General features: G+C 40.6%; 61 protein-coding genes and 3 riboswitches (1 of these 64 only partly in view). Of the genes, 27 read left to right on the top strand and 34 right to left on the bottom strand.

Going from position 1 to position 57,671, the window contains the following annotated elements; translation table 11 throughout:
- From GHD25_RS00915 to GHD25_RS00865, 11 genes are all read right to left on the bottom strand, one after another.
- Positions 1 to 19, bottom strand: partial view of a hypothetical protein gene (locus GHD25_RS00915; protein ID WP_164214459.1) — the 5' end (the start) only. The gene continues 170 nt to the left of window position 1, outside the view; the window shows 19 of its 189 coding nt (coding positions 1–19); the start codon lies at positions 17 to 19; its stop codon lies beyond the left edge, outside the window.
- Between the two features lie 3 nt (positions 20 to 22).
- Positions 23 to 163 (bottom strand): hypothetical protein, encoded by a 141-nt coding sequence (locus GHD25_RS00910; protein ID WP_164214458.1) that lies wholly within the window; start codon positions 161 to 163, stop codon positions 23 to 25.
- Between the two features lie 18 nt (positions 164 to 181).
- On the bottom strand, positions 182 to 352 hold the full coding sequence (locus tag GHD25_RS00905; protein ID WP_164214457.1) for a hypothetical protein: 171 nt from the start codon (positions 350 to 352) through the stop codon (positions 182 to 184).
- Positions 353 to 356: 4 nt separating this feature from the next.
- On the bottom strand, positions 357 to 629 hold the full coding sequence (locus tag GHD25_RS00900) for a hypothetical protein (protein WP_164214456.1): 273 nt from the start codon (positions 627 to 629) through the stop codon (positions 357 to 359).
- Positions 630 to 915: 286 nt separating this feature from the next.
- Positions 916 to 2,400: a YfjI family protein gene (locus GHD25_RS00895; protein ID WP_164214455.1), complete on the bottom strand. Its 1,485-nt coding sequence runs from the start codon at positions 2,398 to 2,400 to the stop codon at positions 916 to 918.
- Positions 2,400 to 3,266, bottom strand: coding sequence for a bifunctional DNA primase/polymerase (locus tag GHD25_RS00890; RefSeq protein WP_164214454.1), 867 nt, complete (start codon positions 3,264 to 3,266; stop codon positions 2,400 to 2,402). Before GHD25_RS00890 ends, GHD25_RS00895 begins: the two co-directional genes overlap by 1 nt.
- Entirely contained in the window at positions 3,256 to 3,480 is a 225-nt protein-coding gene (locus GHD25_RS00885) for a helix-turn-helix domain-containing protein (RefSeq protein ID WP_346426760.1), read from the bottom strand. Before GHD25_RS00885 ends, GHD25_RS00890 begins: the two co-directional genes overlap by 11 nt.
- Complete coding sequence (locus tag GHD25_RS00880; protein ID WP_164214453.1) at positions 3,481 to 3,789, bottom strand: helix-turn-helix domain-containing protein; 309 nt, start codon at positions 3,787 to 3,789, stop codon at positions 3,481 to 3,483.
- 97 nt (positions 3,790 to 3,886) lie between these two features.
- Entirely contained in the window at positions 3,887 to 4,057 is a 171-nt protein-coding gene (locus GHD25_RS00875) for a hypothetical protein (RefSeq protein ID WP_164214452.1), read from the bottom strand.
- Positions 4,054 to 4,209, bottom strand: coding sequence for a hypothetical protein (locus GHD25_RS00870; RefSeq protein ID WP_164214451.1), 156 nt, complete (start codon positions 4,207 to 4,209; stop codon positions 4,054 to 4,056). The genes GHD25_RS00875 and GHD25_RS00870 overlap by 4 nt, the downstream gene beginning before the upstream one ends.
- A gap of 55 nt (positions 4,210 to 4,264) precedes the next feature.
- A complete protein-coding gene (locus GHD25_RS00865) occupies positions 4,265 to 4,492 on the bottom strand; it encodes a helix-turn-helix transcriptional regulator (protein WP_164214450.1) in 228 nt (75 codons plus the stop codon).
- Positions 4,493 to 4,670: 178 nt separating this feature from the next.
- Between GHD25_RS00865 and GHD25_RS00860 the strand changes: the two genes are divergently transcribed.
- The 5 genes from GHD25_RS00860 (at position 4,671) to thiE (ending at position 9,427) form a co-directional block, all read left to right on the top strand.
- Positions 4,671 to 5,366, top strand: a complete 696-nt coding sequence (locus GHD25_RS00860; RefSeq protein ID WP_164214449.1) for a helix-turn-helix domain-containing protein — start codon at positions 4,671 to 4,673, stop codon at positions 5,364 to 5,366.
- Entirely contained in the window at positions 5,367 to 6,560 is a 1,194-nt protein-coding gene (locus GHD25_RS00855; protein ID WP_164214448.1) for a tyrosine-type recombinase/integrase, read from the top strand. It abuts the gene before it with no gap.
- A gap of 656 nt (positions 6,561 to 7,216) precedes the next feature.
- A riboswitch (TPP riboswitch) is annotated at positions 7,217 to 7,331 on the top strand.
- Between the two features lie 84 nt (positions 7,332 to 7,415).
- Positions 7,416 to 7,901: an energy coupling factor transporter S component ThiW gene (gene thiW, locus GHD25_RS00850; RefSeq protein WP_164214447.1), complete on the top strand. Its 486-nt coding sequence runs from the start codon at positions 7,416 to 7,418 to the stop codon at positions 7,899 to 7,901.
- 36 nt (positions 7,902 to 7,937) lie between these two features.
- The gene (gene thiD, locus GHD25_RS00845) at positions 7,938 to 8,753 is read left to right on the top strand and encodes a bifunctional hydroxymethylpyrimidine kinase/phosphomethylpyrimidine kinase (RefSeq protein ID WP_164214446.1); all 816 of its coding nucleotides are present in this window, start codon (positions 7,938 to 7,940) and stop codon (positions 8,751 to 8,753) included.
- A gap of 53 nt (positions 8,754 to 8,806) precedes the next feature.
- Entirely contained in the window at positions 8,807 to 9,427 is a 621-nt protein-coding gene (gene thiE / locus GHD25_RS00840) for a thiamine phosphate synthase (protein ID WP_164214445.1), read from the top strand.
- 112 nt (positions 9,428 to 9,539) lie between these two features.
- On the opposite strand, the gene GHD25_RS00835 is transcribed toward thiE, so the two are convergent.
- Positions 9,540 to 10,166: an ABC transporter permease gene (locus tag GHD25_RS00835; RefSeq protein ID WP_164214444.1), complete on the bottom strand. Its 627-nt coding sequence runs from the start codon at positions 10,164 to 10,166 to the stop codon at positions 9,540 to 9,542.
- Between the two features lie 93 nt (positions 10,167 to 10,259).
- Between GHD25_RS00835 and GHD25_RS00830 the strand changes: the two genes are divergently transcribed.
- Together GHD25_RS00830 and GHD25_RS00825 are read left to right on the top strand one after the other, a co-directional pair.
- Complete coding sequence (locus GHD25_RS00830) at positions 10,260 to 10,721, top strand: hypothetical protein (RefSeq protein WP_164214443.1); 462 nt, start codon at positions 10,260 to 10,262, stop codon at positions 10,719 to 10,721.
- Between the two features lie 113 nt (positions 10,722 to 10,834).
- The gene (locus tag GHD25_RS00825; protein ID WP_164214442.1) at positions 10,835 to 11,020 is read left to right on the top strand and encodes a hypothetical protein; all 186 of its coding nucleotides are present in this window, start codon (positions 10,835 to 10,837) and stop codon (positions 11,018 to 11,020) included.
- A gap of 86 nt (positions 11,021 to 11,106) precedes the next feature.
- Here GHD25_RS00825 and GHD25_RS00820 read toward each other — a convergent pair whose 3' ends face one another.
- The 3 genes from GHD25_RS00820 to GHD25_RS00810 form a co-directional block, all read right to left on the bottom strand.
- Positions 11,107 to 12,654 carry a BCCT family transporter gene (locus GHD25_RS00820; protein ID WP_164214441.1) on the bottom strand — a complete coding sequence of 516 codons (1,548 nt, stop codon included), beginning with the start codon at positions 12,652 to 12,654 and terminating at the stop codon, positions 11,107 to 11,109.
- Positions 12,655 to 12,872: 218 nt separating this feature from the next.
- A complete protein-coding gene (locus GHD25_RS00815; RefSeq protein ID WP_164214440.1) occupies positions 12,873 to 13,697 on the bottom strand; it encodes an STAS domain-containing protein in 825 nt (274 codons plus the stop codon).
- Between the two features lie 42 nt (positions 13,698 to 13,739).
- Complete coding sequence (locus GHD25_RS00810; RefSeq protein ID WP_164214439.1) at positions 13,740 to 14,561, bottom strand: squalene/phytoene synthase family protein; 822 nt, start codon at positions 14,559 to 14,561, stop codon at positions 13,740 to 13,742.
- Between the two features lie 271 nt (positions 14,562 to 14,832).
- Between GHD25_RS00810 and GHD25_RS00805 the strand changes: the two genes are divergently transcribed.
- Complete coding sequence (locus tag GHD25_RS00805) at positions 14,833 to 15,816, top strand: glycine betaine ABC transporter substrate-binding protein (protein WP_164214438.1); 984 nt, start codon at positions 14,833 to 14,835, stop codon at positions 15,814 to 15,816.
- Between the two features lie 174 nt (positions 15,817 to 15,990).
- Here the strand turns inward: GHD25_RS00805 and GHD25_RS00800 are convergent, their stop codons facing one another.
- Positions 15,991 to 16,338, bottom strand: a complete 348-nt coding sequence (locus GHD25_RS00800; protein ID WP_164214437.1) for a hypothetical protein — start codon at positions 16,336 to 16,338, stop codon at positions 15,991 to 15,993.
- Between the two features lie 303 nt (positions 16,339 to 16,641).
- Positions 16,642 to 16,788, bottom strand: coding sequence for a hypothetical protein (locus GHD25_RS00795; RefSeq protein ID WP_164214436.1), 147 nt, complete (start codon positions 16,786 to 16,788; stop codon positions 16,642 to 16,644).
- 172 nt (positions 16,789 to 16,960) lie between these two features.
- Between GHD25_RS00795 and GHD25_RS00790 the strand changes: the two genes are divergently transcribed.
- The 3 genes from GHD25_RS00790 to thrB are packed head-to-tail and all read left to right on the top strand — an operon-like array spanning position 16,961 to position 20,212.
- Positions 16,961 to 18,289, top strand: a complete 1,329-nt coding sequence (locus tag GHD25_RS00790) for a homoserine dehydrogenase (RefSeq protein ID WP_164214435.1) — start codon at positions 16,961 to 16,963, stop codon at positions 18,287 to 18,289.
- Positions 18,258 to 19,319 carry a threonine synthase gene (gene thrC / locus GHD25_RS00785; RefSeq protein ID WP_164214434.1) on the top strand — a complete coding sequence of 354 codons (1,062 nt, stop codon included), beginning with the start codon at positions 18,258 to 18,260 and terminating at the stop codon, positions 19,317 to 19,319. Before GHD25_RS00790 ends, thrC begins: the two co-directional genes overlap by 32 nt.
- On the top strand, positions 19,316 to 20,212 hold the full coding sequence (thrB, locus tag GHD25_RS00780) for a homoserine kinase (protein WP_164214433.1): 897 nt from the start codon (positions 19,316 to 19,318) through the stop codon (positions 20,210 to 20,212). Before thrC ends, thrB begins: the two co-directional genes overlap by 4 nt.
- Positions 20,213 to 20,587: 375 nt before the next feature.
- On the opposite strand, the gene GHD25_RS00775 is transcribed toward thrB, so the two are convergent.
- The 3 genes from GHD25_RS00775 to argF form a co-directional block, all read right to left on the bottom strand.
- A complete protein-coding gene (locus tag GHD25_RS00775; protein ID WP_164214652.1) occupies positions 20,588 to 21,970 on the bottom strand; it encodes a DHA2 family efflux MFS transporter permease subunit in 1,383 nt (460 codons plus the stop codon).
- Between the two features lie 438 nt (positions 21,971 to 22,408).
- Positions 22,409 to 23,083, bottom strand: a complete 675-nt coding sequence (locus GHD25_RS00770) for a serine/threonine protein kinase (RefSeq protein ID WP_164214432.1) — start codon at positions 23,081 to 23,083, stop codon at positions 22,409 to 22,411.
- A 337-nt stretch (positions 23,084 to 23,420) separates the two neighbouring features.
- On the bottom strand, positions 23,421 to 24,386 hold the full coding sequence (argF, locus tag GHD25_RS00765; RefSeq protein ID WP_164214431.1) for an ornithine carbamoyltransferase: 966 nt from the start codon (positions 24,384 to 24,386) through the stop codon (positions 23,421 to 23,423).
- Between the two features lie 176 nt (positions 24,387 to 24,562).
- Between argF and GHD25_RS00760 the strand changes: the two genes are divergently transcribed.
- Both GHD25_RS00760 and eutH read left to right on the top strand, forming a co-directional pair.
- The gene (locus GHD25_RS00760) at positions 24,563 to 26,161 is read left to right on the top strand and encodes an amidohydrolase (protein ID WP_164214430.1); all 1,599 of its coding nucleotides are present in this window, start codon (positions 24,563 to 24,565) and stop codon (positions 26,159 to 26,161) included.
- A 46-nt stretch (positions 26,162 to 26,207) separates the two neighbouring features.
- Entirely contained in the window at positions 26,208 to 27,308 is a 1,101-nt protein-coding gene (gene eutH / locus GHD25_RS00755; RefSeq protein ID WP_164214429.1) for an ethanolamine utilization protein EutH, read from the top strand.
- Between the two features lie 27 nt (positions 27,309 to 27,335).
- Here eutH and GHD25_RS00750 read toward each other — a convergent pair whose 3' ends face one another.
- Positions 27,336 to 27,611: a DUF3219 family protein gene (locus tag GHD25_RS00750; protein WP_164214428.1), complete on the bottom strand. Its 276-nt coding sequence runs from the start codon at positions 27,609 to 27,611 to the stop codon at positions 27,336 to 27,338.
- A gap of 137 nt (positions 27,612 to 27,748) precedes the next feature.
- On the opposite strand from GHD25_RS00750, the gene GHD25_RS00745 reads away from it, so the two are divergent.
- The 3 genes from GHD25_RS00745 to GHD25_RS00735 all read left to right on the top strand — a co-directional run bounded on the left by GHD25_RS00745 (position 27,749) and on the right by GHD25_RS00735 (position 31,188).
- The gene (locus GHD25_RS00745; protein WP_164214427.1) at positions 27,749 to 28,192 is read left to right on the top strand and encodes a YaiI/YqxD family protein; all 444 of its coding nucleotides are present in this window, start codon (positions 27,749 to 27,751) and stop codon (positions 28,190 to 28,192) included.
- Positions 28,193 to 28,424: 232 nt separating this feature from the next.
- A complete protein-coding gene (locus GHD25_RS00740) occupies positions 28,425 to 28,991 on the top strand; it encodes a TetR/AcrR family transcriptional regulator (protein ID WP_164214426.1) in 567 nt (188 codons plus the stop codon).
- 85 nt (positions 28,992 to 29,076) lie between these two features.
- The gene (locus GHD25_RS00735) at positions 29,077 to 31,188 is read left to right on the top strand and encodes an MMPL family transporter (RefSeq protein ID WP_164214651.1); all 2,112 of its coding nucleotides are present in this window, start codon (positions 29,077 to 29,079) and stop codon (positions 31,186 to 31,188) included.
- Positions 31,189 to 31,695: 507 nt separating this feature from the next.
- Here the strand turns inward: GHD25_RS00735 and rnhA are convergent.
- Positions 31,696 to 32,349, bottom strand: coding sequence for a ribonuclease H (gene rnhA, locus GHD25_RS00730; RefSeq protein ID WP_164214425.1), 654 nt, complete (start codon positions 32,347 to 32,349; stop codon positions 31,696 to 31,698).
- Positions 32,350 to 32,551: 202 nt separating this feature from the next.
- Between rnhA and GHD25_RS00725 the strand changes: the two genes are divergently transcribed.
- Positions 32,552 to 33,685: a conserved virulence factor C family protein gene (locus GHD25_RS00725; RefSeq protein ID WP_164214424.1), complete on the top strand. Its 1,134-nt coding sequence runs from the start codon at positions 32,552 to 32,554 to the stop codon at positions 33,683 to 33,685.
- A 45-nt stretch (positions 33,686 to 33,730) separates the two neighbouring features.
- Here the strand turns inward: GHD25_RS00725 and GHD25_RS00720 are convergent, their stop codons facing one another.
- Positions 33,731 to 33,958, bottom strand: a complete 228-nt coding sequence (locus GHD25_RS00720) for a group-specific protein (protein ID WP_164214423.1) — start codon at positions 33,956 to 33,958, stop codon at positions 33,731 to 33,733.
- Positions 33,959 to 34,533: 575 nt separating this feature from the next.
- On the opposite strand from GHD25_RS00720, the gene GHD25_RS00715 reads away from it, so the two are divergent.
- Positions 34,534 to 36,108 (top strand): Vga family ABC-F type ribosomal protection protein, encoded by a 1,575-nt coding sequence (locus tag GHD25_RS00715; protein ID WP_164214650.1) that lies wholly within the window; start codon positions 34,534 to 34,536, stop codon positions 36,106 to 36,108.
- A 147-nt stretch (positions 36,109 to 36,255) separates the two neighbouring features.
- On the opposite strand, the gene GHD25_RS00710 is transcribed toward GHD25_RS00715, so the two are convergent.
- The gene (locus tag GHD25_RS00710; RefSeq protein ID WP_164214422.1) at positions 36,256 to 37,875 is read right to left on the bottom strand and encodes a sodium:solute symporter family protein; all 1,620 of its coding nucleotides are present in this window, start codon (positions 37,873 to 37,875) and stop codon (positions 36,256 to 36,258) included.
- Entirely contained in the window at positions 37,875 to 38,351 is a 477-nt protein-coding gene (locus GHD25_RS00705) for an OsmC family protein (protein WP_164214421.1), read from the bottom strand. Before GHD25_RS00705 ends, GHD25_RS00710 begins: the two co-directional genes overlap by 1 nt.
- Before the next feature lie 124 nt (positions 38,352 to 38,475).
- Positions 38,476 to 38,589, bottom strand: a riboswitch (SAM riboswitch).
- A 469-nt stretch (positions 38,590 to 39,058) separates the two neighbouring features.
- On the opposite strand from GHD25_RS00705, the gene GHD25_RS00700 reads away from it, so the two are divergent.
- From GHD25_RS00700 to GHD25_RS00685, 4 genes are read left to right on the top strand one after another with little or no spacing between them, the layout of a single operon-like run.
- Positions 39,059 to 39,493, top strand: coding sequence for a MarR family winged helix-turn-helix transcriptional regulator (locus GHD25_RS00700; protein WP_240452165.1), 435 nt, complete (start codon positions 39,059 to 39,061; stop codon positions 39,491 to 39,493).
- Positions 39,490 to 40,431, top strand: coding sequence for a ring-cleaving dioxygenase (locus GHD25_RS00695; RefSeq protein WP_164214648.1), 942 nt, complete (start codon positions 39,490 to 39,492; stop codon positions 40,429 to 40,431). The genes GHD25_RS00700 and GHD25_RS00695 overlap by 4 nt, the downstream gene beginning before the upstream one ends.
- 10 nt (positions 40,432 to 40,441) lie before the next feature.
- Positions 40,442 to 41,050, top strand: a complete 609-nt coding sequence (locus GHD25_RS00690) for a flavin reductase family protein (RefSeq protein ID WP_164214647.1) — start codon at positions 40,442 to 40,444, stop codon at positions 41,048 to 41,050.
- Positions 41,051 to 41,065: 15 nt separating this feature from the next.
- Entirely contained in the window at positions 41,066 to 41,668 is a 603-nt protein-coding gene (locus tag GHD25_RS00685; RefSeq protein WP_164214420.1) for an alpha/beta hydrolase, read from the top strand.
- Positions 41,669 to 41,710: 42 nt separating this feature from the next.
- Here the strand turns inward: GHD25_RS00685 and GHD25_RS00680 are convergent, their stop codons facing one another.
- Entirely contained in the window at positions 41,711 to 42,664 is a 954-nt protein-coding gene (locus GHD25_RS00680; protein ID WP_164214419.1) for a calcium/sodium antiporter, read from the bottom strand.
- 442 nt (positions 42,665 to 43,106) lie between these two features.
- Positions 43,107 to 43,955, bottom strand: coding sequence for a VOC family protein (locus GHD25_RS00675; RefSeq protein ID WP_164214418.1), 849 nt, complete (start codon positions 43,953 to 43,955; stop codon positions 43,107 to 43,109).
- A 166-nt stretch (positions 43,956 to 44,121) separates the two neighbouring features.
- A riboswitch (PreQ1 riboswitch) is annotated at positions 44,122 to 44,168 on the top strand.
- A gap of 7 nt (positions 44,169 to 44,175) precedes the next feature.
- On the opposite strand from GHD25_RS00675, the gene GHD25_RS00670 reads away from it, so the two are divergent.
- The gene (locus GHD25_RS00670; protein ID WP_164214417.1) at positions 44,176 to 44,661 is read left to right on the top strand and encodes a QueT transporter family protein; all 486 of its coding nucleotides are present in this window, start codon (positions 44,176 to 44,178) and stop codon (positions 44,659 to 44,661) included.
- A 162-nt stretch (positions 44,662 to 44,823) separates the two neighbouring features.
- Positions 44,824 to 45,585, top strand: coding sequence for a DUF3891 family protein (locus GHD25_RS00665; RefSeq protein WP_164214416.1), 762 nt, complete (start codon positions 44,824 to 44,826; stop codon positions 45,583 to 45,585).
- Between the two features lie 15 nt (positions 45,586 to 45,600).
- Here the strand turns inward: GHD25_RS00665 and GHD25_RS00660 are convergent, their stop codons facing one another.
- Positions 45,601 to 45,768: a hypothetical protein gene (locus tag GHD25_RS00660; RefSeq protein ID WP_164214415.1), complete on the bottom strand. Its 168-nt coding sequence runs from the start codon at positions 45,766 to 45,768 to the stop codon at positions 45,601 to 45,603.
- A 297-nt stretch (positions 45,769 to 46,065) separates the two neighbouring features.
- Here GHD25_RS00660 and GHD25_RS00655 point away from each other — a divergent pair, with 297 nt between their 5' ends.
- Together GHD25_RS00655 and GHD25_RS00650 are read left to right on the top strand one after the other, a co-directional pair.
- Positions 46,066 to 47,670 carry a catalase gene (locus GHD25_RS00655; RefSeq protein WP_164214414.1) on the top strand — a complete coding sequence of 535 codons (1,605 nt, stop codon included), beginning with the start codon at positions 46,066 to 46,068 and terminating at the stop codon, positions 47,668 to 47,670.
- A 220-nt stretch (positions 47,671 to 47,890) separates the two neighbouring features.
- The gene (locus GHD25_RS00650) at positions 47,891 to 48,553 is read left to right on the top strand and encodes a GntR family transcriptional regulator (RefSeq protein WP_164214413.1); all 663 of its coding nucleotides are present in this window, start codon (positions 47,891 to 47,893) and stop codon (positions 48,551 to 48,553) included.
- A gap of 288 nt (positions 48,554 to 48,841) precedes the next feature.
- Here GHD25_RS00650 and GHD25_RS00645 read toward each other — a convergent pair whose 3' ends face one another.
- The 3 genes from GHD25_RS00645 to brnQ all read right to left on the bottom strand — a co-directional run bounded on the left by GHD25_RS00645 (position 48,842) and on the right by brnQ (position 51,794).
- Positions 48,842 to 49,213 carry a nuclear transport factor 2 family protein gene (locus GHD25_RS00645; RefSeq protein ID WP_164214412.1) on the bottom strand — a complete coding sequence of 124 codons (372 nt, stop codon included), beginning with the start codon at positions 49,211 to 49,213 and terminating at the stop codon, positions 48,842 to 48,844.
- Between the two features lie 244 nt (positions 49,214 to 49,457).
- On the bottom strand, positions 49,458 to 50,252 hold the full coding sequence (locus tag GHD25_RS00640; protein WP_164214411.1) for a helix-turn-helix domain-containing protein: 795 nt from the start codon (positions 50,250 to 50,252) through the stop codon (positions 49,458 to 49,460).
- Positions 50,253 to 50,429: 177 nt separating this feature from the next.
- Complete coding sequence (gene brnQ, locus GHD25_RS00635; RefSeq protein ID WP_164214410.1) at positions 50,430 to 51,794, bottom strand: branched-chain amino acid transport system II carrier protein; 1,365 nt, start codon at positions 51,792 to 51,794, stop codon at positions 50,430 to 50,432.
- Between the two features lie 325 nt (positions 51,795 to 52,119).
- On the opposite strand from brnQ, the gene GHD25_RS00630 reads away from it, so the two are divergent.
- Positions 52,120 to 53,286: a pyridoxal phosphate-dependent aminotransferase gene (locus tag GHD25_RS00630; RefSeq protein WP_164214409.1), complete on the top strand. Its 1,167-nt coding sequence runs from the start codon at positions 52,120 to 52,122 to the stop codon at positions 53,284 to 53,286.
- An 880-nt stretch (positions 53,287 to 54,166) separates the two neighbouring features.
- Here the strand turns inward: GHD25_RS00630 and GHD25_RS00625 are convergent.
- From GHD25_RS00625 to GHD25_RS00615, 3 genes are all read right to left on the bottom strand, one after another.
- The gene (locus GHD25_RS00625; RefSeq protein ID WP_164214408.1) at positions 54,167 to 54,889 is read right to left on the bottom strand and encodes an EcsC family protein; all 723 of its coding nucleotides are present in this window, start codon (positions 54,887 to 54,889) and stop codon (positions 54,167 to 54,169) included.
- Between the two features lie 151 nt (positions 54,890 to 55,040).
- Positions 55,041 to 55,607, bottom strand: coding sequence for a DedA family protein (locus GHD25_RS00620; RefSeq protein ID WP_164214407.1), 567 nt, complete (start codon positions 55,605 to 55,607; stop codon positions 55,041 to 55,043).
- Between the two features lie 102 nt (positions 55,608 to 55,709).
- Entirely contained in the window at positions 55,710 to 57,440 is a 1,731-nt protein-coding gene (locus GHD25_RS00615) for an ABC transporter ATP-binding protein (protein WP_164214406.1), read from the bottom strand.
- Between the last annotated feature and the right edge of the window lie 231 nt (positions 57,441 to 57,671).

The raw sequence follows: 57,671 nt of genomic DNA, 5'->3' as shown, positions 1-57,671 counted from the left end.
AACGTACTTCCCGGCTCATTTGTTATTCTCCTTTTTTTAATTTTTCGATATAAACCGGAGCATATAATTTCACTATTTCAGTTATAGCCAAATCGGGGCTTATATCTCTCAACCTGGCAACCTCTTTAACTTCTGCTTTCACTTTTTCGGCTGTTTCATTCAATCTTTCACACCTCCACTTTCATAATATTTTTTTAGCTTCCCTTTGCTTCTGCTGCCTACTTCGGAGAATATACTTACCTCGTTTGAGTGATTCTTTGTACAGACCCGGATTCTCCCTTAACATGCACTGTATTTCATCATTTGTAAGGAATACGGTACTCTTTGGCAGCTTCACTTCGATATACTTCAACGGATCACCTCCTGGAAACGTATTTAATGTATTTTTCAAATTGCATCAGGACATAATCAAACGTATTACCTTTTGCAATCAATTTAACCCCTATGGCTTGTTTTCTGCCCTTCTGATAGGTTTCGCGCCACGCTACCCATTCGCCATTGTAATACTCCATATAAGCGTTACTGAACCGACTTACAACCCACAGATAAATAGTTTCACTTATTCCAACAATAAGGCCAATTTGCCGGGCTTTGTCGTCCAATGAGATTACCTCTTTTTCAGCTAACATATAAGCACCTCATTTTAGTGTAGGTAAGTGTAGGTAGCGTGTAGGTAACTGCTGCCTACGTCTGAAATCCTTATATACCAATGTTTTAACCTGCATTGTAGGTAATGTAGGTAATTTTATAAGGATGTTATTATTAAATAAGTAAGTAGTTTCTCTTTGGCTTTATATACATCTCCTACTTTACCTACCCCTTGGAATTTACCTACATTACCTACATCAGCCTACAACCTTTGCCCTAACTGGTTTCGTAGAGTAGGTAGTGCTTACCTACATCTGCCTACATTACCTACATTTCATTATTTACTATTTTTGGATGGACATGATAAACCGTTTTTCTGCCCACTTTATCCATTTTGATAAAACCTCTATCCTCCAATTGGAACAACGTTTCTTTAAAGTCCTGAGACGTTTTGAATTTTCTATTAGTCAATTCTTGGATGGCTCTGTATTCTACTGTTTCGGATTGCTGCCTTTGGATAACATTTAAAAGATATTTAGCAGTCTCTTCGTCCTCATTTACACCCATCACACCGTGCGCCTTCATTGCATGCTGTATGAAGTATTCCCTTAGCACATTCGCCCTCTGTAGCGTGTCTGTATTGATTTCTGAAGGTATTTCCTTGCCTACATACTCCGCAACGTGAAGAAGCCCAGCGATGCGTATTATTTGCCCTGCCAGCTTTCCGATCCAGCCCTGAAAACTATCGGGCAAATCTTCATCTTTTAACATTTCTTCTATTTCAGTTCTTAGATAAACTTCATACCTGCTGGCCTCTTCATCAAAAGTAAGCTGTCTAGGTGTTTCTGCTTCAATTCTGAGTAACTTATTCATATTGTTATGAAAAACTTCTTTAACAAATGGATCCACTTGTTTTGGCTCAATTTCCCGATAACCTACCTTTGACCTGGGGAAAGAATACAAGAACCTTTGCGTTAATCCTCTTTCTTGAAACGTATCAGGAATATCCTTTATTACAGAGGGCTGTACAAATAATCCAATTGTTAGTGTCGGATTATGCAGTTTAATAGATTCCCTTCCCATACGGTCAATGGAGACATTATCGGCAGAATGACCCTTCAGGTATATATCGATATTTGAAGCCTTGTCTTTCGTGTATCGGCCTGCCATCATTTGAAAGGCTTCTGCCCCTTCTGCAGACAGAACAGCTATCTTCTCATTATTCTTGGCCATTAAATCCGCTATTTTTTCCGGTGTAGCATCAGCCGTTATAAAACTTGGAATATACATTATCTCTTCAGCTTCTATTTCCTCGCGTACTGAATAAATTTCTTCCAATATTTTTTTATCGTTGTCCTTTGCAAAATCCTTTTCTAGTTTTTCGATGCGTCTTTGTTTTGCCCTTAGCCAATCCTGCTGCTTAGCTACCTCAATACTCAATGTTTCAGCTTGTTCCTGTTCATATTCCATGACTGGACCAATAAAATTTTTAAAAACAGATGATTTTCTGTTTGCTGATCCCAAAGCCATAACTGAATAGGTGTTTAATGTTTCCACCCAATCGCCAATTACGTTGACTTCAAACTTCCTCGATAGTATAGTAGATAATATGGAAATGGCGGCAATTCCTGCAGCATCTTTTGGTGTTTGTGTCGATTCCGCCACACTATCCACATAATCCTTAATCCAAGCGGGGAAAATACCTGAATCAAAGTTAGGGAGTTTATCTTCGTCAAATCCGATTGGCTCATCCCATTCCTGTGGTGGAGCCTTTTTATTTTGTTCTTCTGCTAATTCTTGTACTGCATTCACTAATGATTACCCCCTCGCCTTCGTGCTAGTTCCTTACTTGCAATTGAATTAATAACTGTTTCCAGCTCTGCTATTTCCAATGGTGGTATATTGGAGTTATTCCATAGTTTCATAATTTCAACCACAAGCCCCGGATCTACATAACGCCGGAACAAATGACCAGCCAATGAAGTAGCTGCAGCGTTTCTTTGTCCTTCTCCCACACCTTGCATGATGTTTATCCAATAGGATGATGTTTTCTTTTGATGTGTTCCTTTTGGCTTTAAAACCATGTCTAACAGCCATTTTGGCGCTTCATTGATTCTTATTTCTAGCGGATGACTACTCAATTCCCATTCGTATCTATCGCCACTTATATGGATTGAAGGACTGGCCACAATAAAGCCGTTATCCCCTCTAATATCAATACCTGGCAATAAATCAACCTTATTCCCTATTCCCTCCTGATATTTAAAGAGGAAATGGCTCCCCTTGGATCCAGTTATTTGTTCGACAGTTTCGGGCAATCCTCCAAAGTGATCTGTTAATTGTTCCAATGATTCCTTGCCCTGTTTTCCATCTACATCAGCGACGAAAAAACCGCTTTTTCTTCCTGCAACTAAACCGATATTGGAGTCACTCCATTGTTTCCACCATTTTTTGATAGTTTCCCTATCTGTGGTGGCTTTATCTTGCCAATTGCTCACCCGGGGATGTTTCCCCGGACTTTGGCAATTTGGGTTGCTACAAGTGCATTTTCCATCTATAATGGAGTGTATAGGGATTACCGGGAATTGAAGCCTTTCAGCATAAGCTAGTGCTGCTATTAATAAATCCCGGTGTGTCGGTGTAGCTACTGCAATAGCTTCACCTTTTTTAATACTCATCTTCTACACTTACTTTCATCTGTTCGTCGACCCATTTGTCTATGGCTTCCTTTTTAAACAGGATCCTGCGGCCTATACGGAAATGAACAATTCTTTTTTCCCTCACTAATTTAAAAATGGTGTCAATGCTTACCCCCAGGTACTCCGCAACCTCATTTGTGGTTAGTGTTGATCTTCTGATAGGTTCCAGTGTCGGTTTATACATTTCCATCATTTACGCCCTCCATTTGAAGTAATTTTTATTAAAGAATTTCTGAAGATCCTTTTTCATGTCCTCATGTTCATATAGCAAAGAACAACTCGCATATAAATGATCTGCCATAGAGACCGGCTCTCCATTTTCAAATTTGCGGATACGTGTAGCTGAAGTTTGAAGTTTTCTTCCCACATAAGCCAATGACAGGCCGAGGTGTTCACGATATGCCCGGAGGCCTGCACCGTCCGCTTCCCAATTATGTTTATTATCAGCAATAAATTTTCCCCTACTGGTCTCCCTTTGTTTTTCCATATTCAATATCTCCATTTGAATTACCCCCTGTTTTTAATTTCATTAATAATTCTTTGTGCTTCAGGATCCACATTTTTATACAAGATTAATATCCTAAGTGCTTTTTCTAGAGTCATTTGTATTTCCTCCTTCCATTTAGAGCCATTAATTCGTATGCAATTTTGGCAAGTGCTTCATCCTGCTTTTTAACGTTATGTTCATTTAATGCAGTGACGATCTTGGCCACCTCATCATAGCTGGCTGTGATTTCAATTGTTTCATTTCCTACATTTAAAACTTTCATGAGATTCCCTCCTCTTTATTGTTATCAATTAAAAATTCATGACTTTTGTAAATATAAGTTTCACATTTGCGGCAAAATGGTTTCATCATCGCCCCTGCTGCTGCATAATCACCAACCTTTATTGGTGCTTTACAGCTTGTACATTTAAGCATTGGTTCCACTCCTTTTTATATGCTGTACATGCCTTTTTCAGTGGTTTTCTGATCATTAAGACACCTTTTTTTTAGCTGCTTCAATAGTAAACACGTCGTCAAACTTTAATTGCAAGGCATCACAAATTTTTTTAGCGGTATCAGGTCTAGGCGATTGCTTGCCGTTTGATATTTGAATAAATGTAGATTCAGCTAGACCACTTTTTCTTGCAAACGAACGTTTAGAATACCCTTTTTTAGCAATAATTTCGTTAAACTTCGCCCGGGATTTTAAAACGATCATTTTTTACCCTCCTTATCAACCAGTAAGATTTATAAAATGATTAGACTATTGGTTATTTAGTCTGTTGTACTAATCATAATACCTTATTGATTGGTTGTCAAGTCATTTTGATTAGACTATTGGTTATTTTGATTAGTTATGATATTATTTAATTAAAGAATAAAGTGAGGTGTAAAATATGGGCTACATACAGTCTAATTTGAGAGTCTTAATGGCAAAACATGGATTAAACATTCAAAGAGTTAAAGAAAAGACAAGCTTATCTAGGACTACAATTTCTAATCTGTATAATAATCTTGGGGCGGGAGTTCAGTTCGATACTATGAAGCAGTTATGTGAGCTCTTCAGATGTCAACCAGGGGATCTATTTTCTTATATTGATTTAGATTTTGGTTTTGAAATAATAGGAGATAATTCTAATGTTGAAATGGTGGAAGACACATATACTTTAGAAGGTCAAGGAGGAAGTTATGACTATGTCTCAGAAATAACTACAGAACTAGTTATAAAATGTAAATTAATTTATGAAGGGGAAAAATACGATTTTAACTTTAAAACAATAGTGCAATATGGAATAGATCATGAAAAAAATATAGACGAACTGAAGGTTTCGTTATCACCTACTTTTGAATACACATTAGAATATAAACTAGAACTTTCCCCTTTTATAGTCAATGATATTTCGGAAAGTTTAGATGAATTATTATTAGATTGGGGGTTTGATTCATTTAACGGAGAAGAAATAGAGGGAATTGTCTCTGTGTCTGTTGAACATGATATGTTGTTCGAAAGTAATGGATTAGATAAAGAAGAAAATGATAAAATTGTGGACGGTTTAATAAAAAAATATCAAAACAAAAAGGAAGGTGATTAAATGGCTGGTTCCATACAGGATAGAGGAAATGGAAAATACTATTTAACTGTAAGTGCCGGATTCGATGGACAAGGGAAGCGGATCCGTAAAACTAAGACAGTGACTGCCAAAAGTCCTGCGGATGCCAGGAAGAAACTTGCCTTATTTGTTGCTGAAGTGGAAAGGAAGGAATATGTTTCTCCATCTAATACAAAGTTTCGTACTTTTGTGGAATTATGGAAGAAAAGAGCCAAAAAACAGCTTGCACCAAAAACGATGGAATTATACACCTATCTGCTGGACAGTAGGATGATCCCTGCCTTTGGCAATATCAGATTAGAAAATATAACTCTTGTTCGGTTAAATGACTATATGGAAAAACTTGAAGAAGAAGGTCTGTCATCTAATACACGATTGAAACATTATAATTTATTTAATAATCTGTTCAACTTGGCTTTGAAACTAAAATTAATAAGTGAAAATCCAATGGATGGAGTAGACCGCCCAAAAAGAGAACAGAAAGAAACAAATGTTTATGATTCTCAGGAATTGAAACGATTATTTCTGCTGCTGAATGAGGAAAAGAATAAGCAAATGGTTCTTATGGTAAAATTGGCACTTAAAACAGGGATGCGTAAAGGGGAATTACTCGGCCTTAGGTGGGAGGATGTAGACTTTGCGACAAATACCATTCATGTACGCCATTCTCTAAGTTATACCAAAGAGGAAGGCTATCAAATAAAGGATACTAAAACGAAAAACTCTAATCGTAAAGTAGCTCCACCTAAAAAGCTGATGAAGGAATTGCAGAAACATATTCATCATAAAAGGGAAGAAAAAGCTGCTGCTGCTGAATTATGGGATGACACATTCGGAAACTTAGTATTTTCCACACCAGGTAAAAGTGAAGGTGACACTCTTTCCTTATTCGGCAAACCAATACATCAGGATTCACCTAATAGATGGTGGAGAAGGTTTCTTGACCGTGTGAATGCAGAAGCTGAAAAGAACGGTCAGTCTAAACTTAAAAAGATCCGCTTCCATGATCTAAGGCATACTGCTGCCACTGATTTAATAAATAAAAATGCACATCCCAATGCAATTTCTAAACGCCTAGGACATGCCAATATAAGTACCACCATAAATATATATGGCCACCACCTGGAAGAAGCAGATCAAAAAATAGCCGATATGTTGGATGAAGATTATATATAAGTTTTCTTCCACAGGTGAAAACTTTTCCCCATTTCCGGGGAATACTCACACGCACACGCGTATTGTTACATTCTCCCCGCTTTCTTCGTCAGGTGAAAGCGGTAAACATCATTTTATATGGTGTTTTTTTCTTTCCTGCATATGGTGGACCGCTTCATGACTTTAGTGTTATACTTAAGTCCAAAATATTATGTGGTATAATATGACTAGTTAGGTTGTTTTCCGGGGAAGATGCGCCCCGGATTTTTTCTTTGCCTTTTATAAGAACATACGTTTATTTCTTGATGACACCTTGATGACACTTTTACTCATATTTGAGTAAAAACAAAAGATTAAATCATAGTATATACCTTACAAATGCCTATAAATCAATGGTTTTCATTTTGATTCATAACTGAAAAAATTGTATGTCTATCTCTGGCAGACAAGAGGTCAGCGGTTCGAGCCCGCTATGCTCCATATATTGAAACGCCTGTCCTGCAAGGGATTGGGCGTTTTTTGTATATCCGTATTTATATATAAAATGCCTGTTTGATGTATTTGATACAATTCACCATTCAACATTACCTATCTTATAATTATTTTGCCTATTGTTTTACTTTCCATGACAAATGCAAATCTTTCTGTTATCCTTTAGGAAGTAATTAAATATAAAACACAACTACTAGGGGTGCCCAAAATGTGGGCTGAGAGGAAAGTGCAAAAATACTTTCTGACTCTTATGGACCTGATCTGGTTAATACCAGCGGAGGGAAGTAGTCGGATAATACGTCCAATCTATTTCAGCTTATCCAAGCCAGGTCCTTTTATGGGATCTGGCTTTTTTAACGCCCCTCTTCCAAAAGGAGGAAGAAAATGAATAGAACCCGTTTATTAACCATCATGGCAGTTTTTGTTGCTATTGGAACATTGGGTGCACAGCTTATATGGTTTCCCGCCGGTGTGGCAAGGGCGTACCCTGTTCAGCACGCCGTAAACGTGATGGCAGCAGTCACCTTGGGACCATGGCCGGCAGTTGGCATCGCATTTATGATTGGACTGCTTCGAAATATGCTTGGCCTCGGAACATTACTCGCATTTCCGGGTGGAATGGTTGGCGCCTTCGTGGCAGGCTATCTTTATAAAAAATCCAACAAGATAGCTCTTGCAGCCGGAGGGGAAGCCATTGGGAGCGGCGTAATTGGTGCATTGTTTGCTGTTCCATTTTCGCACATTCTCATGGGAAGTGCGGTTGGCGCATTTGCTTTCATGCCTTCATTTCTGGTAAGCAGCATAACCGGAGCTTTCATCGGCTGGTTTGTCATTTCAAGGGTAAAACATACCAGTTTAATACGTGTGTAATTTACTAGATTAATAGTTAACTAGGAGGAATTTAGAATGAAAGAAGCCCATTGTGCACTTACAATAGCTGGAACAGATCCAACCGGGGGTGCAGGTATTCAGGCAGATTTAAAAACATTTCAGGAGCTGCAAAGCTATGGGATGTCAGTCATTACATCCGTTGTTGCCCAGAACACAACAGGTGTCCAGGACGTCCATCACCTTCCCATTGGTATGATCGAGGAACAGCTGGATTCTGTCTTTTCCGATATGCCTGTTCATGCTTTTAAAACAGGAATGATTGCAAATATCGATATGATGAAATCCCTGAAAGCTAAAATTTCGAAGATCGGGGTGCCGTATGTGATGGATCCGGTTATGGTCGCAACAAGCGGTGATGCGCTTGTTGCAGAGAATGCCCGGGATTATTTGCGGGAACATTTACTTCCATTAACTGCAATTGTCACCCCGAATATTCCGGAAACCGAATTCCTTACTGGGAAGAAAATTTATTCCCTGGATGATATGAAGGATGCTGCTGTAATGCTTGTAGAAAAATACAAGGCTGGTGCGGCGCTGGTAAAAGGCGGCCATTTGGACGGGGACGCAACAGACTTTTTATACGATGGCACAGACTTGTCTGTTTTTTCCGAACCGCGTATTGATACAAAAAATACACATGGCACAGGATGTACGTATTCTGCAGCTATTACTGCCTATTTAAGCCAGGGGCTCTCCCTGAAGGAAGCCGTTCAAAAGTCGAAAAAATTTGTTACTGCAGCCATTAAGCATTCCTTTGACCTGGGCAGCGGAAATGGGCCAACAAACCATTGGGCCGGACGCCATGAAAGATTGACCGGGAACAGGTCATAAACACTAATAACAGGATAAAAATTTTAACTGCAACACTAAGAAAGGTGGGGCTTATGCCATTTGATGTTCGAAAATCACTACGCAAATACTTTATTATGGGAAGTCAGGATTGTAAACGGGACCCTGCAGAAATACTGAAGGCTGCAGCAGCAGGCGGGATTACTGCATTTCAATTCCGGGAAAAAGGAAAAGGAGCTTTAACCGGTGAAGCCAAAGTGAACCTGGGTAAAGAATTACGTGCTATCTGCCGGCAAAATAAAATACCGTTTATTATGAATGATGATGTGGAATTAGTGAATGTGTTAGACGCAGACGGCATTCATGTAGGTCAGGGTGATACATCCGTGGTTAAATTGCGGAAGCTGTTTCCGGAAAAAATTATAGGCTTATCCGTTTCCCGAAATGAACTCGCTGACAGCCCCTTGGAATATGTTGATTACGTCGGGGCAGGAGATATATTTGGCACTTCCTCCAAAACACATGATAAATCTGCTGTTGGCCTGGAATGGATAGCCGAATTAAGTAGTCAATATCCCAATCTACCTATAGTAGGCATCGGGGGCATTAACACACGAAACGCCGCTTCTGTAATCGAAGCAGGAGCTGATGGTGTGTCAGTGATTTCCGCTATTGCCAAAGCAGATAACATCGAAGAAACCGTAAAACAGCTTTAAAGGGGCGAATGCGCACAGCTTCGCCCCTTTCCATTACCACCAATTAAAAACAAACTTTCCCAAACAGCGATAATAAGACCGACAATAAATACAACATCAATAATCTTCTTCATCAATTATCTACCTCCCGTTTCTTATAAACCAATACGGTTAAAAAAACAGTGAGCAGGAACCAGACACCGATCACGAGAAATTCCAGGTATACCCCTGAAAACCCTTTCCCTTCTTCCACCTTGACTGCAAGCTCGAGTAATTGAAAACTTGGAAGATATTCTAGAAAAGATAAAAATGGATACATTTCTATCATGGGTGTCATCATGTTGCCAAATCCAAATACCAGAATGATTGGCAAGAGAAGAACGGAGGCATCGACAACCGAACGGATCAGCATACCGAGCATCGTTCCGAAAATTACGTAGAAAATAGCAGATAGTAAAACGGCTGCAGAAATCAGTGTCATATTTGCCGGCTGATACCCGGTGAACGTCATGCATAACAAGATCGTAATAATTGTAATCAATAGGGTGACAAGAGTTTTTCCACTTAGTATTTCTGGTATTGTGGCCGGGGAAAGCATTAAACCGCGGAGTGTATTTTTCTCTTTTTCTTCTGCAATCAATGCGCATTGGATATAGGCAGCCACTGAAGCAAGCGTCAAATTTATCACTAAATAATTTACTTCCATAGGAACCTCATCCATCCTGCTGCAGAAGATCGCCAATGCTACAGGAACAAGCATGGTCGCTAACCGCCCATTTTTTCGAAATCAATCCCCATCCGGAACAAACACCCATATAATAAATGGAATACGATTTTACAAGGAGGATATAGTATGCATCACTACCATCCGCCATTTAATGAAGAGAGACAATTTAACTTACCGGGGTACCTAATGGGACAGCTCTTTGGCTCCGGCGGAAATCAATTCCCATGGCAGAGCGGACCATTTCCGGGCGGGGGCAGCCAGTTTCCTTGGCAGCAAGGCGGATTTCCCTGGCAGGGCGGAGCGCAGCCATCCGAAATACCTCCGCAGCAGCAGGCAGGAGCACCGCCTAATACACCGCCGCCGCCTTTTGTGCCCCAACAGTCGCAGTTTCAAACCTTCGCAGTAGATCCAGGTGGAATTCGCGGATGTTTATTCCGCTTCACATACATTTGGGCAACGAGAGATGCTTTCTGGTTTTATCCAACCTTTGTAGGCAGAAATTCTATTGCAGGGTTCAGATGGCAGGGAAACAGGTGGGTATATTTCGGTATAGACCTTAACAGAATTCAATCTTTTCAATGTTTTTAAACTCGTCATTCTTTCATTTAAACAGATGATGACAGCTTTTCCAGTACAAACAACAGCCGTACAATCACCCCTCCTTTCCATTTCATAAAATATATGGAAAGGAGGGACAAATCATGCAACAGCTGGCCTTACTTTATTTAGCTTGTATATTAGCTGGATTTGGGCTTGCTAACCTGCCAATATCATCTGTCATATCCGCTGAAATTGCCAATTTCTTTTCTATCCTTGGTGGTCTTGCCATCATTATATTTTCACTTGCAGTCCTGTACCTCGGCTTAAAAACATTATTTAAGAAATGACACATTTATTTTATTAAACAAACATGATCGGCAGCCAAAAAGAGTGCTTTTCGGGATGGATGTCCCGGAAAAGCACTCTTTCTTCATCAATATTTACTTACCTTCTTTCTCATCTCACGCTGCCAAATGAGTCCTTGTTCCAGCGCCATTTTCCTTGCTATCCTTGGCGCGTTCCATAAAGGCGGCAAAAGCAGCAGCGATACTGGAACCGCAGTGATCACAATAGAATTCTGAATGGACGTGATACTGTCTTCCCCGATGGAAAGAATCATTATTGTGGTAAGACCGAATATCATAGCCCAGAATACACGCAGCCATCTCCTTGGGCTATCATTCCCCGTTAAAGTTGCAGCAACTGTATACGACATCGTATCAACAGTAGTGGCAACAAAAATAACCGACACAAGTAAAAAGCCAAGTCCCATCCAGACACCCAATGGCAATTGATCTGTTATCGCCATCACAGCAGCAGGCATACCTGCTTCACCTAATGGTCCGGAAACAGACCCCGGTGTTTCCATTTCAAAGAAAATTCCTGTTCCCCCTATTACGGAGAACCAAAAATTATTTACCAAAGGTGCCGTAATGGATACGGCAATAATTAATTCCCTGATCGTTCTTCCCCGGGAGATTCGGCTGATAAAAACAATCAGCATCGGAGCATAACCTATAAACCAGCCCCAGAAGAATATGGTCCAGGCACCTAACCATGCATTGTCTCCCCGAAATAACGTCATGGAGAAAAAGTTTTGCAGGTGGGATCCTGTACCGCCAACAAAAGCATCTATAATAAACAATGTCGGACCAATAATTAAAATGACAAATGCAAGAAAAATCGTAAATCCAACATTATAGCGGCTCAGGGTTAAAATACCTCTATCTACTCCTGTTGCTGCGGAAATAGCTGCAACAATTGCAAGCACAATCACTACGGCAATAGATACAGTCAACGTATTGGGCACATCAAATAAGTGATTAAGCCCGTACGATATTTGCAGTCCAAGAAACCCTAGCGGGCCAAGCGTCCCGGCAACCGTTGCTATAATAGAAAAAATATCTGCCGAAGACCCGATTATACTGTTATGGTATATCTTCTCCCCGAATATTGGGTAAAGCAGTCCCCGCGGCCTGAGAGGAAGTCCTTTATGATAATGTACGTACATCATAACTATGGATGCCAATGTTCCAAGAATGGCCCATGCCAGAAAACCCCAATGCATGAATGAATGTGCCATTGCACCAAATACATCATTAAACTCACCGCCGCCATGTAAAGGAGGGGTTTCCATATAATGATACATTGGTTCAGATGCCGCCCAAAATACTCCTCCGCTTGCGAGCAGTGTTACTAATATCATGGCTACCCAGCGGAAATAACTGTATTTCGGTTTATCTTGTTTGCCTAACTTTACCTTTCCATACTTTGATATCGCTAAGCCAATACCAATAAAGAAATTCCCAAGCAGCAATAATTGCCAATAAGCTCCAAACCAATCAGCTGAATAGTTAAATAAGGTTGTAATGGTATTACCGACCATATCACTATTTATAGCTGATACAATGATAAAAAGAATTAAAAAACCGCCACTAATAATAAATACAGGCCAATCAAGTCTTTTGCCTTTTTTACGCACGCTTTTCCTCCTAATTTTTTAGGAGCAAGTGTCTTAAACAAAATCTTCCACCTCATTAAAGACCGTTGGATGGAATCTGATTAATTGCCTGTTCCCTACAAATAATCATTAAAGATTACCCCATCGGCTTGCTCGTTTTTTTATATACAATTTTTCATTATAGGTAAATTATCCTCAGCCGTCAATATTGCAAATTCTGCCGACCATATGCTGACTCCTTAATGATTAAAAGTTATTTGTTTGGATAACGCCTGCTGCAGGGAACCATAAGTATTTATTTCTGCGAACTCCACGCCCAAACCGACCATAGTCTGGGTAACTTCGGGACGGATTCCCACTAATACAGTGGAAACGCCGACTAAATCCAGAGACTGAACGATTTTGTAGATATGATATGCGACCATTGTATCAATAAGTGTGACTGCCGATAAGTCAATAAATAACTTGCTTAATTCTCTTTCGGCAGCTGCCTTCAATGCTTTGTCCATTAAAATTTCCGCACGATTCCCATCAATTCCGCCAATGATTGGAAGTACAGCAACTCGCTCCATGATGGTGACAATTGGGGCAGAAAGTTTTAAAAACTCTTCCTCTGCCCGATCCAGGTTTTCTTTATAGGAGTCAATATATGCTGTACTTAATGCATATATGACTTTGTCGAACAAAGGATCAAAATGATCTGCAGTCTCCAGTGCTGTTTCCAATGAAACCTGTTCTTCAAGCATGATTTTTTTCATTTCGTTCCACATTTCTCTTCGGATGGTGGATATTCTATTGATGGTTTCATCCAGTTTAATACCATGTTTCAGTGCCATTTCCCCTGTATTTTTCCCATAGACAACAGCCTTTTTCATTATTGCTTTTTTATCTTTTTGATTAAATCTCTCAATTAACATATCAAAAAATTCATGGATGGAATCTGACACCATTTTTTTCTGTGAAAAGTGTGCAGCCATTTTTTTAGTAAAGTCCTGCTCTATTTCTTTCACTTTATTGCTGATTACCTGCATTTCTTTTCTTGCCTTATCTTCCCCCTCATACACTGCAGCATCCCTCCCTTGATTGCAGATTGTGAAGCGTACAATCTATTCTTTCATAATTTGTTCAACGGTGGTCTCTACTTCATCACGCGACATCTTTTCTTTGCCGCTTTCCAGTGCTTTTAATGTTTTCTTCGCCAATTCTAATGGAATCTTACAAAACAATATAATGTTTTTTGTTTGAATATCCTTGATATATTCATCTGCCTGATTCAGCTTGTCCTTTGCATAGGCAAACATGTCATCTCTCGTCCAGCCATCAGGAATAAATTGCACGCCGCGCGCTGCATCTTCTCCCTGATTCCTGAGCATATTCACTGCCTGGAGCCCTCTTCCATATCCAACGGCCAGACTTCGGTCTGTTACTGTTCCATCATACCATTCCCAAATATCAGAAAGCATTACACCAACCAGTCCTGCTACATAATAAGTATAGTCATCCAGGTCTTCTCTGGATTTTACGATAAAATCCTTTTCCACCCAATCTGCCATCCCGCCGGCCATGATACTTGTCGACTCCTTCACTTTGGACGATATGCCTTCCGGACATACCGAGACCCAATCTCCAAGCCTTGTCGTCACCTCTGGCAAAAGCGTTTCATGGGGCTTAATAAGCTGTTTATATGCTGTATTATCAAAGTTTTCTTCCAGCAAAAGCTCTCTTGCTGCCCGAAGCAAATGTTGCTTTATTTGTTTATCAAGCATTTCGTGATCTTCAATTTCATCAATAGCCCGCATGCATAAGTATGCAGAACCGACAGCCATTCTCAGGGTAGGTTTTAACAATTTAATCGGTATGTAAAACGTCCTGCTCGTCTCCTTCAGTACACGCATTGCATCTTTTTGTAATTTTGCATGATTAAGCAAAGCATTTTCCTCCCTTTGGAACCTCTGGAGTTATTTTAACATAAATAGAAAAAAGTCTCCTTTAAAATTATCAATGGGACCGATAAGCCCGCTTATTCGGGAGATATCTACAAGTAAGTTCTTATTATTATCTTGTGAACAAGAAATGGCCTCCACCAGTCCGAGGGATAGAGTACAATTTAACAGAAAAGTTTTACATAAAAATAATAGTACATATACTTGTTTTTTTGTTATGATTGTTTAGATTAAATTTTACAAGGGGGGTAAGAGGATGAAAAAACACATTTTTTCACTAATTCTGCTTTTTACTGTACTGCTAGCAGCTTGTACGGATACCGATACCAATGAAACAATTCTATTTGGCGGCGGGGATTGGGACAGCCTGAGACTTCACAATGGCATTGCCCAAAAGATATTGGAAGACGGGTATGGATATCAGACAGATGAAATATCCGGATCCACTTCAGCAGTCATCCAAGGCTTACGGCAGGGAGAAGTTCATGTGTATATGGAACTTTGGCCTGACACTTCCTGGGAATTATATGAAGCAGCTATCGAGTCCGGGGATGTAGTAGATGTAGGCATCAATTTTGATGACACACAAAGCGGCACCTGGGTTCCCACCTATGTTATAGAAGGTGACGAGGAACGCGGCATTGAACCCATGGCACCTGATTTAAGAACTATAGAGGATTTAAAAGATTATCCGGAGCTTTTTCAGGATCCCGAGGACCCTTCAAAAGGGAGATTTTATAATGGACCCAGCGCCTGGAATGTTTCAGAAATAATTGAAGAAAAATTCTATGGCTATGGATTGGATGAAATGTATAATTTATTCAGCCCCGGGTCCCAGGGAGCAATGCTGGCATCACTGGAGTCTGCGTATTCGAATGGTGAACCTTGGGTAGGTTATACATGGTCTCCGACAGCCACTACGGCAATGTATGATCTTACCATATTGGAAGAAGCTGAATATAATGAGGAGGAATGGAGGGAAACAAAGCTGACAGCTCACCCTTCTCAAGAAGTGATGATCCTGGCGCATCACGAGTTTCCGGATCAGGAGCCTGAAGTCATTGAATTTCTGGAGAATTATTCTATGACCAGTCCGGTTATTGAAGAAGGTGTACATTATATGATCGAAAATAGTGCGGATGAAGATGAAGCCGCTGTTTGGTTCCTTAAAAACTATGAAGATATTTGGACAGAGTGGGTACCTGAGGATATTGCCCAAAATGTTATGGATTCGCTATAATGAGAGCAGCTGCCGGTGAAGGCAGCTGTTTTATTTTGGGAAAGATTTTTCCGATTTATACAGCAAATTTCTGTTTTAAAAAACCGTTACAATATGGTAATAATATTAAGACGGAAAATTCGGCCAACTACTGATCACTGTATGATGGTAATAGGCCTTTATCTTGTTTCCTTCTTATATAATGTGTGGAATAACGTTCCTCCATATAGTTACTCCCGGATTTTGAAAACTGCAGCAGCTTCTTCGGCCTTTTCCCCAGGATTTATATACAGTAAAGGATGGATTGAGGTTTAGCTCTTCAGCAAACTTTTGTAATGAATTCAATGTGTGATTTAATTTCCCAAGTCCTCCAACTGTCACCCGTTCCAAATATGGTATCCGATTAAATCGCCAATCCTCCACCTGCTTCGGTGTCAGCCTGTCCATTTTCACAAGCAGGTCTACCGGACTGATATAGCCTTTTTCTTCTATTAACTCAGTTGCTTTTTGACGAACCCTTTGTTCAATTTTCTTTTTCGACATAAACACCCTTCTTTAAATCTTTCTCGCAAAATGCTTGTCTTTATTTTGACAATTTCTCCGCCATTCATCCTGCATTTCTTGTTCTCTGTAACATCTTCTGCCTTCCGATAAATTTTCAGGGATGACAACAGCTTCAATGGTCTCCTTATTGATAAAAGTACAATCATGGCTCTGTTTGTTTTATATCGCACCAATGAAATTAGTTTATTTTATATACTTTTTTCGGGGCTGCCCACTTAATTCGTTCATTCGTTATTTTTTATCATATGGATACCCATTGACAAAAAATATAAAGCCCGGAACTCATTTTTTCCGAAAAACAGCAACAAAAATAAGTCCTGCACCAAGCCCAATGGCACCTCCTGCTTCCAAATTTCCCAAAAGCAGCCCAATTCCCGCGCCAAGTAATAAGCAAGTGATAAACGCAATTCCTGTATTTGCGAGATTCATACTGTTACCCCCACAATTCATTTTTTTTTATTAGTTTATTGCTTTCCGGTATCATTGGTTCACGAATTTCTTATAATGTAAGCGCTTTTATTTATAATTGCGAAAATTCACTATTGCCATGAGTGGCTTTTCGTGATTTAATAGCTATTAAAATACATAATGAGGTGATGGTGTGGAAAGCAATGTTTCGATTGGTTTATTGGGTTTAGGCGTAGTTGGTTCAGGAGTAATTAAGTTAATTGAAAATCATCAAAAAGAACTTGCACATAAGCTGGGCTGTGCTGTGCAGGTAAAAAGTGTGCTTGTCCGCAACCCCGATAAGGCACGTGATGTAAACCTGAATCGAACGTTACTTACCACAAATCCCGATGATATATTAAATGATCCGGAAATTGATATCATTGTAGAAGTAATGGGTGGAATTGAAGAGTCATACAAGCATATTTTAAAAGCATTTGCTGCAAAAAAACATGTGGTAACTGCAAACAAAGACCTGGTCGCACTTCATGGGATAGAACTACAGGAAACAGCAACAGAAAACAAGTGCGATTTTTATTATGAAGCAAGTGTAGCCGGCGGCATCCCTATTTTAAGAGGAATTGCAGAAGGACTTTCTTCCGACCGGATTCAAAAGGTTATGGGCATTGTAAACGGAACGACAAATTATATATTGACAAAAATGAGCAAGGAAGGTGTTTCTTACACAGACGCACTGAATGAAGCACAGGAGCTTGGGTTTGCTGAAGCAGACCCTACCGCTGATGTAGAAGGTTTGGATGCTGCCAGGAAAATGGCAATATTAGGAAGATTGTCTTTCTCTACAAATGTTTCCTTGGACGATGTAGAGGTAAAGGGGATTTCCCATGTAGATCTGGAGGATATTCATTATGGGGATAAGCTGGGTTATAATATGAAGCTGATTGGCTTTGCCCAGTGCGAGGATGAACAGGTGGAAGTACATGTTCAGCCGACCTTACTTGCAAAAAGCCATCCTTTAGCACAAGTGAAAGATGAGTATAATGCGGTATATGTATACGGTGAAGCAGTGGGGGAAACCATGTTTTACGGACCGGGAGCAGGAAGCATGCCAACTGCGACAGCTGTGGTTTCCGATATTGTTTCCATAACAAAAAATATTCGTTTAAATGTAAACGGTGCCCAGGCTGTTCCTTTAAGGTTCGAACGAAAATTAAAGTCTCCGGAGGAACAATACTCCGATTTTTATATGCGGCTTCATGTCAAAGATGAAGCTGGGGTTTTTTCTACGATTTCTTCGCTGTTTCATGAGCATGATATTAGTTTTAAACGAATCCTTCAGACACCGATGAAAAAGCTCGACTTGGCTGAAATAATTTTTGTTACCCATGAAACCACTTTGGGCAGCTTCAGAAAGGCGATGGAAGAGCTTTACAGACTTGATGTTGTTTTGGATATAAAAAGCCATTATAAAGTAGAAGGGGATGTTGACGATGAATTGGCCGGGACTGCTGAAACATTATAAATCAAATTTACCTGTGACGGAAAAAACACCCGGGCTCTCACTGCAGGAAGGCAATACTCCACTCGTCCACCTATCAAAGCTATCGGAGGAATTGGGGATCGAATTATATGGAAAAGTGGAAGGCGCCAACCCGACCGGGTCATTTAAAGACCGCGGCATGGTAGTTGCAGTTGCAAAGGCTATAGAAGAAGGAAGCAAGTCTATTATATGTGCTTCTACAGGGAATACTTCCGCTTCTGCGGCAGCCTATGCTGCCAGAGCAGGTGTAAACGCCATTATCGTTATCCCAAAAGGAAAGGTTGCACTCGGCAAACTGGCGCAGGCCATTATGTATGGTGCGGAGATAGTCGAAATTGACGGCAATTTTGATGAAGCATTGAAAATGGTACGCGAGCTAAGCAGAAAAACAGATGTCACTTTGGTCAACTCAGTAAACCCGTACCGGCTGGAAGGACAGAAAACTGCCGCTTTTGAAGTTTGTGATCAGCTGGGACAAGCTCCTGATGTCCTTGCTATTCCGGTCGGAAATGCGGGAAATATCAGTGCCTATTGGAAAGGGTTTAAGGAGTATCATGAATTAAAACAAACAGGCCTTCCGAAAATGTTCGGTTTTGAGGCAGAAGGAGCGGCAGCAATTGTAAACAATCAAGTGATTGAACAGCCGGAAACTATTGCCACCGCGATCCGGATCGGAAACCCTGCCAGCTGGGATCTTGCTGTTCAGGCAAGAGACGAGTCCAATGGGGCTATCCATTCGGTAACAGATGATGAAATGAAACACGCATATAAATTACTGGCGGAAAAGGAAGGTATTTTTGCCGAACCTGCTTCAAGTGCTTCGGTAGCAGGTTTGATTCAGCAATGCAGGGAAGGAACGATTGAGAAAGGCAGCAAAGTGGTTGCTGTCCTTACAGGTAATGGATTAAAAGATCCGCAAACTGCGATTGATCAGCTGGAAATCAAGCCGACAGCACTGCCAAATGATGAGAAAGCAGTGATGGAGTATTTGGAAAACAAGGTGAAACTATGAGTTCCTTCCGTATTACGGTTCCAGCCAGTTCGGCAAATATCGGTCCTGCTTTCGACTCAGCAGGACTGGCCTTAAATTTGTATTTAACATTACATGTGGAAGGAGCCGGGAAGTGGGCGTTTGAACATCATTCCCCTCTCCTGCCGGAATCCACCTCTTATGAAGCACATTTTATTTACCAGGTTGCTAAAAAGATTGCTGATCAGTATGATAAACAGCTGCCCCCCTGCAAAGTACAAATGAAAAGCGATATTCCACTCGCACGCGGCCTCGGCAGCAGCGCCTCCGCAGTAATTGCCGGTATTGAATTAGCCAATCAGGTTTGCAGTCTTCATTTAACCGAGGTTGAAAAGTTAAAAGCTGCAACTGAAATAGAAGGTCATCCCGATAATGTTGCTCCCGCGCTGCTTGGAGGACTGATTATCGCGGCCAGACCGGAGGATAAAACAGTCCCTTTTGCAAGATTATCATCACTGAACGTGGATCTGATTCTTTATGTTCCAATGGTCGAGCTGAAAACTGAAACTGCAAGGGAAGTACTTCCTAAAAGCTTCTCCAAAGAATTAGCTGTAAAGGCCAATAGTATCAGCAATGTCATGATTGCCGCGCTGTTAACCGGTGATTATAAACTTGCCGGAAACATGATGGAAAAGGATTTGTTCCACGAACCCTATCGTGCTGAACTTATTTTAAATTACGCTGAAATAAAACAAACAGCAAAAGAACATGGGGCTTATGGGACGGTAATTAGCGGGGCAGGACCCTCCCTGATCTCTTTTGTGCCAAAAGGAGAAGGGACAAGCATAGCAAAACTGCAGCAGGCAAAATTCAAGGAACATCAGGTTCATGTACTTGAAATGGAACAGACCGGAGTTCGAGTGGAATATTTGTAAGGTAAACAGAAACGCTCATGCATTGAATCTCTTTTTATCAATGTATGGGCGTTTGTTCTGGCATCCTTATTGCAAAGATCGATAGTATCTTAGTAAGACATACGAAGAAAGGAGTTAAGTACATGTCACAGCTGTATAAAAATAAATTGTATTCATTGGAAGAATTTTTGGATTCTGTAAAGGAAGATGAAGGGCAGAACTCTATGAAGGGGTCCCGTTTTCATGGCACCTGATACATAAGACGGGCATTTTTTCCCAAACCATGTACTCGAGACAGTTTGCCCTTTTCTTTCCTGGTTAAAAAAATAACTTCATAGCACCCCATTACTTCATATAACTATTATGCCATTATTCTCCTGCTAATCTTTAAGCTCATCAGCGTCTCGTATCCCTTATAAACAATGAAAGAACAAATCCTGCCACAGCTATAATAGAAGCTACTGTAAAGGAAGCATTCACACCATGAATTTCGCCCATAATACCCTCTCCGGGAATGGTCTGGTAAGTCATTACCGATACAAGCATTGCCGTCCCAACCGCACCGGACATTTGTCTTAATGTATTATTCATCGCAGTACCATGCGGCAGCACTCTTTCAGGCAGCGCATTGAGTCCTGCTGTAGTAGAAGGCATCATAATCATCGAAATGAACAGCATACGAAATGCGTTAACAATCGCTAAATAAACGAATGTAGTTGAGTCATCCAGATTCGTAAACATAAAAGTTGTAATGACCACTCCCAGGGAGCCTGCGGTAAGCAGCCATCTCCCCCCAAATCTATCAAATAACGTGCCATTGACCGGGTTCATGACACCCATTAATAATGCCCCGGGTAAAAGCATTAAGCCGGATTCAAGCGCAGTAAATCCCAGCATATCCTGCATATAAATCGGTAAAATAATCGCTCCGCCGATCATGGACATGAAAGAAATCATGCCGATTGATGTAGCTAATGTAAATGTTTTATACTGGAAAATCCGAAACTCCAAAATTGGCGTTTCCAATTTAAGCTGTCTGTAAATAAATAAAGAGACCGTGATAGCTCCTATAATGAGAGAAACGATTGTCTCCGTTGAAGTCCATCCCGCACTCCCGGCAATGCTGAAGCCGTAAAGCAGGCCGCCAAACCCAAACGTGGATAAAATAATCGACAGAATATCCACTTTCGGAAACGTCTGTTTGGTAATATTTTTCAGGATAAAATAAGCAACAACTAAATCAATAATTGCGATTGGCAGCACAACATAAAACAAGCTGCTCCAATGAAAGTTTTCGACTAAATAACCTGATAACGTCGGTCCAATAGCCGGCGCAAATGCAATGACCAGGCCAAAATAACCCATGGCCTTCCCCCGGCTTTCCACCGGATAGACGAGAAATAGGATGGTTTGCATTAACGGCATCATGATTCCTGCCCCGGAGGCCTGGAAAACCCGTCCGGCAAGCAATATTTCAAAATTCGGGGAAACCGCGCATACCAGTGTACCAAAAGCAAATAAACCCATCGCCGTCAGGAACAGCCCTCTGGTAGAAAATCGTTCAATTAAAAAAGCAGTAATCGGGATCATCACGCCATTTACAAGCATAAAGATTGATTGCAGCCATTGTGCCCGATTCGCATCAACATTCAAATCACTCATCATATGCGGAAGTGCGGTAGCCAGCAGTGTTTGATTCAAAATAGCTACAAACGCACCGGATATAAGTACAAGCATTAAAGGAATTCTATTAATCTTTTTTCGTTCTTCCTCATTCATCCTGATTCCAACCTTCACTTACAGAATTACTTCATAGTATAGCAGACCCTTTCGAGAAACGAAAAATTTCAAGAGCAAAAATCGATATATTTATTCCACACATAATTTTTTTTGCTGTAATTCTTATAAGACCTGATATATAGGTTTCCTTAACATTTGCATAGAAGGCCAGGAGATAGGAAATATAGAGGTGAAATTTGATTAACATGTTTCAATCGATTTGGAGTGTGCATTTGATGAAGATTTGTAGGGGTTTCCTGCGTTGGCACTGTAAAAAAATCTGTTTTACACCTTAAACAGTTGAAAAAGAATTTCGGCATTGTGTTTTACAACATTCAAAACGCTTGGCATTAAATATTCCAAGCATTTATTTCATTCCCCCATATTCGGCGAATATCCATTCATGTATAAATGATTTGTATGAAGCGGACTGGTTCCCTAATTTTTATGCAAAAAATTCACAACGAATTTTATAAACTCGTCAAATGAAGAAAAATATTTATTCCGCTGGTTATACCACTTTCGAATCGTTTCTGCTAACCAAAACGGTACAGGCTTCCCATCAATTAAATGATAGTATTGTTCATATCCTTTTTTTAGATGCTCCCACCTGAAATCATTACCTGACAGGATGTATTCAGAGACATCAAGTATTTTTGCTCTTCCGTTTTGCAGAAGAATATTCTTCAAATGGATATCACGCGGGTTAAGCCCCTTGGAACGAACATATTTTCTTGCATCCTCCACATCATGTATCACTTGCTTTGGAATGTGAATCCCTTGCAGCACGCAGTCGAAGAGCGTTTTCCCTTTTTCGTAGCTTATAACGAGGTATTCATCATAAGAAGCAAAATATGTTGAAAAGAATGGGGAGTCACCTAATTTCTGGTACACATTTGCTTCAACTTTTACTTTAGCTGTTTTGTCTTTGGCATACTTTTTAAACGCAAATTCAGGAGCTTTTAAAGATTGAAAAACAGCCGCATCTGTTCCTGCACCAACACACTTCAAATCATCAGTTCCACCCTTTATGGTTACTGGCCCGTTATTTGGATTTGAAAAAACAGTAACTTTGGATAAGGCATCCATCGCTATACCCCAATCATTTTCCATCTAACCTTTCCTTTCATAAGTATAAAAAATATTTACCCCAATTAGAACCTCATATGTCCGACGGATTTCACTATTCATTTAATGATTCATTAAGTTTTATTATACTAATGGTAATCAAATTATCGCATTGTCAATTATTGGCACCCTTCTTATTATAATATGATTTGAGGTTTTAATTTAGTATAAATGACCGTTTATGCACCTATGAAGGAGGCTTTATATCCACAACAGAAAAAGAATGCTAAACTGTTGTAATAGCATTCTTTTTCCAGCTAGTGTTATTACTTTTTAATTTCTTCAAAAAAGCTTTACACATGTTATATTATTTCTTGATAACCTATCGCATCAGTGCAACCATCAATGCTTTTTGTGCATGCAGCCGATTTTCTGCTTGCTGAAATACAACCGAATGTTTCCCATCAATAACATCGGCGGTCACTTCTTCTCCGCGATGTGCAGGGAGACAGTGCATGAAAGTAACATCCGGTTTTGCCAGTTCCAGAAGTTTTCCATCTACTTGAAAACCTGCGAAATCCTGTTCCCTTTTTGCCTGTTCAGCTTCCTGCCCCATGCTCGCCCACACATCCGTATACACGACGTCTGCTTCGTGAACAGCATCTGCCGGATCATGCACTACCTGGATTTTCCCGTTATTTACTTCAGCAAGTTTTTCCGCTTTCTCCGTTACAGCTGCGTCCGGTTCATATTCCGGCGGGGTGGCTGCAGTAAATTCCATACCCATTATTGCAGCGGCAAACATCAGTGAATGAACCATATTGTTGCCGTCTCCGATATAGGCCATCTTTATATTTTCCAGAGAACCTTTTACTTCTTTTATCGTTTGCAGATCCGCCAGCACCTGACAAGGATGGTATAGGTCGGTTAATCCGTTAATGACCGGGATGGTTGCATTTTCCGCCAGCTCGGTCACCATTTCCTGAGAATAGGTACGGATCATCACTCCATCCAAATAGCCGGAAAGAATTTTTGCTGTATCGGAAACTTCCTCTCCCCTGCCCAGCTGCAAATCATTGGCATTTAAAAACAGACCCGTTCCCCCTAATTGATAAATTCCTGCTTCAAATGAAATTCTAGTTCTAGTAGATGACTTTTCAAAAATCATTCCCAGTGTCTTTCCTTTTAACGGCTCATATACATAGCCATTCTGTTTCTTTCTTTTCAAATCGTCAGCCAGGTAAAGTAAATAATAAATTTCTTCCTGTGTATAATCAGCGAGTGTTAAGAAATCACGCCCTTTTAACGGTTTCTTGTTCACGTTCAGGTACTCGAGTTTAACTCCCATTGTCTCTTCTCCACCTTTTTCAGTACTGTGTATGAATTATTATGCATTATTTGTTATAAATATGCAATAGATTTTTGTATTTTTATTAATTGGAGTAAATAGTTATAGGATTTATTCAGATTTTTTTGTACAATAGATATAATCTATTTTTCCAGTCGTTGAAGGAGTGTGGACTTATGAGACAAATATTTATAAACGGGAATTTTTATACATTTAATCCGATGGTTCCCCGCACAGAAGCTGTCATTGCAGAAAATGGCCGTTTTATTGATATGGGAAGTACAGAAAGCATGCTCTCCCAATGGAAAGAAGCGGACAGCCAGGTGATTGATTTACATGGAAAAGCAGCAACACCGGGGTTGATCGATAGTCATTTGCATCTTGGGCAGATTGCCTATAAATTTATTAATCTTGATGTTACCGGTTTTACATCCAAACAGGAAATGCTGGAAGAAATCCGCAAAAATGCCGGGAAACTCACATCTGGAGAATGGCTTGTCGGGAGCGGATGGGATGAAAACTTATTTACAGATGGCTCGATTCCCACGCTGGAAGAACTGGACCATGCTGCCCCGGAAAATCCTTTATTCGTATCGAGGATCTGCGGCCATGCATCGGTAGTCAATACAAAGGCACTTGAGATGAGCGGCTATCACAAAGACATTACCGTTCCAGAGGGCGGACAAATCATACTGGATGAAACTACCAAACAGCCTACGGGACTGCTCTTGGAGTCTGCCGGGAACTTAATTCGAAGGCATATCCCCAAGAATTCTTATGATGTGTGGAAAAAAGCGGTCAGAAAAGCGATTCAACTCGCACTTTCAAAAGGTCTTACGAGTGTACATACGAATGACCCGCACACTCTCGGCGGTTTGGACCAGACATACAGTATGTATGATGAGCTGCTGAATGAGGAAAAGCTCGGACTCCGCTGCAATTTATTGATGAACCACGAATTCCTCAATGATTTGCAGAAAAGGGGTATGTATGCCGGCTATGGAAATGAGACACTGCAAATAGGTGCCGTTAAACTATTTGCCGATGGTGCTTTTGGCAGAAGAACGGCCCTGTTATCCGAACCGTACAATGATGATCCCGAAAACTTTGGAGAGGCTATGTTTGACCAGGATACATTGTATGATATTGTAAAGCAAACACGGGATCTTGATATGCCAATTGCTGTTCATACGATCGGGGATCAGGCCCTGAAAAATGTACTCGATATTCTCGATCAATTCCCTGCTGCCCCTTATCGTGATAGACTTATTCACACACAGGTCCTCAGGGAAGATTTATACCATCGTTTGGCGAATACAAATCGTATCGCTGATATCCAACCCCGTTTCCTGGCCAGTGACTTTCCATGGGTCCAGGAACGCCTCGGTCGTGAGCGAACAAAGCATTCCTATGCCTGGAAGTCAATGCTTAATGCCGGCATCATCTGTGCAGGTGGATCCGATTCACCTGTGGAGCCGATCGACCCATTACTCGGCATTCATGCCGCAGTCACACGAAAAACTCCCGGGCAGACGCATGAAGGATACAACCCGGATGAGAAGCTGACCATGGAAGAAGCATTTCAATTATTTACGGAAATGGGAGCTTATCCAACCAATGAAGAAACCGTCAAAGGAACCATTGCAAGAGGAAAACTTGCGGATATCACCGTTTATTCAAAAAACCCTTTTGAAATGGAGGAGCCTGATGAACTGCTGGAGACAGAAATTGAGATGACGGTGGTTGGCGGAGAAGTGAAGTATCGGAAAGAATAGTAAATTACAGCGAAGTTTTTTACTTCCTATGAAGTTGAGGTAAGCAATGGGAATAAACGATATAATCATTTACATTGTAGTCGGGTTTCTAATATTAGGTGCCGTTGATAAATTAACCGGTAATAAGCTCGGTTATGGAGAGCGGTTTACTGATGGCTTTAAGGCAATGGGATCATTAACATTGGCAATGGTGGGAATTATCTCTTTGGCTCCTGTCATTGCTGCTGTGTTAACACCAGTGATCTCCCCCGTTTACCGGTTTATAGGAGCAGATCCTGCTGCTTTTGCCAATACGATTCTAGCCATTGATATGGGTGGTTATGCCCTTGCACAGGAAATGGGAGAAAACCCGGAAGCAGCATTATTTTCCTGGGTATTTTTAGGAACGATGATGGGGCCTGCCATCGTTTTTACGATCCCAGTAGCGCTTGGAATAATTGAAAAGAAAGATCATCCATATTTTGCAAAAGGAGTATTGCTTGGTTTGATTACCATTCCCATAGGAGCGCTGACCGGCGGGATAGCTGCCGGAATGGATATCTCTATGATGCTGAGAAACTTATTGCCTTCTTTTCTTTTTTCATTGTTTATCGCCTGGGGATTATGGAAGATTCCGGGTAAAATGATACGAGGTTTTTCCTTTTTTGGGAGATTGATAGAAATTGCTGCCGTGGCAGGTCTTACTGCCATTATTATTGAAACTTTAACAGGGCTGGTCATCATCCCCGGTATGGCACCGGTGGAAGAAGGGATACAGATTGTCGGCTCCATTGTTATTTTTCTTGCCGGAGCTTTTCCTATGGTTTTATTCATCCAAAGGATCTTTAAAAAACCGTTGGTAAAAATCGGGAGGAAAATGGGAATTAATGATTCTTCCACAGCAGGAATTGTAGCTTCATTGGCGCATATTATACCTATGCTGACGATATTAAGGGATATGGATCCAAAAGGAAAAATCATCAATGTGGCCTTTGCCATTAGTGGAGCGTTTGTTTTCGGAAGTCACTTTGGCATTGTAGCTGGATTAAACAAAGAAATGGCCTTTGCAATGATTATCGGAAAACTGACTGGCGGCCTCAGTGCTGTTATTCTGGCTTTAATTACAGAAGGAAATAAACACCGGGACGGTTCTCCTGCTGCAAATTAATTTGCGGCAGGAGAACCTCCCTATGTTTCACTTTTCGACTAGCTCTAGCCTAAACTCTCCCTCTTCCCCTTGTTTATAAAGGTTTGTAATTGAAGTGGAATACTTGGAGATCACTGCCCGAAACTCTAAACCTTCATCCGGTACTTTAACAATAAAATCATTTTTATAAAGCAGTGTAGTAATATCATGATATTCCTCATGGGTTACGGTAAACTCAAAGCTAATCCTTTCACGATCAGCAGTCTCTCTATGCAAGTTTTTTGCCTCGATTGGATAATTATTAATCAAAACCTTCTTATACATTTCATCACCCTCTATCTTACATATTACCAGTTTGTCTGTATTTGACAAAACACGCCGGCCTGAACCTTGAGGAAAAACTTTTTAATGGTTATGATGTAACTATCATAATAACCTTAAAAAGAAATGAGTCCATACGAATGAAAATATACGTTGATGCAGATGCCAGCCCTGTTAAAGACATAGTCATTGAAGAAGCAAATAAAGCCGGAATTCCGGTTGTCCTTGTCAAGAGCTTTTCTCATTATACCCCAGCAGAACAGCCTGACGGGGTTGAAACTATTTATGTAGATACAGGTGCTGAAGCTGCGGATTACCGTATTATAAAAATGACGGAACAAGAAGACATGATCATCACGCAGGATTATGGTCTTGCATCCCTTGGACTTGCCAAAGGGTGTATCGTCCTTCATCATAAAGGTTTTGTTTATACGAATGACAATATAGACCGGCTGCTGCAAACCCGATACCTGAGTGCCATGGCGAGAAAAAGCGGCAAGCGGACGAAAGGACCGAAACCATTTACAGATGAGGACAGAAAAAAATTCAGGGAGCTGCTAAAGAAGGTAATTGGCGGCCAATAATCATTATGCTTGTTGATCCAAAGGCTTGCCTTTCCCTTTAATACCAATGAAACATGGTACTTGCTTCCTTGAGAAGAACCTCTCTATTATGTTTTCTTCTTTTATTTTCTCTCTTCTGAAAACAGTATTCCAACCACAGGACTTGTTTACCGCACCTCCGGCCCTTCTAACTTTATGCTTCCTGCCTGTATTTGATCATTCTCTTGGATTATAATGATACTGAGGTGAGCTTATGGCACGGGAGCGCAAATTTACTAAAAAAAAATTATACGAGACCACAAAAAATACCCTTCTTCAACACAACTACAATGGATTTACTATCAGTAAGGTTGCCGATGAATTAAACGTATCCAGAGGGAATATATATAAGTATTTCGATAACAAAGAAGAATTAATAACGGAATACATGCTCTATGAAATGGAGAAATTTTTGGTTGAGCTGAAAGATATTAATAAATACCGTGGTTTTCATGCACAATTTGATTTTCTTCTTGACGTTATATTGGAGGATAATGAAACCCACCAGGTCCGGGGCATGGTTTTCCACGTTCCTGCAATTAACCGCCAAGTGAAAAACAACCTGGAACGATTAAAGGAACTTCACCAGGATATGTATAAGTATTTACAGGACTTTGTAAATCTCGGCAGACAGGAAGGTATATTAAGGGATTCTATCCCTGATGGTCTTATTTTGGGATTTATATTTCAAACAGTCGATATACCTAATCACTTTAATATTCCTGAGGAAAAATGGAAAACGTCGATAAAAGAGATTATACGTCACGGAATGTTCACATAGATATGATTGACACCTGTGTCACTTTGGTAATAATATAGTGACACAGGTGTCAATCACTTTACGTCGCTCAGAAAGGAATTAAATGATGAATAAACTTTTACATTATGTTACAGACCGGGTAATAACGAAAAAAGGAATGTGGGTTACAATTGCTGTTTGGCTCGCCGCAGCAATACTTCTGTCTGTATTTGCGCCGGGTGCAAAAGATTACGAAGTCAGCAGTTTAGATTCCCTGCCTGATGATGCACAATCCGTGATTGCCCAGGGAAAAACGGATGATTACTTTGAAAATAATGATGGCATCCCGGCCATTCTCGTATTCCAAAACCATGATTCGGAGCTTGAACTGGCAGATTTGACGGATGCTATATCCGGTATAGAGGATGAAGGCGTGCCTGGGATCGAATCTATTGTTCCTTTGAGTGAATTGCCACCAGAGGCCACAAAAGGTTTTTTCTCAGAGGATCGTACTACAGCAATTATTCCATTAAACTTTGATCCAGCTTATGAAACAACGGATATTAAGGATTCGCTTGAACAAATTTACCAGATTGCAGAGCGAACCGGATTAACATTATATGTTACGGGTCCCGCGGGGATAGCAGCGGATACAAATGACCTGTTTGCAAGAGCGGATCTGGTTCTTATTTTCTCCACTGTAGGTATTATACTGATATTGTTAATTGTTATTTACCGTTCGCCTGCGCTGGCATTAATCCCACTGCTGGCTGCAGGGTTTGTTTACATGATCGTCAACCAGCTGCTGGGAATTCTGGGACAGGGCGGATTACTGCTAAGCAACCAGTCCTTATCCATTATGAGTATATTATTATTTGCTTCTGTGATTGACTACTCTCTATTCGTTTTTTCCCGCTATAGAGAGGAGCTGAAAACATATGACAGTAAGCATGAAGCAATGCGTGAATCGATGAGAAACGTGGGCATACCAGTATTTTATTCGGGTGCCACAGTACTGGCAGCAATGCTTGTCTTATTCTTTGCGCAATATGAGGATTCACGCAACTTTGCACCTATATTTGGAACCACCATGGTGGTAGTCATTTTGTCATCAGTTACCCTTGTTCCGGCTTTATTTACGATTTTTGGCAGAAAGTCATTTTGGCCGCTCATTCCGCGTGTCGGCGATCAGCATATTAAATCGAGTTCTTTCTGGAGCAGGGTTGGCCGCATTGTTACCAGAAAGCCCATTATTTCCATTGGCATTATTGGTGTCTTTCTTCTAATTTCAGCATCCAATGTACTTAATACGAGCTATGAATTTAATAATTTAAAATCCTTCCCGGAAGATATGCCATCCCGTGAAGGTTATGCTCTTTTGGAGGAAAAATTCTCCCCCGGCGATTTGGCTCCTACCACGGTGCTTTATGAATCGGATGAGGCAATCAGTGAGGAAGTGCGGGAATCGCTCAAGTCCGACTTGGCTGATCATGAACTTGTAAGCAACGTACGGGTGGATGGAATTACCGAAGATGAGCAGGTGATTTCCTTCAGCATGACGTTTGCTGCTAATCCATATTCCAACGAAGTGATGGACCATCTGGAAGAGACTATCACGAATGCCGATAAGATCCTGGAGAATAGAGGAATCACCGGAGAGCTGTATTTTTCCGGGGAAACAGCTGCTGCCATCGATGATCGTTCCGTCAATAACCGGGACCTTGCTGTTGTCATGACATTTGAAACAATACTGATTTTTGTGATGCTTATTTTTCTGACTGGATCATTCAGGATGCCAATTTATATGATGGGTACCATTCTTGTCTCTTATGTGGCTGCGCTGGGGCTGGGTATGTTTTTAACCGAGTTGTTCTTTGGTATTGAAAATATAAGCAACAGGGTGCCGATGTACTCTTTTGTCTTCCTGGTCGCACTTGGGATTGACTATAACATCATCCTGGTGTCACGCTTCATGGAGGAGCGGAAAAAACACCCGGTGAAAAAAGCAGTGGAGCTTGCAGTATCGAACACCGGAGGAGTAATTTCCTCAGCAGGGCTGATTCTTGCTGCAACTTTTGCAGTATTAATGACCCAGCCGATTGAGTTTTTATTCGTGTTTGGTTTTATTGTAGCTGTCGGAATTTTGATGGACACCTTCCTGATCCGCGGTGTATTGCTTCCGGGACTGCTTGTTTTGTTTGAAAAAGATAAAGCCGGTAAAACGGAAAAAAGCCGATAGCATATGAAAAAAATGCCCAAAAGGAATCAAATTGATACCAGGTGCAAAGCTGCAATTTCTCTATTAAATATAAGCAAAAATGTATACTAAACATACGAAGGTTAGCGGGGAAAATCACCGGAGAATGATGTTACCCGCTAATCTTAGTTTACAAAAAAATAATCCAGTGCCGTAAGAACTGAACCATACGGGATTTATGCATTTATTTATTCTTCAAAAAGAATAATCATTTACCACGAAATAGTTATTTTGCAATTTATTACGACTAACCTTTAACTAAAACATATCAGATATAGATCTTATCAGACCCCTTGCCAACCAAAACAGCAGCCTAAATGGCAACAAAATTATCTCTGGTACCCAAAGTAATATATCTAATATTAAATCGAAAAACGTATAATCACTGCTGCTTTTTTTGTGCTTTCTTGTCTTCTTTTTCTTTCTGTTCCACCATTCTTTCATTTTAAATAACCACCGTCCCATACATAATATACCTGTTCATTAAACTCACTTCCGGCCATAGTCCGCTTTAATCTCCCCCCACTTTTTCGTGTTCCACTTAAGTACTTTATTTCTATATGAATTATTTTTCAACCAGTAAACAGCTCGGTCAATCAATCGCCATATTTCCTCCGTGGATGCATCTCTTTTTAGTGTAGTAGATACAGCCTTTCTCTTTACCCATTTGATCGCATTTTCAGAATCGGAATACACCGTTTTATTGCTGCCCAGTTTTTGTAAATAGGCTAATGCATGCACAATGGCCAGAAACTCCCCCAAATTGTTTGTACCTTTTCCAATAGGTCCATATGAAAAAATCACCTTACCAGTTCGTGTATCGACTCCCTGATATTCTACCGGTCCGGGGTTACCATGCGTCCCGACATCTACAGAAATACTATCGTAATCAATGTCAGTTTCATAAGGTGAGCTTAAATTGGAATCATATTGGCTCTCCGGCTTACCCTTGCTTTGCTTATTCGCTTTTCCCCAATATTGCTGCCAGCCTTCCCGGTAAGCTTTTTGCGCCTGTTCCCTGCTTGTAAATACTTTGAATTTCGCCTGATTAAAACCATCTGTTTGTGCTTTACAATCTTCCCAATTGGTGTATATGCCTGGTTTCCTACCGGTCCAAACAACATAATATTTTTGTTTAGCCATTATATTTCTCCTTATAAAGTCCATTCCATTTTTCTGTTTCTTTACTTATATCACTATTTCACTTCATTTAACAAGTATTATTCGGGATGAATTAAAGGTTACAATTAGGCCGCAGCATAGGGAATCCTCTGTATTGGATAATTCCTTATATCTTTGATAGTATCAATCTTAAAGAAACCTGCAGAAAAAGGGGTAGAAGTAAATGAAAATTGTTTCAATGGAACCAACTCCCAGTCCATATTCCATGAAAATCAATGTGGATGAAAAGCTGCCTGATGGTCAAACGGAAAATTATAAACTCAATGATGATTTAAGTGATGCACCGGTATATATAAAAGAACTATTTGCGATCAATGGAGTGAAAGGATTGTACCGTGTAATTGACTTTATTGCCTTGGAAAGAAATCCGCGAGTTCCATGGGAAGAAATTCTGCCGGAAGTAAGAAAAGTGCTTGGTTCTGATGATGAAGACGCTGATTTATTTTCTAAAGCAGCGGATCAGGCCGATGATGCTTTCGGAGAGGTTAGTGTGTTTATTCAAATGATCCGTTATATACCGACACAGGTAAAACTGGACGACGGGGACAAGGAAAAGCGCTTTGCCCTTCCCGAAAGATTTATGGAAGCAGCAATGAAAGCAGCGGAGGCCTCTGATAATTATTTAATGGAACGGACGTGGTCAGAACAAAAACCGCGGTATGGCGATATGGATGAAATAGGCCATGATGTAGTCGAGGAATTGTCAGCCACCTACGATTCCGAGCGATTAAATGAACTGGTGAAGCTGGCTTTAAATAATGAATCACAGGCTGAAGAACGCAGACCGAAGAAAGTAACGCCGGAAATGCTCGATCAGCCGAACTGGAAAGACAGGTATGCTGCACTGGATCGCATGAATCCGAAAAAAGAAGATCTTCCCGTGCTCGATAAAGCGCTTGATGATGAAAAAGCATCTGTCCGGCGGCTTGCTACCGCTTATTTGGGAATGATTGAAGAACCGGAGACACTTCCGTATTTATATAAAGCGTTAAAGGATAAGGCTGTAAACGTGAGAAGAACCGCAGGAGACTGTTTATCAGACCTTGGATTTGCAGAAGCAATCCCGGAAATGATTAAAACATTATCGGATAAAAGCCGTATAGTCCGCTGGCGGGCAGCCATGTTCTTATATGAAGTTGGCGATGAAACAGCCATTCCGGCTCTTCGCGAAGCCTTGGATGACCCAGAATTTGAAGTAAGGATGCAGGTGAAAATGGCTCTTGCCAGAATCGAAAGCGGCAAGGAAGCAGAAGGCTCCATTTGGAATCAGATGGCAAAAGCGGCGAAAGAAAAATAATGATGAAGAAACTCCCGGCCATAGCGGGTACGGGAGTCTTTTTTTCTAACTTATCATAGCAGCAAATTTTTTATTCCTATTTTCCCTTTCCTCTTCTGCAGCCAAATCATATTTTTTCAAAAGATGAAATAACTCGTTTAGTTTTTCCTGGGAAAGATCATTTTCCAAAAAGCGATGTATTTTTTCATATAACACTACCGGCAAAAATGCTTCCTGACTGTTCAGCTTCTTCACCACTGAGTCATGTGAATGGTCAATGTTGCAGACTCCCATTTCCGTCACCTTCCCTATAGTTTATATTTGCCCTTATACTATCACGATGCGCAATATATTCAAAATATCCGTTAATAAGATTATTTAAGTTATTCCTTAAAAAGCCGATTTTCCGGTTTTTTTATGCGGTCTGCCAATTTCTAATACCCACAACGTTTTTTGCTTTCTAATCTTTCTCACTTGTTGTTCAATCGTTTGTTTGAAACTAAAAATGGTTACATGCTTTATTGTCCCTGTTCTTGCAGCTTTCCAATGTTCTTACTATCCTGAACGCCCTCTGGACAACAAAAGCCATTTCCTATATACTGTCAGTAACTTAAAACGGAAGGGTGAACCAAGAGGACATGAAATACTAATCCTATTTTTCGAAAATATTCAAGTGAATGCATGGCAAACAGCAGAAATCTCTGCTTTATTTTGTTGTGCTTTCAACTGGATTTTTCAGAATAGGATGGTATATTTGTGTTTCTGTCTAAAGGGAGCAGTCTCTCTTTTTCTGCCGAAATGCCTCCTATTCTGAAAAGGAACAGGAGGCTTTTTTGTCTCCGTATAATGATGAAATGGAGATGAAATGTATGATGTTACTGGAAGCCAATCATTTAAAAGTCTATATAAAAGATCATCTGCTATTTGAAGTGGAAAATCTGAAAATCCAAAAGAAAGCCCGCATCGGATTAGTTGGAAAAAACGGCAGCGGAAAAACGACGCTGCTGGATGTACTTGCAGGCAATTTAAATCCAGAGGAAGGCACTGTCACCAGATATGGTACGCTGCAGCTCCTGCCCCAGCTGAAAAACACCCGGACAACCAAAAGCGGTGGAGAAATAACACAGGAGTATATCAACGCTTCAATAGCCAGAAAAACAGATATCCTTTTTGCAGATGAACCAACAACAAATCTGGATATGGAGCATATCGAAAAACTGGAAAACCAATTTTCCAAATGGCAGGGCGCCATTGTGATCGTCTCCCATGACCGGGAATTTCTTGACTCCCAGTGCAGCCTGATTTGGGAGCTGGATAACGGAAAGCTTACAGTGTACAAAGGAAATTATTCGGACTACGTTTTGCAAAAAGAGCTGGAAATAAGACAGCAGGAAAATGAATACGACCAGTATGTGAAAAAGAAAAAGCAGCTGGAAAGAGCGCTGGAAGAAAAAGAAACAAAAGCACAGCGGGCAACGAAAAAGCCTAAAAATATCAGTCCTTCTGAAGCTAACGTAAAAGGAGCCAAGCCATACTTTGCCAATAAACAAAAGAAGCTGCGCAAGGCGGCAAAATCCATGGAAACCCGGTTGGAAAAGATGGAGAAAGCAGAAAAAGTAAAAGAAACACCGCCTGTTAAAATGAATCTTCCCCATGAAAAAACGTTTCAAGGAAAAATCGTTTTACGCGTGGAAAATTTAACCGGAAAGATAAAGGATCGCATTCTTTGGAAGGAAACCAGCTTTCATGTGAGAGGCGGAGACAAAATAGCTATTCTTGGAAAAAATGGAACAGGAAAAACAACACTTCTGAAAAAGATAATGAATGAATCTGAGGGAATTACGCTCTCCCCTGCCATGAAAATTGGCTATTTCAGCCAAAACCTGGATGTGCTTGATGTCAATAAATCCATCCTGGAAAATGTCAGTAAGACATCCAAACAGGACGAAACCTTTGTTCGCACAGTGCTTGCCAGATTGCATTTTTACCGGGATGACGTATATAAAAAAGTTGATGTATTAAGCGGCGGAGAGCGGGTGAAAGTATCTTTTGCCAAATTGTTTGTTAGTGAAGTTAATACACTTCTTTTGGATGAACCGACTAATTTTCTCGATATTGATGCACTCGAAGCACTGGAAGATCTATTAAAAGACTATGCAGGAACAGTACTGGTCGTTTCACATGATCGAAGGTTTCTTAAAAATATTGCTTCACGTATTCTCACGATCGAAAATAAAGAGATTGCTTTATTCGAAGGGTCCTATCCCGAATATAAAAACCATATTCCCTCTATAGCAGATCCCAACGAAGACGAACTGCAAGTTGTTGAAACCAAAATTTCCGAAGTATTAAGCAAACTTAGTTTGGAGCCTTCTGAAGAACTTGATGAAGCTTTTAAACATCTGATGGCGAGAAAAAAAGAATTGGAAAACCGTGACAATTAATTGTCATATAGAAAGCATCCCGGTTTTTAAAAGATTAGACAGCATATTAAAAACCAGCAGTTGAAATATAATTGGCAACTGCTGGTTTAATGATCATTAGCTTATTCCAAACAAGGTATTCATCCCCTTAAAATGTCTCAGCCATCCCTATTCGTTTACTGTTCTTGCAACTGGTGCAATTTGAATGTGCTTCGGTTTAATATAAATAATCCCTGTAATAAACAAAGAGAGAATAGCTGCAAAGCCAAACAGGCCAACTAATCCAACCTGGTGCAGGGTATCAAAAAATATAATGGTTACTGTCAGCAGCAGAACACTTGTCAGTACAGATATAATTCCCTTTACCGATGTGTTGCGATAATTAACAATCCATCGGCCATGCGCAGTTATTAATGTAACAATAAGCAAGAAGGCAATATTCGCTGACATACCGATCCAAACCGGATGTATATCAAGGAAAAAAGAAGTTGGATGCCATCCGCCCAAATAGTACCAGATTAAGCCGGATGCAAAACCGGTAAGCAGCGAACTTACCACAGCACTCTGGGTTACAACCGGCCAGAATATTGCAGCAACGACAGGCGCGAAAGTGGCAGAATTTCTCACGGTCCATGCCAGCACATTCCACCAGGCAGATTGCTCTGTCCTCAATAACCCAAATACGATCATTAACCCGGTTAAAAGAAGCAGTGACCACTTCGTATATTTTACCAATTGCTGATTGTCTGCTCCCGGAAAGATTGCACTTCCCACATCTTTACCAAGACTGGTGGCACCGGAAAATTGGCAGGGGCCGCCCCAGCCAAGTGCACATGCCCATACTCCCAGGAAAAACAGTCCGACAAGCGGTGCAGGCAATACTTCCATCAAGTACTGCGGCAACGCAATTAGTCCCAGGTTTCCATCCGGAACCACAATAGCTGCTGCTAACCCAAACAATACCCCGCAGATAATAAATGGAACACCCATAAATACGGCACCGATCATTCCTTTTTTTCCCTCTTCAGGCGTCTTGCACGATAAAGCCATTTGGAAAGCTGCCTGGGCTAATATAACATTTACCAAAAAAGTTCCAAACCAAGCAACAATCACTTGAAGTCCGGCACCACCAAGATGGAACATTTCCGGGCGGTCCACAGCCAGCTGCTGTAAGCCTGAAATTCCGGGATTGATAAAAAATGCGATCATACCAACAATAAACATGATCAAAAACATAATCGTATTCATTGATTGTGTGAAAGCAACAGACCACATTCCCCCAGCCTGCAGGTATACAAATAGCAGCAGCGCAGTGAAAGCAACAGCAAAGCTCAGCGAAATATCCGTAAACACATTTAATGCAGAAGCAAATGCGATAGCGGTAGCAACAGACCACATCGGAAAAGCAAAAGCTGTAATGGCTCCTGATATAGCTTTTGCACCTCTTCCAAATTTATCACCAATCAGCCCGGACACTGTCACCATCATGCTGTTACGAAAAGGCTTAATCATGAGGAAAGCAATAATCAGCACCTGTACCGTTTCGGCAACACCATACCAGATGGCGGAAACCCCTGTTAAGTAGGAGAGTTCAACTATCGATATGTAGGTAGAGCCGGAGAATAGCCCAGTTATACAAAACGCTACCGTCCACCATCTGAAATTCCGTCCTCCAATAAAAAAATTCTCCCCATTTGAAGCCTTTCTTTTCGCTACATTACCGGCAATAATTAACAACAGTGTATATATAAGCGCAAAAGCAATCATCCAAAACCCATAAGAAGTCATTATTTTCCCCCCAAGTTTTCAGCCTTCTTCCAATCAAGTTCAATGTCAATACCAGCATCCCGGAAAAGATTATAGGCCGGACACCTTTTTTTAACCAGATTTTTTAGTTCCGCAATGGACTCGCTGCTCTCAGTCGTTTCAATGACAACCGTATTTTTTACTTGATGGAAGTGCGGACTTACATCTGCTGTTCCTGCCAGCCCCCGCCGATCAAGGATCCCATGCGTTTCAGCAGAGAGATTATCAATAGAAAAGTGAATTTCCTCAGCAATCATTTCAATAACAATTAATATACAACCGTTAAACGAACCCAAAATATATTCCATTGGGGTCGGTGCCTTATTTGTTCCTCCTAATTTTTCCGGTTCATCTATCGTAAAACTGAAATCCCTTATGTTAGTTTCATTGGCGAACTTTCCAATTTTGTTAGTGAATACTCGTATCGTTCGATGATTTTTATTTTGCCTATTTTCCATATTTTCCTTGTTTCCCTCCTAAAAATCGGTAGTTTAGTTCATCCATTATTTATGAACAGCAAAAACCCCCTTTTTATCCAAAAGATAAAAAGGGGGTAAAATAATCAATTATAGGTGCGCGCCCTTCTTATCTTTCAGACGAATGTCTGCTGGAATTAGCACCGTTCCACACGAATTTACTTGTGAATGGTTGCTGCGGGCTCATCGGACCAGATTCCTCCACCGCTCTTGATAAGAAATATATTAAATTTGTTACCATATTACATGGGAATTTTTAAAATGTCAACTATATTTATCGGCAAAGTATGAATTGAATTATAATTTTGTTATTCATCCTGCACCTCCGTAGACAAAACAGCAGCAGGGTGGTATCTTACATTACTTAGATCTGTTTGATGGAAATGAATTCTCAGCGGAAAAGGGAATGGAACCTGGAGCAGAAGTTTTTCTTTTAAAGAGGCTGAGACATTTTTTAAGTGACACACGTTAAATTCAAACTGAACTAATCCGGCGGAGGAAACATACGTAAAATCAGGAGGATCACAACTTCCACGTGAAAGTAATGACTTCTGTATTTTAAGAGAAAATAATAACGCGTGCAGAATCGAAGCCATTGACAACATTTCTATAGTAGTTTATAATTATATTTAATTCAAAATATATTAATTAAGATTAAATATAGTTAAAAAGCTGTGAGGTGAAAATAGGTGAAAAAAGAAAATTTAGCGTTAAAAGCATTTGTTGTCATCATGAAATCTTCAAAAACGCTTGAAGAAATGATTAAAAAAGATATTAGCAGCCACGGAATGAAAAGCTCTGATTTTACTGTACTTGAAGCATTGTATCATAAAGGCAGCCAGACCGTACGCGACATCTCAAATGCCGTTCTGATCAATACCGGATCCATTACCTACGTTATTGATAAGCTTGAAAAGAAAGGCTACGTTAAACGCAGGCACTGCCAGGAAGACCGTCGTGTGGTATATATTGATATCACAGAAAATGGAACAGCACTGATGGATGAAATTTTTCCCAAGCATCAGCAAGTTATTGAGGAATTATTTTCAGACGTTTCGGAGGAAGAAAAAGAAACGGTCATTGATGTACTGAAAAGAGTTGGCAAAAAGGGAGATCAATCATAATGAAAAAAACAGCTGGCATTCACCATATTACAGCGATTGTTGGACACCCACAGGAAAATGCTGATTTCTATGCAGGGGTATTAGGTTTGAGAATGGTGAAAAAGACAGTCAACTTTGATGACCCAGGTACCTATCATTTGTATTTTGGAAATGAAGACGGGAACCCCGGTACCATCATCACTTTTTTCCCTTGGGCAGATGCTCAGCAGGGAAAGATCGGTGACGGTCAGGTTGGGATTACCTCCTATGCTGTTCCAGTCGGAACTTTGTCTTTTTGGGAAGACAGGCTGAAAAAATTCGGTATTCCCTATAGCACACATAAACGTTTTGGTGAAACATATCTCAGTTTTACTGACCCGCATGGTCTGAAACTGGAGCTTGTGGAACGTGAGAATGGAGAAAAAAATGCCTGGAATATTGGAGAAATCACATCTGATACCGCCATTAAAGGTTTTGCAGGCGCAACTTTGTATTCGTCCCAGCCAGCTAAGACAACTGAGCTGCTTGAAGATGTGATGGGACTGGAAAGAATCGGTGAACAAGATAACTTGGTTCGTTTAAGGTCTTACGGAGATATCGGAAATATTATTGATGTCAAAACAACCACAAACGAACGCGGGCAAACGGGCGTTGGCATAGTTCATCATATAGCTTGGCGCGCAAAAGATGACAAGGATCAATTGGATTGGAAAAAACAAGTGCAGCAAAATGGATTTATGGTCACACCGGTCAAAGACAGAAATTATTTCAATGCCATTTATTTCAGAGAGCATGGAGAAATTTTATTTGAAATTGCTACGGACCCGCCTGGTTTTGCGCATGATGAATCTCAGGAAACAATGGGGAGCACATTAAAACTGCCAGATCAATACGAGCAATATCGCGAACGTCTTGAAAAAACACTTATCCCGGTGGAGGTTAGAAATCTTGACGAGTAGAAAGAATTTTATGACCTCAATTTGTCCAAAAGATAAAACAGCGAAAGAAAATTACAAGCTATTAACCGGAACCATTATTCCAAGACCGATCGCTTTTGTTACAAGCAGCAATCATACAGGTGTCATTAACGGTGCGCCATTCAGCTTTTTTAATGTGGTTTCAGCTGACCCTCCCATGATTTCTCTCGCTATTCAGCGAAAAGATACATCTCCTAAGGATACGGCCAGGAATATTTTACAACAAAAGGAATTCGTCGTGCATAGTGTCGATGAAGAGTATGTAGATAGAATAAATATCACTGCCGCATCCCTGGCGGCAAACCAAAGTGAAATTAAAAAAGCAGGCCTGACCCTGACGAAAAGTGAGATGGTTTCCGTACCGGGGATCAAAGAAGCAAAAGTTCGTATGGAATGCACGCTGGAACATTCGATTTTATTAGGTGACGGAGAAACCGCTACAGATTTAATTATTGGGAGAATCAAAAAGTATCATCTGGCAGGAGAAATATATCAGGAAGACGGCAAAATTGACTATTATGCTTTAAACACAGTTAGCCGTCTGGCAGGATCGGATTACACAAAACTGGGCAAGCAATTTTCCATCCAACGTCCTAAATAAAAAAGGAGGAGCACAATGAAACATATTTTTCAAAAAGGAAGTAATCAGTCAAAGCCAACTTTGCTTTTATTGCATGGCACCGGGGGTACGGAGCAGGATTTATTGCCCTTGGCGGAAAGAATCGATCGTGATGCCAATATATTAAGCGTCAGGGGCAATGTCTCAGAAAACGGCATGCCGCGGTTTTTTCGCAGATTGGCGGAAGGTGTATTTGATGAAGATGATCTTATTTATCGCACAGAAGAATTAAATAAATTCCTGGATGAAGCTGCTGAAAAATATGATCTTGACCGAAATAATATTGTAGCAGTCGGATACTCCAATGGCGCCAATATTGCAGCAAGCCTGATGTTCCATTATAAAGATGCATTACGTGCTGCTTCCCTTCATCACCCCATGGTACCAAGAAGAGGCATGGATATGCCGGATTTAACAGGAAAAGATGTATTGATTGCCGCAGGAAAAAATGATCCTATATGCCCTGCTCAGGAATCGGAAGAACTTCAGTCATTACTGTCCGGAGCCGGTGCAAAAGTGGAAATGCATTGGGAAAGCGGCGGACACCAATTAACATTGGGTGAAGTGGAAGCAGCCGAAAGCTGGTATAGAAAGCTTTAACATGAAAAACCGTCCCGTGATGTGAAGGGACGGTTTTTCATGTTAATTCCGCAATATAATAAATATCATATAAATCACATAACTAAGGACAAGCATTATTCCTTCTCTTTTTCCAATCCTGTAATTGGTTCTTGAGAATATTAGCAAGAGAATCGTTAAAATAATCATCATATATACATCTGCAAATATTTTATTATTTACGGAAAGTGGTGTAATGACTGAGGATGCGCCAAGGACAAACAGGATATTAAATATATTGCTTCCAACAATATTCCCAAGTGCGATCTCACTTTCTTTTTTCAGTGCGGCTGTAATCGATGTAACCAGTTCAGGCAAAGAAGTTCCAATTGCAATAATAGTCAGTCCCACTAACGTTTCACTCATACCAAGAGCGTAAGCAATTTCTGTGCCGTTGGTAACTACCATCTGACCCCCAAAGATAATTGCGGCCAGTCCCAAAATCGTAATCAGTATACTTTTTCCCCATTTCACATCGTTCGGGGGATTCGCATTGCTTCCATTACTCCTGCTGCTCATCGCGGTCTCTATGATATAATACATAAAAATGCTTAAAAATAATAAAAGAATAATTCCATCACTGCGGCTAATACTATTTTCACTCAAGCCCTGCAAAAATATATCACTAATTAAGACAAGCAATACTCCACTTGCCAACAGTGTAAATGGAATCTCCTTTTTCGTTGTTTCACTCTGGACCGTTAATGGATATAAAATAGCTGCTGCGCCTACAACAAGTGTGAGGTTAAAAATGTTACTGCCCACAATATTCCCAAGAGCAACATCTGCACTCCCTTCCAAAGCCGCAATAATACTTACTGTTGCTTCAGGAGAACTTGTCCCAAAAGCTACAATAGTCAGCCCGATAAGGATAGAAGGTACCTGCAGCAGGCCGGCAATGTTTGACGAGCCATCAACAAAATAATCTGCCCCTTTTATTAATAAAACAAAGCCGATCACCAGTAAAATATAAGCCATAATTTCTTCCTTTTCTCTTTATTTCCTAGTGGAGGTATACCTTATACATACCCTATTTTCCAAATTTCATTAGTTTAATAGCCAATTCATCATTAATTTAACACACTGCCAGTATTATAACACAAGAATAAATATGCAAAGGCAGGAATTTCAATTATTGCTCAAAAAAATACATTTCCCGGGAAATATCGACAGCAGATAGAGATGAAAGAAAAATCGCTATAATCACCTGCAGTCATAGTTTGCAGCCGGAAATGTTAATCAAGGCACTTTACCATGCATGTCGGATTACGTTAAATACTTGCAGCACCAAAAAACCGGGGATTGGCCAAGCTCGGACAAAGGCAATTGCAATGGGATCCCCTATAGCCGGACAAGGTTACATAACTTTGCCGATTCATCTGCAGCTTTAAAAAATAATATAGCGAGGAATAACTCCCCGCTATACCCTTAATTGGATTTTGATTTCTGATGGATCTTCCGCTATATACACATTTCCTTCTTTTTTTACGCGGGCACCCATATCCTGTAACCGCGTTACTGCTTCCGACCTTGTTTCCTCATCAGGAAATTGAAGGCTGAACCAATTGAGCCCGGCACTGTTTCTTTTCGGGGCAGGCGCACCAGCACCATTCCAGACATTTAACGCAATATGGTGGTGATAATCCGCTGTAGAAGTGAATATAGCACCTGGATAATTCGTAACCACCTTAAACCCAAGTCCATTTACGTAAAATTGTTCTGTCTTTTCCAAGTCAGCAGCATGCAAATGAACATGCCCCATCACGGTTTCTTCCGGAAGCCCATTCCATTTTTTATCACTGGCCGAAAGCACTCCTTCCGCATCCAGCGGTTCAGTAGCCATCGCAACCTGTCCATCCGACCAGCTCCATTCGGAGGCTGGTCGGTCATGGTATACTTCGATGCCATTACCATCTGGATCAGAAAGATATATCGCTTCACTTACATAATGGTCCGAAGCTCCTATACGAATTCCTGATTGTGCAATATGTCTCAGAAATGCTGATAAGTCTTCCCTGGATGGCAATAGAATGGCAAAATGATAAAGCCCGGTGGTTCTTCCTTCTTTTGGCACAACATCTTCCGGCTGCTCCAGTGTTAATAATGATGTTTTCCCGTCGGCTGTTAAAATGGCCCGGTCATTTGTCTCTTCAAGTACACGAAAACCAATCACTGTCTGATAAAACTCTACAGACTTTTTTAAATTTGTAACATTAACATTTACTTCACTTACGTATACGGCCGGTTTCTCAAAAAATCTTTTTTCCATTATATCTCCCTCTTTTATATAAAAGTTATTATTTTAAACTAAGTTACTTATAGTAAGTATTATAACTTTACGCTTTAATATTGTCAACAAGCAGGTATGTTCCCGAGCATTAACCATTGAATTTCCCAAATTTAGCTTTATAATAAAGTAGTTTGATGCTTTTCTCAAACACGTGGTTCGAAACCATCCCACGGCAAAAAAAACTAAGGGAGAGATTTGAATGAATGTAAGAGTTTTGGTAGTGAACGGAGTGCTTGCAGCTTTATATATCGCTGTATCGGCAGTAATTCAGCCCTTTGGATTTACGAATGTCCAATTTCGGATTCCGGAAATGTTTAATCACCTCGTAGTATTTAACAAAAAACTTTTTTTCGGTGTAGTATTAGGTGTTTTTCTCACAAATTTATTTTTTTCACCATTGGGATTGTATGATCTCGTATTCGGTGTAGCACACTCTGCGATTTCATTACTTATTATTATCCAAATTGCGAAGTATATCAAAAATGCGTGGGTACTTTTAATATTAAACACACTGGTTTTTACATTCACCATGTTCATTATTGCATTTGAACTGTATTTGGCGCTGGGACTCCCATTTCTGTTTACATGGCTGACAACAGCGGCGGGTGAGTTTGTTGTTCTGGCAGCTGGCATACCGATCATGTATGCACTGAATAAACAGCTTAAATTTGATAAATTAATATAATGAAAAGCCTGCACTCTGGTTAGCATAAAAAGCGTGCGGGTTTTTTAATGAAAAAACCTCCGCTTTCCTGTTAAATTTCAGTAAATAAGCAATTATTTTTTCCGGGATTGAAAAACATGCTAAGCTGTAAGCATACAATGGACAGGAAAGGACGCGAATGGAATGATTGTAAGAGAGCATGAGGATTCATTTATTATGATCGAACAAGATAACCACGCATATGTTTCAGGAGAAATTATGAAGCATTGGAAAGAAAATCTGTTTAAAGGGAAAGCATTTAAATCATCAGTAGACTATGCTATTTACAAGCATGATATCGGCTGGGCGCCCTTTGACAAACAGCCATTCTGGAATGACAAAGATAAGGCCCCGCATACTTTTGTGACGTTTCCCGTCCTCCCAAAGATCACCCTTTATACAGATGGGATTAATAAGACTGAACAGCATGACCGTTATGCAGGACTCCTGTGCAGCGAGCATTATAAGCGGTTTCTTGCAAATAATACTTCCGATGAAGCCCAGGCATTTATACGCCAGGAAGAGGAGCGCCAGCAAAGAATTATTGATCATACACCAAACTATAAAAAAGAACTATTTGATTTTCACTATGGACTTGTTCAGCTTGGCGACAATATTTCCCTGTATATCTGCCTTAATGAACCAGGTGCGGCAAAAAAAGATGAGCATCCTTTTTTTAAAGATGGAATTCCGCTGGCTGCAGCACTGAACCTTTCCGAAAAAATGTATCTTTCATGGGAGAACGACGCTGCCATCATCACTGATCCATTTCCATTTCATAACTCAGTAACCTTCCGTTTGAAACAAAAGCAATTAGCTAAAAAAGACATATCCCGGTATGGCTTAATTGAAGCCTATAAAAACACCCCATACGAACAGCTGACATTGACCCTTAAAGCAAAATGAGGAATTAAGCCACTTTCAAATCTCCTCACCACAGAGGAGGTTTGATATCGCCCCAAATAAAGCCTTTCTTTTATTCTTTTTATGGAAGCGGCTATCCCCTTTTCTCTTAACCGAACTTTTTTTCACCTGCTCGAGCCTTCCCTCCACCATACTCTTCGCGATTTCATATTGATATGCATACATGCCCCTCATCCCTTTCCCTTTGATCTAACTTAATCATAAATGTTTTCATATCTTTCTTCGTCGTCATACAGAATGAAAAACATTCATAATGGAAACTGATTTTTTAAAAGGGATTTATGCGTCTGCAGACGGATCTGAGTACAGATAATAAAAAGCCGGTAAATAGCAAGTTAGAAATAAATGGCCGGAAACCCAAAAAATCAGGTTTTTTTCCGATACATCGGGCACACTAGAAAACAGCATAAAACTTCCGGCTCGGCCCGGAAAAACATTAAACTTTTATAAAGGATGATGATAATGGATAAGGATCAGTCAAAGAACAAGGAGCAGCAGACAAACATAGAAGAAGAAGATACCCTGACTACAAGACAAGGGCATCCGGTCACAAACAACCAAAACATCCGAACAGTCGGCAACCGCGGACCGGCTATGCTCGAGAACTATGACTATATTGAAAAAATTAGCCACTTTGACAGGGAGATGGTTCCGGAAAGAATTGCCCATGCCCGCGGATCCGGGGCACATGGATACTTTGAAACTTATGGCACCGTGGGAGACGAACCTGTGTCAAAATATACCCGTGCAAAGGTTTTTCAGGAGAAAGGAAAACAGACCCCTGTCTTCGTTCGTTTTTCCACAGTCGTGCATGGCAATCATTCTCCGGAAACTGTTCGCGATCCGAGAGGTTTTGCCGTTAAATTTTATACTGAAGATGGAAACTGGGATCTGGTGGGAAACAATATAAAGATTTTCTTTATCAGGGATGCCATGAAATTTCCCGATATGATTCATGCCTTTAGGCCCGATCCCGTTACCAATTATCAGGATAGCGAACGTTTTTTTGATTTTTGTGCCAGCAACCCCGAATCCTTTCATATGGTGACTTTTATCTATTCACCCTGGGGCATTCCGGCAAACTACCGGATGATGCAAGGTTCGGGTGTCAATACGTACAGGTGGGTAAATCAGGAAGGTAAAGCAGTACTAGTCAAATATCACTGGGAACCTAAACAGGGAATCAAAAACCTGACCCAAAAGGAAGCAGAAGAAATTCAGGGAAAAAATTTTAATCATGCTTCCCAGGATTTGTATGAAGCAATAGAGCACGGTGACTATCCTGAGTGGGAATTGTTCGTTCAAATTATGGAGGATGGGCCGCATCCTGAGCTTGACTTTGATCCGCTGGATGATACAAAAATCTGGCCGAAGGATCAATTCCCATGGAGACCGGTGGGTAAAATGATCTTAAATAAAAATCCGGAAAACTATCATAACGAAGTAGAGCAATCTGCTTTTGGAACTGGAGTGCTTGTGGACGGTCTTGACTTTTCCGATGACAAAATGCTGCAGGGACGGACATTTTCATATTCAGACACGCAACGTTATCGGGTAGGTCCAAATTATTTACAATTACCAATTAATGCCCCTAAAAAACGCGTAGCAACAAACCAGGAAGGCGGGCCAATGAGGTACGAAAATGATAAAGCTCCCGGGCAAAGCTTGCATATCAACTATGAACCGTCTATTCTTGGAGGGCTTAAAGAAGCAGATCAGACCGGAAAAGAACATACACCATATGTAGAAGGAAACCTTGTTCGGGAATCCATTGACAGAAATGACAACACAAAACAGGCCGGTGAGACCTATCGGTGGTTTGAAGACTGGGAAAAGGATGAGCTTATCTCCAATCTTGTTGGAGATCTGTCCCAATGTGATCAGCGCATACAGGATAAAATGATTGCTCTGGCGGAAGAAGCAGATGAAGAATACGGCCGCCGTCTGCGCGAGGGACTAAAAAACGCAGCTAAAGACGGATCAAGCATGAATCCGCTTGGTGCCAAAGATGCAGAAAAGGCATCTGATGAAGCTATAGAAAAAGGACATGATTCCGAACCTTATTAAAACGAATCCCGAAGTTCTTGACCTGCAGGTTTGAATCACCTCAATCACTTTGCCCAGGCTGAAAAAGGAATTGGTATTATACCGATTCCTTTTTTATATCCTTTTCTTTGTAAAATTGTTTGTCAAAACCCAACAATTTGCTTTTCTCGTATTTCCTTGTTCCCTGTTTTATAGTATACTAATGAAAGAATCATACATATTGAGGAAGGAGAAACCCACAATGCCTATTCCAAGTGATCATTCTAAGCCTGTTCGCCAATCCGCAAAAGAAAGCGCATTCAATCAATTGCAGCAGTGGATCATAGACGGCACCCTTTTGCCCGGCGAAAAGCTGAATGACAATGAAATCGCTAAAGCTTTAGGCATCAGCAGGACTCCGGTGCGGGAATCCCTACAGCTGCTTGAAGTTCAGGGATTTGTAAAAATGTATCCCGGAAAAGCAACCCAAGTGACAGAGGTGGAAAAAGAGTCGATTAATGACCTTCTACCGCCGTTGGCAGTACTACAGGCATTAGCTGCTGAATTGGCTGTCCCTAACGTAGATAAAGACATTCTTGAGAAATTGGAAAGCATAAACGAGCGATTTAAAGATGCCATCCATTCGGAAAACTATTATGCTGCATTAAAAATAGATGAAGAATTCCACCAGATCATTGTCGATGCAGCGGGCAATAAGTATATATACGATATTATAAATGACCTGCAGGCCCATGTCCGCAGACAGTTTTTCCATAATTCTATCGTTCTTACAGAGCAATCCATTGAAGAACATGAAATGATTATTAAAAATATGCGGGAAGGGAACGGCGAGAAAGTTTCCACCATAATGAAGGAAAACTGGGTAAGAGCGATTGAGGAGTTCAGGTCTGTTAATAAAGGATGAATATTATGGGGGCATGGGGATAGTTCTGCTTACAGAACCAACCCCGCTTTCCATAAGGCCGGATTCCATTTCCACGCTTCTGTGATGTTACAGATTTGCTGGGATAATGCTTTTTTATTCTTTTCCACCGGTTAAACCGTACTGTTTCTGCCGGACATAAATCTGACATTCCCCTTTCATGAAGCTGCATTCTCCTGTCATCCATTGGATTGTCGGGACGATCTCTCGTAATCCTGCACTAAACCCATTGAAACAGGGAATCTAAATTATCTTTCCCCATACATTCTCCTATGCTTCATTCACTTCAATAAGAAACGCTTTTACTTCCTTGATCTTTCCGTTTTTAAATTTATCAAGTTTGTAAAGATCACAAAAAGCATATGTTGCCATGCTGCCGTCTTCTTTTGGCATATTCATACTCCCGTGAATAACGGCAGTATTTCCATGTGTAATAATATTGTGCGTTACATAATTTTCAATTTTTTCACCACGCATAGGTTCAAACATCTCGCTAACTTTTTGCTTTCCCTGAACCTTTATCTCCCCTACCATTTCCCAATGGATATCTTCCGTTACATGATCCATTAAGAAATCTACATCTCCATTGGCAAAAGATTCATTTACTTTTTGAAAAAATTCCTGATTTTTAGTTATTGTCATTCCGTTTCCTCCATATTTTTATTTGGGTATATACTGCAGAAAGCCACTTTTTTTGGGTGTCATCTTTAAAAATCATGGATAGCTTTTATCACCTGAAATACGCTATTCGATGCCCTGTCCTGTGGTTCCATGAGCCTCACGCGAAGCATTCTGCAAAAAATTTCGCCAACTTGTTTCAAAACACTTCTCCCTTCATGTAAATTTTCACATGCATATTCTAGCATGCACCTAAAACAGATATTTCTTATAGATTGCTATGTTGGGAAATCCGGATGAGAAAGTTTTTCATTAAAAGCGGTAAAGAGATTAAAATAGGCGGATCATCAAGACGCGGTTCATGAAGTGTAAGCTGTTGGTGAGGTGTGTGGGCATTCGGCTTTACAATGACAGCTTTACCGGATTTGGCACGCAAGGTAGTGTGTGGAAGCAATATGTCCGTAGCAGTCATTTCCCAGGATATGGCTGTAGCCATAAGGTAATAGACACCTGGCTTGACATTTTGAAAACAAAAATCTCCTAAAGAAGATAATAATGTGCCATAAGGGGGAAATCCCTCGGGAATTGGTTTAGTAAATAAACCAACTAAAATAACACCCTGAAAAGGTTTTTCTGCGTGAATGGTTCCCTGAATTAAATTACCTGTATATCCCGGGGGAGAATTATTTTTCCAGTCCATCAGTTTTTGCAGAGAATCCAAATGATTCCCTACCTGCTGTCTGGAATGCCGAAATTGTGCAGGACTCACACCTACTCTCTCTGTAAAACGGGTTGTGAACGTGCCCAGGCTTTGCTGTCCTGCCTCCAGACCAATGTCACGCACACTTAATTCTGTAGTTAAAAGCAGATTCTTTGCTTTTTGCAGACGGACAGATGAAATGTAATAATGAGGCGGCACTCCTACCCTCTCTTTAAATATCCGGGTGAAATGATACGGGCTATAAGCAGCATAACGTGCCAGCCTGTCAAGAGAAAGAGGCTCATCTATATGGTCTTGTATATATTTGATTACCTCATTGATTTCAGGATAGGCAGTTGACATTTTCTTTACCTCCACAAATAATTCAGAAAATAGGATTTATTATATTTTACCATAGTAGATCAATTAATCTATATTAAATTGTAAGCAAAAAAAATCGGTATCCAAAAAAGGAACCGATTTTTTATTGAAATCTATTTATAACTATAGATTAACGACAGTTTTGGTTTTTCATTTAATTTAAGCTTTCGTCGTTGCAGCTGAAGCCTTTCTGAACCGGCTGACTACACCTGTTATTGCAATAACAATGAGCGCCGGCATCAGCCACCCCAATCCTTGGTCATACATTGGCAGAGTATTTTCAAAGAAAGAAACAAACGGAACCATAAAACCAAAGTGATCAATGCCCAGTGAATCCGTCAGTGCTTTTAATCCGTCAAAAATACTGATGAAGAAAGTAACAGCAATAGTTGATACATATACGATTCTATCATGATTAAATAAAGGTGATATAAAGGTCAGCAACATGAGCACAATGGCCAATGGATAAAGGAACATTAACACAGGCACAGAGAAAGTAATGATATTTGCCAGTCCAAAGTTTGCAATCACAAAGGTCAGCACAGAGAAAAATACAACGAGTGTTTTATAGCTGATCTTAGGAAGCAGTGTATGAAAGTATTCCGCATTGGCAACTATTAACCCAATAGCTGTAGTTAAACAAGCTAATGTAATAACAACAGCCAGCAGAATAGATCCAAATGTTCCAAAATAATAAGATGCTGCATTGCTCAATACGGGCCCGCCTGTTTCCGCTATTCCGAAAATTTGTGTACTTGTGGCACCTAAATAAGCAATACCTGCATAAATTACTCCGAGCAATATAATCGCAACTATGCCGGCTTTTGCAGTGGCATTGAGAATTCCTTTATTTGATTTCACCCCCATGGAACGAACCGCGCCAATTACAATAATGGCAAACACGAGTGAAGCAAGGGCATCCATTGTGTTATACCCTTCCAGAAATCCTGTCATAAATGCACCGCTTTGGTATGCTTCCTGCGGTGATTCTACAGCTCCCATCGGATTGATGATGACAGCTGCCAATAAAACTACAAGCAAAATAACGATGCCGGGAGCCAGTATTTTTCCGACGTTATCTACTATTCTTCCTGGCTTCAAAGAAAATATTAGCGCAATTGCAAAAAATAAGATCGTGAAAGTCAATAAACCTGCCTGCTGATTTCCTTCGCTTACAAATGAAGAGATCCCCACTTCATAAGCAACTGTTCCGGTACGGGGAGCTGCAAAAAATGGCCCAATCGTCAAATATAATAAAGAAGTAAAAAATATTGCATAAACCGGGTGTACCCGACTAGCCAATTCCTGCAGATTTGCACTGCCTGAGAAACTCATAGCCATGATCCCAAGCAATGGCAGCCCGACCCCGGTAATTAGGAATCCAAACACTGCCGGCCAAAGGTTTGTCCCGGCATTCTGTCCCAGCTCTGCAGGAAAAATTAAATTACCAGCACCAAAGAATAATGCAAATAACATAACCCCTATTGCCAAAAGTGCCGAAAATGAGAGTTTTTCGTCTTTCATTGTAGTTCCCCCTATGATGAATTAGCATATAATTCTAAAATCTATATGCAATATATTAATAGTATTCATCATACTATTTACCCAGGAAAAATGCAATATATTACTAGGAAATTTTTAAATTTCTTATTAAGTCTGTTTATTTTTATGATTCTTTTTTCTATAATACTTTATGTAATAGCGCGATTACTTTATAAAATAAAATTTAGTAATGTAACCCATCATTAACCATTGTATTTTATCGTTTTCTTTTCATGTATTTCCGCGTATACTGGGTTAAAAGTTACTTATCAAAATACATATACTACTTACTCATTAGGAGGTTATCATGGTGCAATTTTCGGAACGTCTCAAAAATTTGCCTGACCAGTTTTTTGCTGCTTTAGTAAAAAAAGTAAGCGCAGCCATGGAAGAGGGAAGAGATGTTATTAATCTAGGACAGGGCAACCCTGACCAGCCAACACCAAAACATATAGTCAGAGCATTACAGGAAGCAGCGGAGGATCCAAAAACACACAAGTATTCCGCTTTCAGAGGGATTAAGGAATTAAGGCAGGCAGCTAGTGACTTTTATAAACGAGCGTATAACGTGGAAATTGACCCAAAAAGAGAAGTAGCTATACTATTTGGTGCAAAAGCAGGTCTCGTTGAACTTCCACTGGCCTTGATGAATGAAGGGGAGCTGATGCTGCTTCCCGACCCGGGTTACCCGGATTACTTATCAGGAGCCGGTCTGGCCGGTGTCCGGCATGAATTCATGCCACTATTGGAAGAAAATGAATTTCTGCCCGATTATACAAAGCTTACGGACATACAGAAACAGCAGGCAAAAATGATGTTTTTAAATTATCCAAACAACCCGACGGGAGCGACAGCTGATTTGGATTTTTTTGAAAAAACAACAGAACTGGCCAAAGAATATGATATTGCTGTAGTCCATGACTTTGCCTATGGGGCACTGGGGTTTGATGGAAACAAGCCGATAAGCTATATGCAGGCAAATAATGCGAAAGAGACCGGAATAGAAATTTACACTTTATCAAAAACATATAATATGGCCGGATGGCGGGTTGGCTTTGCAGTAGGAAATGAAAAAATGATAGAGGCCATTAATCTGATACAGGATCACATGTATGTCAGCCTGTTTCCTGCTGTGCAAAAAGCGGCTGCTGCAGCACTTACTGATGACCAAACTTGTGTTAACGAGCTTCTTGCACTTTATGAAGAGCGCCGCCGGGTCCTTGTTACAGAGTGCAGCAGAATTGGTTGGGATATCAAGGCACCAAAAGGATCTTTCTTTGCCTGGCTGCCTGTACCGGATGGCTTTACGAGTGAAGGATTTACAGATTTCCTTTTAGAAAAGGCTAATGTAGCCGTAGCCGCCGGGAACGGGTTCGGCACACACGGGGAAGGTTATGTTCGCGTTGGACTGTTGGTGGATAAAGAAAGGATTAAAGAAGCGATGGAGCGGATTGAAAAACTGGGGATTTTTTGAAGGTGTTTTGTATCCGAAAAAGAGCAAGCAGCTGCTTGTATGGTAAATGACCGATCTGCAGCTGTTTGCCCTGGCTCAAATATTGATTGCCCCTGATGGGTATACGACTGTAACAGCTTTCCGTGCCGTTCAGGCATTCATCAGCTCAATAAATAAGTGAAAATTTATCGGCATCATTCATTGCTTCATGTCCCTGATGAGTTAACGAAGGTGAAGCTTTTCAGCCCGTTCGTTCGTTCATAGACCCCATGAGTTAACGAAGGTGAAATTTTTCAGTCCATTCGTTCGTTCATAGACCCCATGAGTTAACGAAGGTGAAGCTTTTCAGCCTGTTCGTTCGTTCATAGACCCCATGAGTCAACGAAGGTGAAGTTTTTCAGCCTGTTCGTTCGTTCATAGACACGATGAGTTAACGAAGGAGAAATTTTTCAGCCCGTTCGTTCGTTCATAGCTCTGATGAGTTAACGAAGGTGAAGTTTTTCAGTCCATTCGTTCGTTCATAGACCCCATGAGTTAACGAAGAAGAAGTTTTTCAGTCCGTTCGCTCTTTCATAGCCCCCATGAGTTAACGAAGGAGAAGCTTTTCAGCCTGTTCGTTCATTCATGGCCCTGATGAGTTAACGAAGGAGAAATCTTTCAGCCCGTTCGTTCGTTCATAGACCCGAGGAGTTAACGAAGGAGAAATTTTTCAGTCCGTTCGCTCTTTCATAGCTCCCATGAGTTAACGAAGGAGAAATTTTTCAGCCCGTTCGTTGATTCATCACATCACCTTGATGGGTACGAATGGAAACACCCCATCCTGGTGGTTGTTACATAGTTCCAATAAAGCCGATAGAAATTAAATACATCGGGACCATCGCCTGTACCAATAAAGTATCTCTCATACCTTTTTTACATTTAATCCCAAAAATCGCATTCGATAAGCATTCATAGCTGTTTCCCCCAGCGTATCCATCAAATTATGATTTGCATATGCCCCTACAATGGCACCAAACCCGGGAATCAGCTGCAGCATTTTAACCAGATCAATATAGTCGCGATATTCTTGCTGGAATACGCGCCAGTCCATATCAACGAGCTTCTTCTTCTCCTGCTCCCAATTTTCTATAATATAAAATGTTTCCTTTCTTCTTTCATCACTGGAAAATGCAAGCTGGAATATATGGAGAATAAACAAGCGCTCTTCATAATTACTTGCATCATATCCGTAAACTGCTGCTGACTCGAACAAAAATTTCATCTTAATGGATAAAAGCAGCGGAAAATCTGCTAGCCCGAGAAAAATACCACCCGCGCCGGTTCCTGCCCCTTCAATCACTGCTGTTTTGCGGTATGATGTTAATTTTTCTTTGGCAAGTTCATCTCTGGCGTACAATGAAAGTTCCACAGGTTTAGGTTTTTTAGTTGTAATGTTTGATCCAACCAGTGTTGCCTTTACCATATTTTTAATACTTTCCGTAATCATATGATGAGCCTTCTCGGGAATCATACTATTTATTTTTGTCTGGGCTTTTTTGGACAGTTGGTTTAACGGGCCGGATTTTTTTAATACCTTATTCCGCCAAACTCGCAGTTCCTCATGTACTTTTGTCTCATATTCCATTTTTCTAACCTGCCTTTATCTTTCCGTACTTTACTATACGTTTTAGCCGGTTAAAAGATTCAGCAGTGGTTTAAATAGGTTCGCATACTATCCTTTTCCCTGCCGCGGCTGCATTAAGGTTCAAAAGTATGCTGACTGATTACATTATATTTTATTTATATTTTCTCCACAAGAGCAACAGTCCAAGTGCAAAAATAATACCAATTATTCCATATAAGAAAATTTCGCGGGAGTAAAAAAACTGGGTAACAGCTTCGATATTGCCATTAAAATAGTTGCCCAACCAAAGCATGACCACACACCATGGATAAATTCCCAGAAAGGTTAGCAGAGTAAATGTAAAAGGATTTACTTTGCTTAAGCCGGCAATATATGAGATATAATTGCCGACACCAAAAGGTCTGGAGAATGCAATACTCCAAGTCCCATAGCGATTAAAATAAATCTGGCTTTTTGCTAATTTCCTTTTCAGTCTTTCCGGAAATTTAGATTCAAGCTTTGCTGCCAGATAAAATGGGATAAGACTGGCGCATGTGTAAAATAAACTCATGACAGCAGCTATAGCAGCCATCGCAAAAAATCCGGGTGACAGCAGATAACCAAATGTTAAAACAATAATTACACCAGGCATAGGGATGGAGGAACCTTCCAGAAACATGGCCAAATATAAGCCGGGCAGCCCTATTGCATTTAACCAATCGAGAAACTGCTGTACCAATACCCTTCCCTACTTTCAAAACAGTGGATCTGCCTGCATTTTGCAGTTTTATTTTCTCACTGGGGTATGGTTCCTATTCATATGCAGGTCCCCCTTATTCCACTAAGTCAATTGCTGCTCTGCAAATGCCCGGTAAAGGCTGTGATTTTCGCTTAATTCTTCATGTGTGCCGCTGCCCGTTACCTTCCCTTTTTCTATAAAGATAATGTTGTCGGCATCCACAATGGTAGAAAGTCTATGGGCTATAACCAAGGTAGTCCTGCCCTTCATTAAACAGGTCAACGCTTCCTGAACCGCATGCTCGGACTGGCTGTCAAGGCTTGCCGTCGCTTCATCCAGCATTAATATTTTTGGATCCCTTAAAAAAGCGCGGGCAATATTGATCCGCTGTCTTTGTCCGCCGGAGAGTTTCACCCCCCGTTCTCCTACCTTAGTATCAAGTTTTTCCGGAAAAGATTTGATGAATTGGTCCGCATAAGCCATTTCAGCAACCTCCCATAGAAGTTCCTCGGAGATTTCGCCGGCATTCTCTAATCCATAGGTTAAATTTTCGCGTATCGTTCCGGCCATCATGGCACTTTCCTGAGAAACGTAGCCAATTTGACTTCGCCACGAAAGTAATGACAGCTTACTAATCGCGATATCACCAATTAAAATTTCCCCTTCAGTCGGTTCATAATATCTTTCAATCAAACCAAATAAAGTCGTTTTTCCGCCGCCGCTCGGTCCGGCAAAAGCAATTTTTTCTCCGGGGCGTGCAGAAAATGAAATTTTCTCCAGGACCAATTCATCTTCATAGGCAAAAGAAACGTTGGAGACTCTGATCGGCTGGCCGGAAATATCTTTTTTCATACCCTCCTGGCCGTTTTCCTCAGGCTCCTTTAAAATGTGAATAATTCGCTCTGTTGCTCCCTTACCTTTTTGCAATTCCGTAAAGAACATGGCAAACGACGTCACCGGCATCATAATTTGAAATAAATAAAGCAGGAATGCAACAAGAGAACCGGTGGACATGGTACCCTCTGCTACCCGAATACCGCCATATCCAATTATCACTACGATCACAAGCATCATGACCGTGGACATGAATGGTCCGACAAGTGCGTAAATCCTTGCTTCTTTCAAGCCATAGTCATACATTTTCAGGATACCTTTCCGTCCTTTTGATTCTTCCTCTTTTTCTGCCGTGGATGCTTTCATCAAGCGGGCTTCACCAAGCGTTTGCTGAATTTCACCGGTAAAATCAGCTGTTTCATCCTGCAGTCCTTTCGAAACTTTAGCCATCCGCCTGCCAAGCGGCATCATTACCATAAAGGTGACCGGTACTGCAATCAGCATAAGCAATGTCATTTTCCAATCCATGACAAGCAGAATGATCAGTGCCCCTATTATTGTTATAATACCTGTAACAAATTGAGGAAAATGCTGGGAGATCAGAGCTTTCACGATACTCGTATCATTTACAATGCGACTAACGGATTCCCCACTTTTATGTTTGTCAAAATAACTGATCGGCAGCCTGATCATCTTAAACCACATTATTTCGCGCAATCTGGCTACTATCTTTTGCCCGACTGCCGCCAATAAGTAAGTTGCGACCCCATCTGCCAATGCCTGAGCAATGAACACGACAATGAGGATAATAATCAGCGTTGTGCTCAACGCCTCTACTGAAAATCCATCAACAAGCTCCCTGGTAAGAAGTGGGATGGACAGCCCCACTAGCATGGTAATTACACTGCTCAGGAGTCCGAATATCAGAGCTGCTTTTGTAATGTTTGTTGATAACACTAATGAGATAAAGGGCTTTAAGCCTTGTTTTTGTTTCTCCATTTTATTCTCCTTCTTCGGGATGGAATACTTCCATTCTATAGTACGGTAATTTTCACCTTGAAATCTTCCATTTCCTCATTTCACAGTATCTTCTGCCAGAAGGCGATAAACCTCTTCACCGTAATAACGAAGCGCTCGGAAAGTTCACCGGTCTTTTTTCGAATACATTTCATCCCTTCCCACAATCATAATAAAACCTGACGTTACGTTAGAATCAATAATAAAGTAAGA

Origin of the sequence: Virgibacillus aidingensis (assembly GCF_010994035.1) — a bacterium.
In the GTDB taxonomy this organism is placed as follows: domain Bacteria; phylum Bacillota; class Bacilli; order Bacillales; family Amphibacillaceae; genus Virgibacillus_N.
The sequence above is the reverse complement of the archived record's forward strand: the minus strand, read 5'-3'. Positions and strand labels throughout refer to the sequence as shown.

Coding starts and splice junctions, on each gene's coding strand:
- GHD25_RS00715 (WP_164214650.1), top strand. CDS start 34,534: ATGATGTTACTGGAAGCCAATCATTTAAAAGTCTATATAAAAGATCAT.
- GHD25_RS00690 (WP_164214647.1), top strand. CDS start 40,442: ATGACCTCAATTTGTCCAAAAGATAAAACAGCGAAAGAAAATTACAAG.
- GHD25_RS00860 (WP_164214449.1), top strand. CDS start 4,671: ATGGGCTACATACAGTCTAATTTGAGAGTCTTAATGGCAAAACATGGA.
- GHD25_RS00735 (WP_164214651.1), top strand. CDS start 29,077: ATGAATAAACTTTTACATTATGTTACAGACCGGGTAATAACGAAAAAA.
- thrC (WP_164214434.1), top strand. CDS start 18,258: ATGAATTGGCCGGGACTGCTGAAACATTATAAATCAAATTTACCTGTG.
- GHD25_RS00675 (WP_164214418.1), bottom strand. CDS start 43,955: ATGGAAAAAAGATTTTTTGAGAAACCGGCCGTATACGTAAGTGAAGTA.
- GHD25_RS00710 (WP_164214422.1), bottom strand. CDS start 37,875: ATGACTTCTTATGGGTTTTGGATGATTGCTTTTGCGCTTATATATACA.
- GHD25_RS00830 (WP_164214443.1), top strand. CDS start 10,260: ATGCATCACTACCATCCGCCATTTAATGAAGAGAGACAATTTAACTTA.
- GHD25_RS00805 (WP_164214438.1), top strand. CDS start 14,833: ATGAAAAAACACATTTTTTCACTAATTCTGCTTTTTACTGTACTGCTA.
- thrB (WP_164214433.1), top strand. CDS start 19,316: ATGAGTTCCTTCCGTATTACGGTTCCAGCCAGTTCGGCAAATATCGGT.
- GHD25_RS00680 (WP_164214419.1), bottom strand. CDS start 42,664: ATGGCTTATATTTTACTGGTGATCGGCTTTGTTTTATTAATAAAAGGG.
- GHD25_RS00770 (WP_164214432.1), bottom strand. CDS start 23,083: ATGGAAAATGATTGGGGTATAGCGATGGATGCCTTATCCAAAGTTACT.
- GHD25_RS00885 (WP_346426760.1), bottom strand. CDS start 3,480: ATGATGGAAATGTATAAACCGACACTGGAACCTATCAGAAGATCAACA.
- GHD25_RS00795 (WP_164214436.1), bottom strand. CDS start 16,788: ATGAATCTCGCAAATACAGGAATTGCGTTTATCACTTGCTTATTACTT.
- brnQ (WP_164214410.1), bottom strand. CDS start 51,794: ATGAAAGACGAAAAACTCTCATTTTCGGCACTTTTGGCAATAGGGGTT.
- eutH (WP_164214429.1), top strand. CDS start 26,208: ATGGGAATAAACGATATAATCATTTACATTGTAGTCGGGTTTCTAATA.
- GHD25_RS00865 (WP_164214450.1), bottom strand. CDS start 4,492: ATGATCGTTTTAAAATCCCGGGCGAAGTTTAACGAAATTATTGCTAAA.
- GHD25_RS00875 (WP_164214452.1), bottom strand. CDS start 4,057: ATGAAAGTTTTAAATGTAGGAAATGAAACAATTGAAATCACAGCCAGC.
- GHD25_RS00640 (WP_164214411.1), bottom strand. CDS start 50,252: ATGTCAACTGCCTATCCTGAAATCAATGAGGTAATCAAATATATACAA.
- GHD25_RS00705 (WP_164214421.1), bottom strand. CDS start 38,351: ATGGAAAATAGGCAAAATAAAAATCATCGAACGATACGAGTATTCACT.
- GHD25_RS00725 (WP_164214424.1), top strand. CDS start 32,552: ATGAAAATTGTTTCAATGGAACCAACTCCCAGTCCATATTCCATGAAA.
- GHD25_RS00630 (WP_164214409.1), top strand. CDS start 52,120: ATGGTGCAATTTTCGGAACGTCTCAAAAATTTGCCTGACCAGTTTTTT.
- GHD25_RS00655 (WP_164214414.1), top strand. CDS start 46,066: ATGGATAAGGATCAGTCAAAGAACAAGGAGCAGCAGACAAACATAGAA.
- thiD (WP_164214446.1), top strand. CDS start 7,938: ATGAAAGAAGCCCATTGTGCACTTACAATAGCTGGAACAGATCCAACC.
- GHD25_RS00685 (WP_164214420.1), top strand. CDS start 41,066: ATGAAACATATTTTTCAAAAAGGAAGTAATCAGTCAAAGCCAACTTTG.
- GHD25_RS00665 (WP_164214416.1), top strand. CDS start 44,824: ATGATTGTAAGAGAGCATGAGGATTCATTTATTATGATCGAACAAGAT.
- GHD25_RS00880 (WP_164214453.1), bottom strand. CDS start 3,789: ATGGAGATATTGAATATGGAAAAACAAAGGGAGACCAGTAGGGGAAAA.
- argF (WP_164214431.1), bottom strand. CDS start 24,386: ATGGGAGTTAAACTCGAGTACCTGAACGTGAACAAGAAACCGTTAAAA.
- GHD25_RS00855 (WP_164214448.1), top strand. CDS start 5,367: ATGGCTGGTTCCATACAGGATAGAGGAAATGGAAAATACTATTTAACT.
- GHD25_RS00720 (WP_164214423.1), bottom strand. CDS start 33,958: ATGGGAGTCTGCAACATTGACCATTCACATGACTCAGTGGTGAAGAAG.
- rnhA (WP_164214425.1), bottom strand. CDS start 32,349: ATGGCTAAACAAAAATATTATGTTGTTTGGACCGGTAGGAAACCAGGC.
- GHD25_RS00870 (WP_164214451.1), bottom strand. CDS start 4,209: ATGCTTAAATGTACAAGCTGTAAAGCACCAATAAAGGTTGGTGATTAT.
- GHD25_RS00740 (WP_164214426.1), top strand. CDS start 28,425: ATGGCACGGGAGCGCAAATTTACTAAAAAAAAATTATACGAGACCACA.
- GHD25_RS00900 (WP_164214456.1), bottom strand. CDS start 629: ATGTTAGCTGAAAAAGAGGTAATCTCATTGGACGACAAAGCCCGGCAA.
- GHD25_RS00660 (WP_164214415.1), bottom strand. CDS start 45,768: ATGTATGCATATCAATATGAAATCGCGAAGAGTATGGTGGAGGGAAGG.
- thiE (WP_164214445.1), top strand. CDS start 8,807: ATGCCATTTGATGTTCGAAAATCACTACGCAAATACTTTATTATGGGA.
- GHD25_RS00800 (WP_164214437.1), bottom strand. CDS start 16,338: ATGTCGAAAAAGAAAATTGAACAAAGGGTTCGTCAAAAAGCAACTGAG.
- GHD25_RS00775 (WP_164214652.1), bottom strand. CDS start 21,970: ATGAATGAGGAAGAACGAAAAAAGATTAATAGAATTCCTTTAATGCTT.
- GHD25_RS00625 (WP_164214408.1), bottom strand. CDS start 54,889: ATGGAATATGAGACAAAAGTACATGAGGAACTGCGAGTTTGGCGGAAT.
- GHD25_RS00890 (WP_164214454.1), bottom strand. CDS start 3,266: ATGAGTATTAAAAAAGGTGAAGCTATTGCAGTAGCTACACCGACACAC.
- GHD25_RS00750 (WP_164214428.1), bottom strand. CDS start 27,611: ATGTATAAGAAGGTTTTGATTAATAATTATCCAATCGAGGCAAAAAAC.
- GHD25_RS00650 (WP_164214413.1), top strand. CDS start 47,891: ATGCCTATTCCAAGTGATCATTCTAAGCCTGTTCGCCAATCCGCAAAA.
- GHD25_RS00760 (WP_164214430.1), top strand. CDS start 24,563: ATGAGACAAATATTTATAAACGGGAATTTTTATACATTTAATCCGATG.
- GHD25_RS00615 (WP_164214406.1), bottom strand. CDS start 57,440: ATGGAGAAACAAAAACAAGGCTTAAAGCCCTTTATCTCATTAGTGTTA.
- GHD25_RS00670 (WP_164214417.1), top strand. CDS start 44,176: ATGAATGTAAGAGTTTTGGTAGTGAACGGAGTGCTTGCAGCTTTATAT.
- GHD25_RS00835 (WP_164214444.1), bottom strand. CDS start 10,166: ATGCTTGTTCCTGTAGCATTGGCGATCTTCTGCAGCAGGATGGATGAG.
- GHD25_RS00745 (WP_164214427.1), top strand. CDS start 27,749: ATGAAAATATACGTTGATGCAGATGCCAGCCCTGTTAAAGACATAGTC.
- GHD25_RS00825 (WP_164214442.1), top strand. CDS start 10,835: ATGCAACAGCTGGCCTTACTTTATTTAGCTTGTATATTAGCTGGATTT.
- thiW (WP_164214447.1), top strand. CDS start 7,416: ATGAATAGAACCCGTTTATTAACCATCATGGCAGTTTTTGTTGCTATT.
- GHD25_RS00645 (WP_164214412.1), bottom strand. CDS start 49,213: ATGACAATAACTAAAAATCAGGAATTTTTTCAAAAAGTAAATGAATCT.